The organism is Brevundimonas goettingensis (assembly GCF_017487405.1).
GTDB lineage: Bacteria > Pseudomonadota > Alphaproteobacteria > Caulobacterales > Caulobacteraceae > Brevundimonas > Brevundimonas goettingensis.
In genome coordinates this window covers 113,684-168,310 of sequence record NZ_CP062222.1, presented here as the reverse complement: position 1 = coordinate 168,310, position 54,627 = coordinate 113,684, and the positions used below count along the sequence as shown (strand labels likewise).

Below are 54,627 nucleotides of genomic sequence, written 5' to 3'. Positions count from 1 at the left end.
CCTTCTCGGCGCTCGACACGAATGGCGACGGCTCCCTGGCGTCGGACGAGCTGACGTCGGGGATCAAGGCCCTGTTCGAGAAGTCACTGGCCGCCTATGCGGCCAACGCCAACTCGGCGACCGACAGCGCGACCAGCACGACCCCGGTCTCGCTCGCCGCCTGATGAGTTTCGGCCGCGCCTCGAACGGGCGCGGCCGTTCACTCTCTAGGGCATGGCCCAGACGCTGGACCGCTTGATCTCGAAATCCTCGAGCTCGCGCGTCGTCGGCACCCGGTATTCGGCGAGGAACTCCAGCCCTTCCTTCGGGAAATAGGTCCGGTGCGGGTCGCCGATCAGGACGCGCGACCCGTTCGCGCGCGCTTTCGCCAGCCAGGCCAGGACCCGTTCCGTCATCGGCTTTTCGTAGCAGACGTCGCCGGCGCAGATGACGTCGGCTCCGGGCGGCGGTCCATCCAGCAGATCGACGTCGGTGAAGTTCAGGGCGACCCCGTTGGCCCGGGCGTTCAGCCTGACCGCCGCGCCACAGAAGGGGTCGATGTCGGCGCATAGCACCTCGGCGGCGCCTGCCTGCATCGCCGCTACGCCGACCAGCCCCGAACCGGTGGCGAAGTCGACCACACGCTTGCCCGCCACCTCGGCCGGGTTGTCGAGGATCCAGCGCGCCAGTCCCTGCCCGCCCGACCAGGCGAAGGCCCAGAACGGCGGCGGCAGGCCGATCTCGCCCAGCTCCTCCTCGGTCATACGCCAGATCGGGGTGATCTCATCCGCCAGCCACAGGGAAATCTCCGGCGTGTGCGGCACGATCTGCAGCCGGGTGTTGGCCAGGATGAAGGCCTCGGGATCGGTGATGCGGGTCATCGCCCGCCTTGTCGCGGCTTTCCCCGGCGAGGGGAAGCCCTTGCCGCGCGCCGTCGCAATCTATATGAAACATATACGTATCGTATAGCCGAAAGACACCCCATTGGGCATCGTCAACATCGAGGATGAGCTGCACGAGCAGCTGCGCCGCGCCGCCAGGGCCGCCTGCCGCTCGACCAATGGCCAGGCCGCCTTCTGGATCAAGATCGGCATGCTGTGCGAGCTCAACCCCGGCCTGACCTTCCAAGAGTTGGTCGCGCGCGAGCTGAAGGCGGCGGGCGTCGAACCGACCGCCGAAGCGGCATGACCAAGACCCCGGCCGAGGTCGAGCTGATGGCCGAGGCGGGCGCCCTGCTCGCCTCCGTCTTCGCGTATCTGGACGAACAGCCGCTGGCGGGCATGAGTACGCTTCAGGTCAATGATCTGGTCGAGGCCTTCATCGTCGACAAGCTGCGCGCCCGCCCGGCGTCCAAGGGCCAGTACGGTTTCGCCTTCGCGCTGAACAGCTCGCGCAATGCGGTCGTCTGCCATGGCGTGCCGTCGCCGGACGACATCCTGAAGGACGGCGACATCGTCAATTTCGACATCACGCTGGAGAAACACGGCTTCATCGCCGACTCGTCCAAGACCTATCTGATCGGGAACGTCGCCGCCCCGGCGCGCAAACTGGTCAAGGCCACCTATGAGGCCATGTGGAAGGGCATCTGGGCGGTCCGGCCCGGCGCGACGCTGGGCGACATCGGCTTCGCCATCGAACAGCACGCCAAACGCCACGGCTATTCGGTCGTGCGCGATTTCTGCGGCCACGGCATCGGGCGCGAGATGCACGAGGCGCCGCAGGTGCTGCATTTCGGCCGGCCGGGCCACGGCATGACCCTGCGCGAAGGCATGGTCTTCACCATCGAGCCCATGCTCAACCAGGGCCGCCGCACGATCCGCACCGAGGACGACGGCTGGACCGTGGTCACCACCGACGGCAAGCTTTCCGCCCAGTTCGAGCATACGGTCGCGGTGACGAAGGACGGGGTGCGGGTCCTGACCCTGCGCGCCGAGGAGCGGGCGGCGGCCTGAACCCGCCCGTCAGGCCGTCGGCGCGAGGCATGGCGTCCCCGCCGCCTCGCCATAGGCAACCACCCAGGCCGGCGGTTCCGCCTCCTCCGCCCCGTTGACGCGTACGCCCAGTTCACGCGCCCAGCGATACCCCCACATCGGTCCGAATCGGGTCGCATAGGTCGCCGGCCGGCCATAGGCGGGATCGCTCTGCGCCTGGCTCAAGGAGACGAACCGGTATCCACGCGCGGCATACAGGCCCAGCAGTCGATCAAGCGTGTCGACGTTGATCCGGTTGACGTGAAGCAGGGCCACTTCAGCCGGCGCCCGCCCCAAGACCCTGACGTTCAGACCGGCGTAGTAGTCGATCTCCACGGCGCTGTAGGCGACGTAGGCGTCAGCGATACGGGCGGCGCAGACTCCATCCCCCTGCCCGAGCGCGCGCTGATAGGCCGCCTCGAACACATAGTCGGAGGTGTCGATGGTCGAGGCCGCGAGCGCATAGCCATGGCGCGCCGCCAGGGCTTCGACGCCCTCGCGCTTTTCGGCGGTGTCGCCGGTGTGGTTCATGGGCATTCGCAGGTAGCGCAGCGGCTTTCCGACGCGCGCCATCACCGGCCGGATCGAGGCCTCGCCGCGAACGATCTCCGCTTCGATCTCGTCGAGAGACAGCCGGTTGGAATCGGCGTGGCTCCAGGTGTGGTTGCCCAGCTCGAACCCCTCCCGGGTCCAGCCGTCGAGCACGGCGTCGCTATCCCCGGCGGAGAGGGCTCGCAGCGTCTTCTCCACGACGAAGCCCATCGCCGGGGCCCGGTGCGCGCGCAGGCCGTCGAGCAGTTTCGCATTCAGGGCTGCGACCTCGACCGAACTCAAGCCGGGGCCGGGGCCGGGGCCGGGGCCGCTCGCCACCTCTCCGGCATAGGGAAGGTCGTCGAAGGTCAGGGCGACCGTTCGCTCCGTCTGGGCGGCGACCGGCGCGGCCGAGGCTAGCAGCCAGAGACCACAGACGAGACCGGCAACCCTCAATCGACCGCCTCGCGCGACGCTGCCCGGCGGAGCACGGTCAGATAGCCCGGCGCCACCTCCATCCCCCTTGCCTGCGGACGCTTGCCGATCTCGCGGTGCAGGTGGGGCAGGCTCCAGCACGGGACGTGCATGAACAGGTGATGCTCGGCGTGGAAATTGACCCAGTAGGGGGCGATGAAGGCGCGCTCCCACCAGCTGGCGCGGGTGGTCCGGGCGGCGCGGTAGGGGTCTGTCGCCGAGCCCTCGACGCAGGCGTGCTCGGCAATGTTCCTCAACCGCGTCACGAGCGAGAACCAGGTCGCCATCGGCAGCAGCCACAGGGCGAACCACGCCCACCAGACCCCCGCCGCGACGAAGCCGGCCAGCATCGCCAGGTTCACCAGCAGGAACGGCAGGACGGATCGGCCCGTGACGATGGAATCATAATCATGCGCCGCATCCTTGTTCGGGCTACCGCGCGTCGGGCTACTTGAGCCCGCAGCCTCGGCCTTCGCCTTCCGCGCCATGGCGATGGGCAGCAGCACCCGCTGCTTGAAGAAGGTCTGGCCGGTCAGGTCGCGGAACATCTTCCGCCGCAGAGACGCCGGCGTCACCGGAAACGGCGCCGACAGCATCAGATCCGGGTCCTCAGGCTGTTGGGCGAAGCGGTGGTGCGACAGATGGTAGGGCCGGTAGGCGTTCAGCGACGCCCCGATCGGCACGGCGCACAGCCAGTGCCCGAACCAGTCGTTGAGCTTCAGATCCTTGGCCAACGCCCCGTGCGCCGCCTCATGCATCAGGATGGCCAGACCCAGCTGGCGCGTGCCGATGATCATGACGCAGACCGGGATCAGCACGGGCCAGACCACGCCAGCGACGACGGCCAGGGCGATGACGCCCCAGGCATGGGCGACCAGCAGCGGCCCCTTCCAGACCGAGCGCGACTGAAACGGCGCCCACTCCTGCGGCGTGAAAAGATCCGACGGCGAGACGCGGGGTGCGGCTGACATGGCTTCAGGATAGCGCCGCGAAGGGGCTGGGACCAGCGCACCGCGGGTCAGCCACCGAGCGCGCGACGTTCCCGACCGGGTGATCTCCACCGGCCGGTTGTGGTCGTCAGGGCAGCCTGACGAAAAGTCATGTTGACCTTACATAAGCACCATGTCATGTTCTCCTGACATCAAGTCAGGAGAACGCGTCATGCTGATGAGCTGGAACAACGGCACGCCCGCCGGTCGGCGCTATTTTGTCCGGACCATGGCTTTCATGATCCCCTATGCCCTGGTCAACGTCGCCGCCATCTTCGGCGCCTTCGACGAGATCATCGGCAAGCCCGCCGCCTGGGTGCTGGCCTTCGCTGTCGCCGCCCCCATGGTCGGCCAGATCTGGGCCACGCTCAGCCTGATCCGCGATTCCGACGAGTTCGTGCGCGCCCTGACCGCCAAACAGTTCATCGTCTCGGCCGGGCTGGCCATGGCGGTGGCCAGCCTCTGGGGCTTCGGCGAGAGCTATGCGGGCGCCTATCACCTGCCGGCCTGGCTGATCTATCCGCTGTTCTGGTTCTTCTGGGGCGTCAGCGCGCCCTTCATCCGGACCTCGAAATGAAGAACCGGCTCAAGCTTCTGCGCGTCGCGCGCGGCTGGACCCAGGAACAGCTGGGTCAGGAGCTCGGGGTCTCGCGTCAGGCCGTCAACGCGCTCGAGACCGAGAAACACGACCCCTCACTCGACCTCGCCTACCGGATCGCCGTCCTGTTCGCCCGGCCGGTCGAGGATATCTTCGAAAACCCGCACGGCTGAGGCCGGCGGACTAACCCAACCACGGAGACTGACATGTTCTTCCTGCATAATCGCGGGGGCGTGAACCTGCGCGCCATCGCCGTCGCCTCGGCCGCCGCCCTCATCATCGGCTGCGGGATCGCCGCCGGCCACGCGCTCGCCGCTGAGCCTGCCGCTGCACAATCAGCCCCCTTCACTTCCGACCGGCTGTCGGTCGAGGTGATCGGATCGGGCCCCGACGTCATCCTGATCCCCGGCCTCGCCTCCTCGCGCGAGGTCTGGCGGCCGCTGGCGACACGGCTCTCGGCGACCCACCGGGTGCATCTGGTCCAGCTGTCCGGCTTCGCGGGCCAGGCCTGGAGCCACGGCGACGGCGCCTTCGTCGCGCCGGAAGTCGAGGAACTGGCCCGCTATATCCGCGCCGCCCGCCTCGACCGCCCCGCCGTCATCGGCCATTCCATGGGCGGCCTGTCGGGCCTGCTGTTGGCCCAAGCCCATCCCGAGCTGGTCGGGCGGCTGATGAGCGTGGACTCCCTGCCCTTCTTCAGCGCCATGTACGGGCCGCAGGTCACTGCCGCACAGGCCCGTCCCTTCGCCGATCAGGCCGCCGCCGGCATCCTGTCGGTCGACGAGGCGACCTTCCGCACCCAGCAGGTCCAGACGGCCGCCGGCCTCGTTCGTGATCCCGCGACGCGCGCCCTCGTCGTCGACTGGTCCATGGCCAGCGACCGCCACGCCCTGGCTGCGGCGATGAAGGACGTCATGACCACCGACGCCCGGCCGGGTCTGGCCGCCATGACCACGCCGGTCACCGCCCTCTATGCCTCCGACGCCGACGGCGGCGCCCCGGCCGCCATGGCCGACGGCCTGTGGACGCACGAATACGCCGCCCTGCCGGGCGTGAAGCTGATCCGCGTGGACGGCAGCCGCCACTTCATCATGACCGACCAGCCCGTACGCTTCGACGCGCTGGTGGACGAGTTCCTGAAATAGGCCTCAGGGGCGGCGCGGGTTCTCGCTGAACTGGTCGGCGTATGCGTCGGCCAGCAAGGGCCTCAGCGCCGCCGTCGGCACGAAGATGCGGAAGGCGCCAGCCGCATAGCCACCGCCCTGTCCCTGCGCCAGCAGATAGACAACCCCGGCCGCCTTCTGCCCGTACGCGGCAGGCGCCAGAACGAAGGAAAGCTCAGCCTCACCCCACCCGCAGTTGAAATGAGCGAACTCGGCAAGAGACTCGCCGCGCATATAGGCGTCCCGGCGTTGGTATTCTGAAAGCAGCCGACGACATAGCAGCTCACGCAAGGCCTCTCCGGAGCCGGGACGGAACAAGGCCTCTTGAGCGATTTTGCGTCCCTGCACCCGGTCCCAGAAGACCGAGTGGCTCCAGTGATTGGGGTGGTTTCCGCCCTGATACTGGCTTTCATAGCCTTCGACACTGGCCAGACGAGGGGTTTCGCCGGCCATGGCCCAGCTGACGCCCATGTCGAACGGAGCCCTGTCCGTCATCTCGCCTTCACGCCGTTCGGTGATCGATTCTGCGCCAAAGCGCTTCAGCCGGGCGATGGCGTCGCTCTTCAGATCATCGTGGAGGGTTGGATAGCGTTGGATCGCCGGGTCAATCCACAGACCGAGCTCGACCTGATCCATCTTCGTCCTGAAAACGACGGGAGGGAGCGGCCAGGGCTCTTGAGCATCGGAGACCACGTTCCCTTCCGGGACCGGCGTCTGATGACACCCCACCGCCAAAAGCGCCACGGCCAGCAGCGCCCACCCCCTGCGCATCTGCATCAGCGTCCTCAGTTCGCCTTGGGCATCACCGGAGAACCGGCGAACTCGTCGGCATAGGCGGGGGCCAGCAGGCTGCGGATCGCGGCCTGGGGCAGCGGGACCTGATAGGCCCCCTCAGCGTAGGGGCCGACCTGATAGGGGCCGACGAGGAAGACGAGGCCGCCCGCCTTGCCCGGCTCGGTGCCGGGGGCCAGGACCACCGGGGTGTCGGCGGCGTGCGGGCAGCTCCAGCCCGAAGCGTCCTTGGGGTTCAGGCTGACGGTCTCGGCCTGCGGGTCGCGCTTCTTCTTCTCGGCGTTGACGGCGGCGCACAGCAGGTTGTCGAGGGATGACAGGGCCACGCCCGGCTTGAGCAGGCCCGATACCGCGACCGGCCGCTTCATCGCCTTGTCCCACAGCACGCCCGTATAGGCCGTATTGCCGTGCGCCCCGCCGGTGAACTCATAGTCCGAACGGGCCAGGCTGAAGAGCTTGCCGGTCTCGACCGGAGTGTCGAAGGTGATCAGGGATTCGTAGGCGGGCATGCCCTGATCGCCGCCGGCCTCGGTGCGGTCGGCCTGGGCGCCCTCGACGAAGGCCTTCAGATCCTTGACCGAGTCCGCATAGAGCCGGACGTGCAGATCGGGCTGGGTCTGCACCGCCTGCGGGAGCTTCAGCTCGACCGTGGCGTAGGGCGTCTCGGACTTGTAGCCGAAGGGCGCCCCGGCCGTGGCCGGGGTCTCGGCGACGGTGGCCGCCGGGACCGGCGCGGGCGCGGCGGGCTTGTCCTTATCGCGGTTGCAGGCCGACAGGGTCGCTGCGGTCGCGGCGGTCAACAGCAGGGCCTTGATCATCCGGGCGGAGGTCATGCGGGGGCTCCTCAGGCGAAATGGACGGTGCCGAGCGCGATGGCGCCCAGCAGGATGAAGCCGGCTTCCCGGTTCGACTTGAACAGTTTGAGCGCAAGCGTGGCGTTGTCGAGGCGAAGGCTGCGGACCTGCCAGACGAGGTGGCCCGCGTAGATCAGGACGGCGGCATAGAAGAGCGGCCCCAGACCCGCCGCCCAGCCGGCGGCGAGTGCGCCCGCGACCGTCAGGCCATAGAAGATCGCCACCCCGCGCCCGGCCGCCGAACCCAGCCGCCGCGCCGATGACTTCACCCCGACCATGGCGTCGTCCTCGATGTCCTGAAGCGCATAGATGGTGTCATAGCCCAGGGTCCAGAACACGCCCCCGGCATAGAGGAGGAGGGCCGGCAAGGCGTCCTGAAGGCCCCAGACGGGCTCAAGCGCGTCGGGGGCCGCCCCTGTCTCGACAGCGGCTCTGGCGACGAAGCTCGCGGCCGCGACGGTCACCGCTGCGGCGAACCCCATCAGGGCGCCCCAGTTGAAGGTCAGGCCCAGCCAGGCCTGGGGCCACCAGGTGATCCGCTTCATGAAGGGATAGGCCGCGACCAGCGCCAGTGACCCGACGCCCAGCAGGATGGCGGGCAGGTTCAGGGTCAGCAGGATCAGCAGGCTGATCAGGCTGCAGCCGATGACGAAGGCCCAGGCCTGCTTCACCGAGATCCGGCCCGAGGGGATGGGACGGAGCGCGGTGCGCGAGACCTTTGCGTCGATGTCGCGGTCGACGATGTCATTGAAGGCGCAGCCCGCCGCCCGCATCAGACAGGCGCCGAGGCCGAAGCCGACGAACAGCCAGAGCGCATACAGACCCGGGGTCTCGCCGTAGCGGGCATGGGCCAGGGCGATCCCCTGCCAGCCGGGCAGCAGCAGCAGCCAGATGCCGATGGGGCGATCGAAACGCCCGAGCTTCAGCCAGGGCTTCAGGGCCTCCGGCGCATGGGCGTCGACCCAGTTGCGGCTTGCATCGGGAAGGGGCGCATCAGGCAGGGCGGAGGACATGCCGTCTTCTAGCGCCTTCGGGGGCGGGCCGAGAAGGGCGGACGCGGCGGCGCCCGCCCCTTTTTCCGAGCCTTAGGGCAGTCGGATCGGGTTGGTCACACTGACCGACGCGCCGGGCTGGAGGCCCAGTTCTTCGTAGGTCCAGCGCAGTTCGACGCCTTCGGGCACGAGGGCCTTGCAGACGTCCGGCGACCGGCGCGTCAGCGTCAGCCGGGTCGGGCCGTCGCCTTCGGAAACCTCGACCGCGAAGGACGAGGCCTCGGTGCAGCCGTTGGATTCGGCCCGGACGACCAGGGCGCCCGGCTCGAAACGGACCGCGCGCAGCACTTCGGAATCGTCGCTCCAGGCGGTGGTGGTGTGCGAGCCGAGGCGGACCGAGACATTGTCCTCGCCGCTGCCATCATAGATGACGCAGGCGCCCAGCAGCGGCGTGATCGCCGCCGCCAGAAGCAGGCCTTTGACGGCGCGCATTACTGGCCTTCGGCCGGGGCGGTCTGCACGACGCGGGTCGTCGGCTTGTCCGTGGCGATGATGATGCAGCCCGACAGCAGCGGGGCGGCGATGGCGATGGCGAGGGCGAGACGAAGCATTGGCGGAGATCCCCGTGGGTTGAAGCTTGTGACGCTTGATCACCCGACGACGTTCAAAACACACGTGAATAATCGGAAAGGCTTTTCCACCCTGACGCGCGCCCCTTGATCCGATCCGCAACCGGCATAGCTACTGAGCCTCCTCCCCCAAGGACGCCTTTCATGAGCCTGCTTTTTTCGCCCCTCGCCGTCGGCCCCCTGACGCTGAAGAACCGCATCATCATCGCCCCGATGTGCCAGTACTCCGCCGTCAACGGCGTGCCCCAGCCCTGGCACGCCCAGCATCTGGGCAAGCTGGCCCTGTCGGGCGCGTCGCTGGTGATCGTGGAGGCGACGGGGGTCGTACCCGAGGCCCGTATCTCCTGGGCAGATACGGGCCTGTGGAATGACGAACAAGAGGCCGGCTTCGCGACCCTGATCCAGCAGATCCGCACCTATTCCGACACCCCGATCGGCATCCAGCTGGCCCATGCCGGGCGCAAGGCCTCGACCAATCCGCCGTGGATCGAGCGCGGCGGCCCCGCCGGCCCCGACAAGGCCTGGCAGACCTTTTCCGCCTCCGCCGAGCCCTTCCGCGACGACTGGCACACGCCCGAGGCGCTCGACGAGGCGGGCATGCAGCGTGTCGTCGACGGCTTCGTCCAGGCGACTGGGCGGGCTCAGCGCGCCGGCTTCGATGCGGTCGAACTGCACGCCGCCCACGGTTATCTGCTGACCCAGTTCCTGTCGCCGCTGTCGAACCACCGCACCGACGACTACGGCGGTTCGCTGGAGAACCGGATGCGCTTCCCCTTGCGGGTCGCCGCCGCCCTGCGCGACGCCTGGCCGCGCACGCGCGTTCTCGGCGCCCGCCTGAACGGTTCGGACTGGACCGAGGGCGGCATCAGCCCGGACGAGGCCGTCGCCTTCAGCCGGGCCCTGCACGATCTCGGCTACGACTATCTGCACCTGACCAGCGGCGGCAATGTCGCGACGGCGAAGATCCCCGGCGACCAGCCCGGCTATCAGGTTCCGTTCGCCGAGGCGGTGAAGGCCGGGATCCCCGAGGCCAATGTCATAGCCGTCGGCATGATCTATGACGCCCATCAGGCCGAGCAGATCGTGGCGTCCGGTCAGGCGGACGCCGTGGCCATCGCCCGGGCGGTGCTCGACGATCCGAACTGGCCGCACCACGCGGCCTCGGCGCTCGGCCAGCCCGAGGGCCTGCCGGACCAGTATGCGCGGGCGACCGACAGCACATGGCCGGGCTATGGCCGGGTCCACGCCCCGGCCTAGACGTCAGGTCTGGGGCAACTGGTAGGGGTTGTTGACCGACACCCGCGCCCCGGGCTTGAGGCCGAGCTCTTCGAACGACCATTTGATCTCCACCCCCTCGTCCTCGGGGGTGGTGCAGCGGTCCTCGGAAATCCGGCGCAGGGTGATGATCGAGGCATCACCGTGGAAGGAGACGATCGGCTGCAGGTCGTCCTTCTTGGTGCAGCCGTTGGAGCTGACCCAGAAGACGGCGGTGTTGTTGAGCAGGGCGGCGGCGTGGATCGGCTCCAGCACCCCCGGCATGGGCGGCGGCAGCTCGGCCTGATCGGCCTGACCCAGACCCAGGCGCGAGGTCACAGAGGCGCACCCCGACAGGGCGGTCAGCGCCACCCCGGCCATGCCACAAAGAATTAATGCGCGGACGGGCGCCATGCCCCTTCCCCTCAACAGCCTGAGCCGCATTATGCGCTTAATTCGCACCTGAAAGCACCCGAAAAGCGAGCTGCCCCCATGTTGCGCATGATCTCGCCGACGACGTCCCTGGCCGCCGCCGCCACGCTCGGTCTGCTGGCCCTTGCGGGGCCGGCCCCGGCACAAACCGCCCCCCTTCCCTCACCGGCCGCCGTCGACGAAGAGGTCCAGCGGTTGATGGGCCTGACCCATTCGAAAGGTCTGGCCCTGGCGGTCATCGACGACGGTAAGGTGAGCCTGGTCCAGGCCTGGGGCGACCGAAACGCCAGGGGCGAACCGCTTGAGACCGACACCGTGATGTACGGCGCCTCCCTGACCAAGGCGGTCTTCGCCTGGACCGTGATGCAGTTGGTCGACGAGGGAAAGATCGACCTCGACACACCCATCGCCGACTATCTACCCAAACCCCTGCCCGAGTACTGGAGCGAGGATCTCGCCGACCGCTACGCAGACTATCGCGGTCTGGCCGACGACCCGCGCTGGCGGACCATCACCCCGCGCATCCTGCTGACCCATTCGGCGGGCTTCTCCAACTTCGGCTTCCTGGAGCCGGACGGAAAGCTGAAGATCCATTTCGATCCGGGCAGCCGCTACGCCTATTCCGGCGACGGACTGATCCTGCTGCAGTTCGTGCTCGAACAGGGTCTGGGCCTGGACATCGGGGCCGAGATGCAGCGCCGGGTCTTCGACCGTTTCGGCATGCCCAGGACCGGGATGATGTGGCGGCCCGACTTCGCGGCCAATCTGGCTGACGGCTGGGAGGCGGACGGCTCGGTCGAGCCGCATGACGAACGCTCGAAGACCCGCGCCGCCGGGTCTATGGACACGACCATCGCAGACCTTGCGAAATTCGTCGCCGCCTATGTCCGCCGGGATGGCCTGACCCCGGCTTTGGCCGCCGAACTGGTCCGCCCCCAAGTTTCAATCAGAACTGCGACCCAGTTCCCCAGCTTTCAGGAAGAAATGCCGCCGGCCGATCAGCATCACGGCCTGTCCGCAGGCCTCGGCGTCGTGACCTTCACGGGACCTCAGGGACCGGGTTTCTTCAAGGGCGGGCACAATGACTCGACCGGCAATACCTGGGTCTGCATCGAGGCGAGCCGCCGCTGCGTCCTGATCCTGTCCAACGATGTGCGCTCGGAAGCCGCCTTCCCCACACTGGTGCGCTTCATCCTCGGCGAGACGGGCGTGCCGTATGCGTGGGAATACGGCCCCCAGCCGGCGCTCTAACCGCGACTACTTCAGGACTGCAGCGGTCACGCCCATCCAGATCAGGAGGGAGAAGCCCGCCATTGCTGCATAGGCCGCAAGGGCCCGGCGCGTGCCCGGGTGTTTATGGCGTGTCGGGGCGTCCCAATCGATCATCGCTCTCTCCTGCCTGCGTGTAACGCGCGACAGGCAAAGATGTTCTCGAGGGTCCCACCAACCTCGGAGCAAAGAAAAAGGCCCCGGGTTTCCCCAGGGCCTTTCCGATCTTGCGATCCGGCAATCGAACTTACGAAGCGTAGTATTCGACGACCAGGTTCGGCTCCATCTTGACCGCGAACGGCACGTCGGCCAGTTCGGGTTGACGGACGAAGCGGACCGAGAAGCCGCGGTCGCCCTGTTCGATGTAGTCGGGGATGTCGCGTTCCGACGACTGCTGGGCTTCAAGCACCAGAGCCATGTTGCGCGAGGCTTCCTTGACGGCGACGACGTCGTCCGGCTTCACGCGGTAGGAGGCGATGTTCACCTTCTTGCCGTTGACCGTGACGTGGCCGTGGTTGACGAACTGACGGGCGGCCCAGACGGTCGGGACGAACTTGGCGCGATAGACGATCGCGTCCAGACGGGCTTCCAGCAGACCGATCAGGTTTTCCGAGGTGTTGCCCTTGCGGCGAGCAGCCTCGTCATAGGTCTTGCGGAACTGCTTTTCGGTCAGGTTGCCGTAGTAGCCCTTGAGCTTCTGCTTGGCCTTCAGCTGCAGGCCGAAGTCGGAGACCTTGGACTTGCGGCGCTGGCCGTGCTGGCCGGGGCCGTACGAACGCTTGTTGACCGGGCTCTTGGCGCGGCCCCACAGGTTTTCACCCATGGCGCGGTCGATTTTGTACTTGGCGCTGTGGCGCTTGGACATTCTATTCTCTTCAACTTGATGCGGCCCGGCCTCCCCGAAAGTGGGAAGGCGATCTCAACGGCGGTCCACGCATCGTCCGTAGTGTTCTCGCGCCTTCGACCGTGGGCCGAATGCGGGAAAGGCGGGCTTATGACGGCCCGCCCTCCTTGAGTCAATGTCCGTATGGACTTTCGGGGTCAGGCGACCTTCCGGTGCGCGTCGAAGTCGGCCTCGGCCGACAGGATGGCCTCCGGCGCCGCGACCTGTTCGGCCTCCGGCTTGGGCCGGCCCAGCAGATAGCCCTGGACCTCGCCGCAGCCCTGTTCGCGCAGGAAGCTCAGTTGGTCCATCGTTTCTACCCCTTCGGCCAGGACGGGGATCTCCAGGCTTTCGCCCAAGGCCAGGACGGCGCGGATGATGGCTTTGGACTGCGGACTGCCGTCCAGTTCGGACATGAAGGACCGGTCCAGCTTGATCTTGTCGAACGGGAAGGCGCGCAGGGTCGACAGCGACGAATAGCCGGTGCCGAAGTCGTCCATGGCCACCGAGACGCCCAGCAGCTTCAGCTGACGCAGGATGTGGGTGGTGCGGTCCAGATCGCTGATCATCGCCGTCTCGGTGATCTCCAGCTCCAGCCGCGAGGGCTTCAGGCCCGTCTCGATCAGGATCTGATGCACCAGACGCGGCAGGTCGACGTGGGCCAGCTGGATCGGCGACAGATTGACGGCGATCTTGTGCGGCTCTGACCAGGTCGCGGCCTCGCGACACGCATTGCGCAGCACCCATTCGCCGATCGGCAGGATCAGACCGGTCTCCTCGGCGAGCGGGATGAACTGGTCGGGCGGAATGAAGGAGCCGTCGGCCTGGCGCCAGCGCAACAGTACCTCATAGCCGGTGACCTTGCCGGTCTCGAGCGAGCCCTGGACCTGATAGTAGAGTTCGAACTGGTCCTGATCCAGCGCCTCGCGCAACCCTTGCGTCAGGCGGCGACGGTTGCGGACCGCCTCGTCCATCGCCTCTTCATAGAAGCAGATCGACTGGGTCAGCGACCCCTTGGCCCGATACATGGCCAGGTCGGCGTCATTGATCAGGTTGGAAATCTCGGTCGCGTCCTGGGGATAGAGGGCGATGCCGATCGCGGCGCCGCAACCGACCTCGGCACGCTCGATCTCGGTCGGGACGATGATGGCCGCGCGCAGGCGTTCGGCGGCGCGGAAGGCCCCGTCGCGGTCCACGCCCGGCACGATGACCACGAACTCGTCACCGCCTTGGCGTGCGACAAACTCGCCGTCTTCAAGCGCCCCGCGCATCTGGTCGGCGACGTGGATCAGAAGCTGATCGCCGGCGGCGTGGCCATAGAGGTCGTTGACCTCCTTGAACCGGTTCAGGTCGATGGCCAGAAGGGCCAGGCTCTCGCCCGGCTTCACGGTCGCGACGACGCGCTCCAGACGCTCCAGGAAGGAGGTGCGGTTGGGCAGGCCGGTCAGGCTGTCGTTGCGAGCCAGATGGCTGATGCGGCGCTCCTGCGCCAGCCTGGCGCGCAGGTCGCGGACGGCGAAGATAACGGCCTGGCCGCCGACGCCCGTCTCATGACGGACGGCGACCTCGACCGGGATGGCGCCCTCGGCGAAGGAGGCCAGCTGGCACTGGATCAGGGCGCCCTCGGGCATCGCGCCGGCGCATTCGATGAAGCGCTCGACCGGCTGGTCAATCAGGACATTCAGATCGAAGCCGGACAGGGTCAGGAAGGCGGTATTGGCGGCGACCACCTGGCCCTCGCGCGTCACCACCATGCCATCGACGGAGCCTTCCATCAGGTCGTGCAGGCGCGACTGCGACTGGGCGCTCATCTGGGCGTCGATCATATGGCTGGCGACGCTGATGCCCAGCACCAGGAAGGCCACGCCCGCCACGCCCAGGGCCATGATCGCCGAGGCGTCGTCGGCGGTGGTGGCCGTGTCGCGCGGAGCGAAGGGGAAGATTTCCATCGCCCCCATGCCGGTGAAGTGCAGGGCCACGATGGCCAGGACCATGACGCCGGCCCCGATCAGATGGCTCTTCACCGTGTCCTCCCGGGCCGCGAGGTGGAAGCTCAGAGCGCCCAGGCCCAGGGCCGCGATCAGGGAGGCGATCACATAGGGGGCGGACCAGACGACCAGGGCGTCGACCGCGAAGGCCGACATCCCGGTATAGTGCATGGTCGCCACCGCGCCGCCGAAAATGGCGCCGCCGACGGCCGGGGCCAGGCGGTGGTTCAGGGCGCCGAGGCCCATAGCCAGGCCGCAGCCGATCATGGCCACCAGCAGAGAGACGCCGGTCAGGACGGGGGCGTAGGTCACCGCCACGCCCGGCTGATAGGCCAGCATGGCCACGAAATGGGTGCACCAGATGGTCGCCCCGGCGGCGACCGCGCCGAGGAAGAGCCAGGCGGCCTTCTGCCCATCCAGACGGCTGCGGATGCGGTTGAACAACCGGATGCTGGTCCAGGCGCCGACGACGCAGATCGCGGCCGCCAGCAGGACGAGCAGAAGGTTATGATCCTGAACGAGGCAGGAGAGAATACGCATCGACGGCCGGGGAGAGCTGCTTCTGGACAGCGCACCCTAGCCCTCGCTGGTTAATAAACCGCCCCAGTACGAGCGTTACCAAGCATCGGAATACTGGTGAATACTGCCATCGCAACCAAAGATTGTTTTACATTCTCTTCTTATGACTTTGGTCTCAGACCTCAGCCTTCGGGAACCCAGACATAGCCTTCAGCACCCTGCCGAACCCGCCCGATTCCGGGGAAGGGGAAATGATGAAAGTAAACGCGCTCACCCGAGGCGGCGAGGGCGGCGAGTTCAGCCTGACGCCGGGCCGCGCCCGCCACCTTGTCGCCGTCATATCCCATGGCCCATTCCGGGTGGGCCAGCGAGACGACGAAATGATGGGCCGTGTCTCCGGCATAGAGCAGCCTCTGACCGTCTGAAGCGATCTCGTAGAGGGTATGGCCCGGGGTATGGCCCGCCAGGGCGATGGCCGTGATGCCCGGGGCGACGACGGCGCCGGGGGCGAAGGCCTGCACCTTGGGCGCGATGGCCTGAACGAGGATCGCCATTTCCGGATTGGCCTGCAGCGAGGCCCATTCGGCCTGCGACATACGGATCGTGGCGTTCGGATAGGTCAGGGCGCCGTCGGCCGCGACCAACCCGCCGACGTGGTCGGGGTGGCCGTGGGAGATCAGGACGTCGGTGATCGCGGCCGGATCGACGCCCGCCTCGGCCAGGCTGGCCGCCAGCTTGCCGGCCTTGTCCCCGAAGGCCGCGCCGGCGCCCGCATCGATCAGGACCGTGCGGTCGCCGTCCTTGACCAGCAGGGGGTGGATGCTCAGCGCCAGACCGTCTGTCGGCTGACCGGCGACGGCCAGGACCGCAGCGACGGCGTCCGGTGTCTGACCCACGCCGAAGACCGAGTTGTCGTTCGGCACGAGGTTGTCGCCGTCCAGCAGCGCATAGGCCTGAAGCGAGCCGACCTTGAACGGGTACGCCCCATCCGACGCGACCAATGCCGCCGCCTCGGGCTTCGCTTCGGGCCGCTTCGCGTTCTCGGCCGGCGTACAGGCCGCGGCGGCCAGCAGCAGGGCGGCGACGGCACCCATCGCGAATGTCTTCGGGGTGATCAGCTTCATGGCGTCCTCCAGTGACGAAAACGCCCGCCGGATCGACCGGCGGGCGCTGCATTCAGACTTGGCTCGCTCAGCCCGCCTTGGCGGCGGCAAAACGTTCGTTGACCTTGTTCCAGTTCACGATCGGCCAGAAGGCACCGAGGAAGGCCGGGCGCTTGTTTTGGTAATCCAGATAGTAGGCGTGTTCCCAGACATCGTTGACCAGAAGCGGCACGCCCTTGTCGGGGTTGATGTCCATCAGGGAGTTGTCCTGATTGGGGGTATTGATCACCTTCAGCTTGCCGTCGGCGAAGATCAGCCAGGCCCAGCCGGAGCCGAACTGGGTCACGCCGGCCTGTTCGAAGGCGGTCTTGAAGGCGTCCATGCCGCCCAGGTCGGCGTCGATGGCTGCGGCCAGCTCGGCCGAGGGGGCGCCGGCCTCATCGGCGGGAGCCATGCTTTCCCAGTAGAAGATGTGGTTCCAGTAGCCGCCGCCGTTGTTGCGCACGGCCTTGGGGTATTTCGACATCTCGGCGAAGATCTCTTCCAGCGACTTGCCTTCGGCCTCGGCCAAGCCGTCGAGCGCCTTGTTCAGGTTGTCGGTATAGGCCTGGTGGTGCTTGTCGTGGTGGAACTCCAGCGTCTCCTTGCTGATCACCGGCGACAGGCCGTCATAGGCGTAGGGCAGCGGGGGCAGGGTGAAGGCCATGGGAGAGCTCCGTGCGGCAGGGTGTGCGGTCAAGGTTGTAAGGCAGCAAATAGTCCGCCCGTTCGACGAACCCAAGCCGAAGGGTGCGTTTTCGTTCCTGTTGCGAGTCGTTAGCTATTTTGCTCGGGAACAGAATCGCCCTTGCAACCATTGATGGCTGCGGGACGGGGGGCTGCCATGTGAGCATGGAGGACTGCCGCGTGCGACAGTCGCTGAACTACTATCCCCCGCGACTGAGCGAAACTCAGCTCGAACAGCTGTGTCGTCAGGTCCGCGAGGCCGCGGACTATATGGCCGACGAACAGATCCTCTGCCTCGCCGACCATCTGCATGACGCACTGCGAACGCGCCGCCAGCTGCGCGGCAAGGTGCAGCACCGCATCGACGAGCGGCTGCACCCTGGCGGGAACTGACCGCCGTCAGCCGGACGGCAGATTGGCCTTCAGGCAATCGCGGATCTGACGCTTCAGCGATCCCGAGGTGTTCAGGAAGTCCGCGCCCTCGGCCTCCAGCACCGCCTTGACCGCGGCGTCCAGCCCCTGAGGCAGGGCGGCGATCACCCTCTTCTCGCCCTTCACATGCAGGCAGTAGCCCAGCTCCCGGCACAGGGCGGCGAACATCTCTGCGTAGTCAGGCTGGGTTGCGTCGGTCATGAGGTTTTCAGTCGTTTGGCGTGGAAGCCGATGTGGTCCGCGATGAAGCTGGCCATGAAGAAATAGGAATGGTCGTACCCGGGTTGCATCCTGAGCGTCAGGGTCTGGCCCGCGGCCTTGGCCGCCGCGACCAGAAGCTCGGGCTTGAGCTGATCGACCAGGAATCCGTCGGCGTCGCCCTGATCGATCAGGATGTCGTCGAACGCACCCGCTCCTCCAGGGTTTTGGCCCGCTCCGGCCTCGACCAGTTTCGCCGCGTCGTGGGCGTCCCACAGCGACCGATCCTCACCCAGATAGGCGGTGAAGGCCTTCTCGCCCCAGGCGCAGCGCGTGGGCGACGCGATCGGCGCGAAGGCCGAGACCGATTTGAACAGTTCCGGGTGACGCAGGGCGAGCGTCAGGGCGCCGTGACCGCCCATGGAATGGCCGCTGATCGACCGCGTCTTCGTCGTCGGGAACCCGGCGTCGATCAGGGCGATCAGCTCCTCGACGACATAGGTCTCCATGCGGAAATGCGGCGCCCAGGGCGTCTCGGTGGCGTCGACATAGAAGCCGGCGCCCTGCCCGAGGTCATAGGCCGCGTCGTCGGCGACGGCCCTGCCCTTTAGGTCCGGCCCGCGCGGCGAGGTGTCGGGCGCGACGATGATCAGCCCCTGCTCCGCCGCCGCGCGATAGGCGCCGGCCTTGGTGGTGAAATTGTCCTCGGAGCAGGTCAGGCCGGACAGCCAGATCAGCACCGGGAATGGTCCTTCCCCCGCAGGAACGAAGACCGACAGGGTCATGGACGTGCCGGTCGTGACGCTGTCGTGCTTCAGATAGCGCAGCGTCCCGCCATGGACGATGTGGGTCTTCGTCGCTTCCATCAGGCGACGCGATGCACGGCGCAGATCTTGTTGCCAGACGGATCGCGCAGATAGGCCAGGTTCAGCGTGCCGAAGGTTCCGTTACGCTCGCCGGGCGGATCTTCGATCGACGTGCCGCCGGCCGCGACGCCGGCGTCGTGGAAGGCTTTCACCATGGCCGCGTCCCGGGCCGCGAAGCCGATGGTGCCGCCGTTGGCGTGGCAGGCGGGCTCGCCGTCGATCGGCTTGCCGATGGCGAAGCCGCCCTTGTCCGTGCGCCACCAGTAGCGGCCCTTGGGGTCCGGCCCCACCGAGGCGGGAATGCCCAGGGTCGTCAGAACCGCATCGTAGAATTTGCGCGACGCCTCGACGTCGTTGGCGCCCACCGTCAGGTGCGTGAACATCTCGTCTCTCCCTTTGTTTTCGTTGTCTCAGAACACCACGACGCTGCGGATGCTTTCGCCCGCATGCATCAGGTCGAAGGCCTCGTTGATGCGTTCCAGCGGCAGGGTGTGGGTGATCATCGGATCGATCTCGATCTTTCCGTCCATGTACCAGTCGACGATCTTCGGCGTGTCGGTGCGGCCGCGCGCGCCGCCGAAGGCCGAGCCACGCCACACCCGGCCGGTGACCAGCTGGAACGGCCGCGTGGCGATCTCCTTGCCGGCCTCGGCGACGCCGATGACGACGCTCTCGCCCCAGCCGCGGTGACAGGCTTCCAGCGCCTGACGCATGACCACGGTGTTGCCGGTGCAGTCGAAGGTGTAGTCGGCGCCGCCGCCGGTCATCTCGACCAGATGGGCGACCACGTCCGACACATTCTTCGGATTGACGAAGTGGGTCATGCCGAAGCGGCGGCCCCACTCCTCCTTGGTGTCGTTGATGTCCACGCCGACGATCATGTCGGCCCCGACCATCTTCAGCCCCTGGATGACGTTGAGCCCGATGCCGCCCAGGCCGAAGACCACGCAGTTGGCGCCCGGCTCGACCTTGGCCGTATTGACTACCGCGCCGACGCCCGTGGTCACGCCGCAGCCGATGTAGCAGGCCTTGTCGAACGGCGCGTCCTTGCGGATTTTCGCCACCGCGATTTCGGGCAGGACGGTGTAGTTCGAGAAGGTCGAGCAGCCCATATAGTGGGCGATGGCCTGACCCTTGTAGCTGAAGCGCGAGGTGCCGTCGGGCATCAGACCCTTGCCCTGGGTCGCGCGGATCGAGGTGCACAGATTGGTCTTGCGGCTGAGGCACGACTTACACTGGCGGCACTCCGGCGTGTACAGCGGGATCACGTGATCGCCGACCTCCAGCGAGGTCACGCCGGGTCCGACCTCGACCACGACGCCCGCGCCTTCGTGACCCAGGATCGACGGGAAGATGCCCTCGGAGTCGAGCCCGTCCAGAGTATAGGCGTCGGTGTGGCAGATGCCGGTGGCCTTGATCTCGATCAGCACCTCACCGGCGCGTGGCCCCTCCAGATCGACCTCCACGATCTCCAGCGGACGTTTGGCCTCGAAGGCGACGGCGGCGCGGGTTTTCATGGGAGGTCCTTTCCGTGAGTCTGCCGTCGTTCTAGCGGGCGGGGACGCGGATCGAAACCGTAGAGGTGATCAAACCGACGCATCCCTGCATCATGGTTCGCAGAGAATCGGAGGCTTTGCATGAACCTCGTCGTCCTGACCGGCGCCGGCGTCTCGGCCGAGAGCGGCGTGCCGACCTTTCGCGGGGCGGACGGCCTGTGGGAGGGCCACCGGTTCGAGGACGTCGCAACGCCCGAAGCCTTCGCGCGCGATCCGGTGCTGGTCCAGCGGTTCTACAACCTGCGTCGCGCGGCCTTGCCGACGGTCCAGCCCAACGCCGCTCACCGGGCCCTGGCCGAGCTGGCGGCGCGGTGGGAAGGCGACTTCCTGCTGGTGACCCAGAATGTCGATGACCTGCATGATCGGGCCGAGGCCGAGTTCCCCCCCGCCCCCGGCTTCGAACTGATCCATATGCACGGCGAACTGCTCAAGGGCCGCTGCACGGCTTCCGGCGTCGTCAGCGACTGGACCGGCGACATGGCGCCCGACGAGCCCTCGCTCGACCATCTCGAGGGTCGAATGCGCCCGCACATCGTCTGGTTCGGCGAGATGCCCCTGTCGATGAACCGCATCGAGGCGGCGCTCGGCCGCTGCGACCTGTTCGTCTCCATCGGCACCTCGGGGACCGTCTATCCGGCGGCGGGCTTCGTGCAGCTGGCGCGGATGGCGGGCGCCCGGACGGTCGAGATCAATCTGGAGCCCAGCCTCGGCGCGGGCACCTTCGACGAGGCGATCTACGGCCCCGCGACGGAGACCGTTCCGGCCTTCTTCTCCACCCTCTAGCCCTTCGCCGCCTTCGCCTTCGCCAGCCGCTCCGGATGTTCGTACATGCCCGGCTGCAGCTCGCCCTTGCACATCCGCATTCCGGAACCCGTATGCATTCCGGATCAGTGCGGCCAACTGGAATTTGATCGCTACCGGTAGCCAATCCGGGCCGTAGCGTGCATCGTTGGGCTTCTTTCGCCTACGCGGCGATCTGGCGTTCGAAAATATCTCGACGCCCACCCAAAGGATCCTGGGACTTGCCTACTTCTTCCCTGCGTCGTGAATCCAACCGATGACCGTCATCGTCACCGGCGCCGCCGGCTTCGTCGGCATGCATGTCGCGGAACGCCTGCTCCAGCGCGGCGAGAGCGTCATCGGGGTCGACGTCTTCAACGCCTACTACGACCCGGCGCTGAAAGAGGCCCGGGCCGAACGGCTGGCCGCCTTCCCGGCCTTCCGCATGGAGCGGGCCGACATCGCCGACGAGGCCGCCATGCGCGCCCTGGTCGCCGAGAGCGGGGCGAAGCGGGTCGTGCACCTCGCGGCCCAGGCCGGGGTCCGCTACTCGATCGAACACCCGTTCGCCTATGAGCATTCCAATCTGAAGGGGCATCTGTCCCTGCTTGAGGCCTGCCGCCACGCGAAGGTGGACCATCTGGTCTACGCCTCATCCAGCTCGGTCTACGGCGATCGACCGCTAGAGGGCGCAGGCTTCCGTGAAGACGATCCGACGGTGTCGCCGGTGTCCCTCTACGCCGCCACCAAGCGGTCGTGCGAGCTGCTCAGCCAGAGCTACGCGACCCTCTACGGCTTCCCGCAGTCGGGTCTGCGCTTCTTCACCGTCTATGGACCGATGGGGCGGCCGGACATGGCCTATTTCAGCTTCACCGAGAAGATCATGCGCGGCGAGCCGATCGAGGTCTACGGCAACGGCGAGATGGCGCGGGACTTCACCTATATCGACGATATCGTCGACGGCATCCTGGGCGTGCTCGACAACCCGCCGTCCGAGGGTGGGCATGAGGTCTACAACATTGGGGACTCCAAGCCCGTCGGCCTGATGGACATGATCCAGACCCTGGAGAAGGCTCTCGGCCGCGAGGCGATCAAGATCATGCGCCCGATGCAGCCGGGTGACGTCACCGCCACCTATGCCAACGTGTCCAAGCTCCACAAGCTGACCGGCTATGAGCCCAGGGTGCTGTTGTCCGAAGGCCTGCCGCGCTTCGTCGAGTGGTGGCGCAGCTGGAACGGCCGGAACGCCACGGGCCCGCAATGACGTGAGGGGCCCCGCGGCACTGGAGGCCTGACAAGAAACGGCGGAGACGGTCGCGCGGCTTTGAACCCCCTAGCCCTTCGCCGCCTTCTCCTTCGCCAGCCGCTCCAGCACCCGGCCCCTGCCCTTCGACAGGGCGGTGATCACGCCGCGGAAGGTGGCGACCTCCTGGGCGGTGAAGGCGGCGCGGCCCAGCATGACGCGCAGGTTCTGGCTCATGGACCGAAACTTCTCGGGCGGGTGGAAGAAACCGGCGGCGTCCAGCTCCTTCTCCAGATGTTCGTACATGCCCAGTTGCAGCTCGCCCGGGGCCGGCGGCTCGCCCTCGCGGAAGCCCGGCGGCGGGGCATCCAGCACCAGGGTGCGCCACTCATAGGCATTGATCGCGACCGCCTGGGCCAGATTCAGGCTCTGGTGGCGCGGGTCGATGGGGATGGTGACGATCCCCTGGCACAGGGCGATGTCGGTGGTCTCAAGCCCCGCCCGCTCGGCGCCGAACAGAAGGCCGATCTGAAGCCCCGAGGCGCGGTCGTCATAGAGGACGCGGGTGGCCTCGCGCGGGGTGCGGACCGGCTGGCGGGTCTCGCGCGGGCGGGCCGTTGTGGCGAAGACGGTGTTCAGATCGGCGATGGCGTCAGCGACCGTGTCGAACACCCGCACGCCCTCCAGCACCCAGTCGGCGCCCGAGGCCGTGGCCCAGGCGCGCTCCTGCGGCCATCCGTCGCGCGGCGCGACGAGGCGCAGTTGATCGAGCCCGAAATTGGCCATGACGCGGGCGACCGCGCCGATGTTCTCGGCCATCTGGGGCCGATCGAGGATGACAATCGGTGGACTGGGGGGAGTAATCATCCGCGTTCCCTAACCCGTCTCCCGACCCGGGTGGAGTCTGATCTGGTCAGGCGTCACGCATCGCGCTTTACTCGACCGGTCCTGTTGGAGAGCACAGATGAGCACGCCCGCAGAGGCACTGGCGACCCAGATCCGCAATATCGAGACGAAGACCGGCCAGACCCTGACGCAGATTCGCGCCGCGGTCGCCGGCTCAGGCAAGGTCAAACACGGCGAGGTCCGGACCTGGCTGATGGAGACGTTCGGGCTCGGCTATGGCGACGCCAACACCCTGGCCCACGCCGCCGCCGGCGCCATGGACGGCCCAGCGCCGTCGGCCAATGACGCCCTCGACGAAATCTACTCCGGCAAGAAGGCGCATCTGCGCGCCGTCCATGAGGCGGTCATGGCGGTGCTGGCGCCGTTCGGCGAGTTCGAGGTGTCGCCGAAGAAGGGGTACGTCGCCCTGCGCCGCAAGAAGCAGTTCGCCATGCTGGGTCCGAAGACGGCCGAACGGGCCGAACTCGGCATCAACCTGAAAACCGATATCGCCAGCGATCGCATCCTTGCCCAGAAGCCCGGCGGCATGTGCCAGTTCGCGGTCGCCCTGACCGGCCCCGGGGATGTCGATGCAGAGGTCGCCGCCGCGCTCAGACAGGCGTTCGACGCGGCGGGCTAGGTCATTCCCCCAGCAGCCCTCTCAGGCCGCCGAGATGGCTCTCGTAGTTCCGCCACCGGCCCGAGGATTTGCGATAGAGGGGTTCGCGGATTTGCCAGACGCTGGCGGTGCGCACGGCGCCGCCGGCCTTGTGGAATTCCATCACCTGATCCTGCCAGTCGAGGCCGCAGTAGGTCAGCACACGCTCGATCTCCGGACGCGGATCGGCGACCAGGGCGTCATAGTCGACGGTCAGGATGTCGGGATACAGCGACTTCCAATGGGCCATCAGCCGCTCGTGCTGGCCGTACCAGTGGGCGGCGTCTTCCAGATCCATCGCATAGGCCATCGACGCGTCAAGATGCAGGAACCAGTTGGACAGGATCATGTCGAGCGGCTGGCGGACCGTGTGGATGATCTTCGCATCCGGGAACATCGTCTTGATCAGGCCGATGTGCAGGAAGTTGTCAGGCCGCTTGTCGGTGACCAGAGCCGCGCCCGGACGGGCGGCGTGGAGCTGGTCCAGATAGGATTTGCGCCAGCCGGCCGCCGTGGCCGGCGAGGCCTCTCCGGCGGCTTCCGGATAGGGGGCGATGGCCGAGACGATGCGCGGCGTCAGCGCCAGCTCGCCGCCGGACGTCACGCCGTCATGGGCCGCCAGAATCCGCTCCACCAGGGTCGATCCCGAGCGGAACATGCCCAGGATGAAGACCGGGGCGCCGGTCGGATCCCAGACGGTCGGAACGGGTTTGGGGAAGGTCGCGATCGAGCGGTCGACGAAGGCTTCCTGGGCGGCGCGGTCGTAGGTCGCGCCGGTCGCCCTGCGGCTGGCGGCATTGGCCTCGGCATAGGCGGCGAAGGCCTGATCGTACGACTGGACCTCATCCAGGGCCCGGCCGAGCGCATAGCCGACCTCGGCCCGGGAGGCGTCGGACGCACCGGCCTGCGCCAGAAGGAGCCCCATCGCTTCGATCAGGGGATCGGCGGCGTCGGTGAAGCGGGTGGCGTTGGCGAGGCGCGCCAGGGCCAGGGGCGCGGCCTGGGGCGGGGCCAGGTCGAGCGCGCGGCGATAGGCCGACCGCGCCTGATCCCGTTCGCCCTTGTCCTCATACAGATTGCCGAGATTCAGCCAGGCGGCCAGATAGGCGGGCTGGATAGCCAGTGCGGTCTTCAGCTCGGCCTCGGCCGCATCCGCCTGTCCCAGATCGTCTGAATAGATGACCGCGCGGTTCAGGTGGACCTCTTCCGGCCCGCTGATGCGGCGATCCAACGCCTCCTGATAGGCGCCCAGGGCGGCGGCGGGGCGGCCCGCCTGGCGCTGCATCATGGCCAGGTTGAACCAGGTGTCGGGCATATTGGGCCGCAGGGCCAGCAGGGCCCCATAGGCCTCCGCCGCCTCGGCCGGCCGTCCCGCCGCCTTGTGTGACTGCGCCTGCCGCAGCAGGGTCTCCGCCTCAACCGACACCGATCAGTCCTCGCCGTACATCGACGCCCACGGATCGACCGCGCCGCTCTGGACGTCCGCGACCTTGACCGCCGGCCAGCCGACGCTGGCGGTTTCGGACGCCTGCCAGGCCAGGATGGTCAGGTCACGCAGCTCGGCCGCGCCCGCCGCCACCCGCTCGGTCGCGAAGGCCGCGCCGCGCGCATCGCCTTCGGCGAAGGCGCCGGCCTTCTCCAGCTGGTAGAAGGGGATGACCTGGCCCACGCCCGCCTTCAGATAGGCGACGATCGAGGGCTTCATCTGGAAGCCTTCCAGCGCCGGAGCCGGCATGGCCGCCTCGACAGCGTCCAAACGGACGTTGCGACGGATGTATCCGCCCTCGAACATCGAGTGGGTCCGGCGCGAGTTGGTGAAACCTTCCGGGTTCGGATAATCGCCCCACCCGTTGAAGTGGATCGACATGTGCAGGGGCTGGGACGCGTCGCCGACATAGTGGGACAGGACGCCCATGTCGCGACGGGTCAGGGCCTCGCGACGCAGACGGTCCTCACGATACCAGGCGCGTTTGGCCGGGTCGGTCTCGCGCTGCTCGATGGCGTTGAGCACGCGCCAGTAGGCGAAGTCGCGCACCAGCTGCTGCCAGCCGTCCATGATGGCATAGGGCAGGTAGCCTGCGTCATTGACCTTGATCCCGGCGGCCAGCAGCTGGGCGTCGTATTCGGACTTCAGCTCGGGCAGGTCGTCGATGGACATGCCGTTGGCGTTCATGATGTGGCCCGTGTCGTCCAGATCGACGAAATGGGCCGTGTCGCGCTCGCGGTCGTGCGGCTCCCCGCCGCCCTTGGAGCGGTCGGGTTCGCGCGAGATCTCGCCCACCTCGGCGGCGGCGTCCATGCCGCGGATGAAGGCCGGCAGGCTGTCCGGCAGGGCCCGCACAGCCGCCACCCCGACCAGCCGGTGACCGGTCGATCCCCAGGCGTCGACCTGGGCGGCGGGAACCGCCACGGCCAGCATGGCGACGGCGGCAAGGGCGAAGCGTTTCATGGCGGAACTCGCATGAGGAAAAGGCTGCGTTCGCGGTTAAATCGACGATGCGACGCCGTCGAGCGGTTTCTTGTGTCGCCCCGTTTCACCGGCGGCACAGCCGCCCGCTTGACGCTCCGGCGTGGCGCCGCCTAACCGTGCTGTCCTGTCTTTTGGGGACCCTCCATGTCGAAGCGCCACGCCCTGATCGCCGCCGCGATCCTCGCCCTCACGTCCGCCTCGGCTCACGCCCAGAGTACAGCGGGAGGGTGGCAGGTGAAGCAGGAATGGGTCGCCGCCCATGAGGCCTTCCTGGCCGGAGACGCCCTGCGCGGCCGCGGCAGCGCCACTCCGGACGAAGGCATCGCCGCCGCCTATGTCGCCGCCATGTTCCAGAGCTACGGCCTGTCGATGGCCCCGGGCATGACGTCGTATCTGCAGACTGCCGGTGTGACGAAGACCACGCTCGGCAATAACGCCAGCCTGACCGTGGGCGGCGTGACCCTGACGCAAGGCGCCGGGCTGTCCGTTCTTCTCGGCTCCGGAACCGCTCACAGCGGAACCCTGACCGTCGGCGGTGACGATCCCGCCGCCTTCCCTGCCGCCGACGCGGTGCTGATCGCCCCGCCCGAAGGCAATACGGGCCTGAGCTGGATCAGCGCCGCCGCCAGCAAGGGGGCGACCCTGATCATCGTGCGCGAAACCGACGCCCTAAAGGCGCGGGCCGCCAGCCGTCCGCCCCGGCCGACGTACCGCCTGACCGACGCCGCCCCGCGACAGAAGATGATCGATGCGGTCATCGTCTCCGCCGCCGACTACGACCGGCTCAAGGCCCTGGCCGGAACCGTCGCCGCCATCGATCCCGGCGCCGTCCAGCGTGCCGAGACGACCACCACCAACGCCATCGGCTTCCTGCCCGGCAGCGACCCGTCCGCTGGCGTGCTGCTGATCTCGGCCCATCTGGATCACCTCGGCGTCCGGCCCGACGGGACGATCATGCACGGCGCCAATGACGACGCCTCGGGCACGACCGCGGTGCTGGAGCTGGCCCATGCCCTGTCATCCGGCGAGGCGCACCGGCGCGGCATCCTGTTCGTCGCCTATGGCTCGGAGGAGATCGGCGGCCTGGGATCCACATACTTCGGCGAGCATCCGCCCGTGCCCCTTACTGACATCGTCGCCAATCTGGAGATCGAGATGATCGGCGCCCAGGATCCGAAGATGGAGCCCGGCGTCATGATGATGACCGGCTTCGAACGCTCCAACTTCGGCCCGACGCTGAAGGAGAAGGGCGCCCTGGTCGCGCCCGACATGTATCCGGAACAGAACTTCTTCCAGCGCTCGGACAACTTCTCCCTCGCGCTCAAGGGGATCGTCGCCCACACCGTCTCGGGCTGGGCCGTCACCCCGACCTATCACAGCCCCGACGACGACATCGCCCATCTGGACCTGCCCTTCATGACCCGGGCGATCCAGTCGCTCATCGAGCCCCTGCGCTGGATGGCGTCCAGCGACTTCACGCCGGAATGGGCGCCGGGCGGACGCCCCGAGCCGCGCTAGGCCAGATGGCAGCCCGGACATTTGACCCGGCCGAGGCCAGCGCGGGTCGAGGATCGGTCGGCGTGCGGCGCGCCTTCCGTTTTTCGGCGACCTCGCGCCCGAACCTGATAAGAATGAGCGGACATCGTCGCGGCGGGGACGGTAGCGATCTGGAGAAGAGGCCTGATGAAAGCGTCCACCACCTACCGCCTCAAGCTCGCCTCGGTCGGCACGCTAGCCGGGGGCTCGCTGATCTCGGCGTTGGCGCTGGCGATCGCCCTCGCTGCCCCGCAGATCCATGTGCCGGTCTTCGACGCCTTCGGCGTCGGCGCCGAAGCCAGGGCCGATGCGGCGCTCGAATCCGTCGATCCCGCCGAAGCGCTGCGGGCCAATCGCGCCTCGCTGAACGCCGCCCCCATGGCCGCGGCCGGATGGCTCCGCATCGCCTGGCTGCAGACGCGTGACGGCAGCCCTCTCAACGCCGAAGGTCTGGACGCGCTGGAGAAGTCCTACACCGTCGCTCCCTTCGGTCCCGACGTCACCGTTTGGCGGTTGAACTTCCTCTATGAACACTGGAATGAGCTGACGCCAAAGCTTCGCGAGGAGGCGTCGCACGAGACCGTCATGGGTCTCGGCTGGAGACTGGACGCCAGCAAGATTTCCAACCCGTCGGGCCGGCTGGCTGCCAGCCTAAACCAGGTCCAGCAGACCCGACGCTACCAGGAAGCCCAGGCCAGGGCGCGTGACGCGGCGGCCGCATCCGGGCGTTGAGGTCGGCGCGTGCCCGACGGAGCGGGCCTTCGGCCAGCCTCGCTGAGAGTGGCGCCGCGTCTTTGAAGCCTCAGGCCAGCCGACATCGTCTCCACGCCGTGATCCGCGGCTCGCAAACCGTTGTTGTCGCCGTGGATTTGAGCCAGATTGCAGAGCGCGACAACTGGGAAGCCAAATGACTGAAACCGCCGTGCCGCCGCCGGAAAGGCGCAACAATTTTGCTGTCCTTCGTTTGCTCCTGGCCTTTGCCGTCATCGTCAGCCATTCACCGCAACTTCTCACCGGAGACTATTCACAGGAACCTGCGATGATGCTCTGGAATACCCTCACGCTTGGCGGCATCGGGGTGGACGGCTTCTTTATCGTCAGCGGCTATCTGATCGCGAAGAGTTTTGAAACCAGCGAGGGCGTCCTCTCCTATCTCTGGAAGCGCGTTCTTCGCATCTATCCGGCGTTCATCGTCGCCTTTCTGATCTGCGTGGCCATTGTCGCCCCCCTCGCCGATGGCAACCCCCTCTCTGTCGGAGACTGGTTCCGGCAGCTGGCGCACATGTTCCTTCTTGCGCCTCCGGAAGTTCCCGGGGTTTTCAACGGCATGCCGCACGCGGCGCTCAACGGCTCGATGTGGACGATCTCGTACGAGTTCCGGGCCTATCTGGTCGTCGCCGCCTTGGGCGTCATGGGCCTTTTGCGTCAGAGATATGTGGTGCTCGTTCTCGCCGTAGCGCTTGTCGTGGCTAACGGATTCCAGCTCGTTCCAGCCATAAAATTGCCGGCCGCGGCCTTGTTCGGGATGCTCGATGTGAACGTCCGCCTCGTGGGGCTGTTTCTCAGCGGAACCTGCTTCTATCTGTTCAGGGACGTCATCCGGTATGACTGGCGCGTCGCGCTGGCCGCTGCGGCGGCCCTGTTCGGGGCCATGTTCTCGATCCACCTCGCCGAACCCGCGATCGCGTTATTGGGCGGCTATCTCGTCTTCTGGTTCGCCTTCAAGGCGCCCCTGTCGGCCGTGAGCGACCGCCTCAGGGACGACGTGTCCTACGGCATGTATCTGTACGCCTGGCCCGCGCAGGGCCTTATCATCTACTACGGGTGGACGTCTTCTCACTGGGTCGTCACCGCCATGGCGACACTGATCTCTGTGGTGTTGGGTTTCGTGAGCTGGAAAATCGTCGAGGCGCCGATGCTGAGACTCAAGTCCGTGTCGCTACCTGATGTCTTCCGCCGCAAACAACTCGCCTAGACTGCGGTACTTGATCGCATCGGCGAGGAAGGGCGACTGCTGATGACGAAGCAGTTGTTCGATCGAGGCCCCGAGCACCAGCCAATCCTCTGGTCGACGCGGAGACACGAGGACTGGCCTGTCGCGCGCAAGATAATTTCAGCGCTGACGATCTGTTTGATGGCGGTGGCCCTTCTGATCAGCGGGACCGCCCTCGGCCGTTTTGATTTCGCATGGAGCGATCTTCTGGCCCAGTTTACCGCCCCCGCTCTGATCCTGACAGCCATCCTTGCGCCGATCCTCCTGCTGCTCAGGCTGAAGACCGCCTTCGGTGTCGCCGTCGTGACGGCGGCGGCTCTGTCAGCCGCGGTCTGGCCCCAATGGATGGTGGATAGAGGCAGGCCGCTTGTGGGGGCCCCGGTCATCACCCTCTACTCCGCCAATCTTCACCTCGAGAACGCCAACGTCTCGAAAATCAGATCGTCGATCGCACAGGCGAAGCCGGACATCGTGGTTGTGGTTGAAGCCTCGCCCACGGTCCTTCAGGAGTTGGACTCGATTTTAGTCAACCTCCCGAACCGGATGACCATCGATCCCGGCATCGCGATCGCATCCCGCTATCCCTTGATCCCTGCCAGCCACAATGTCCGTTATGCCAAACTCTACGCCTTGGCTCATATCGACAGCCCGCTCGGACCGCTCAACGTAGTCGGGGTTCACCTGATGAGGCCTTGGCCTTATCAGGCCCAGGAGCAACAAATCCGGGGCGTAGCCGCGCTTGAAGTTCTTCTGTCACAAGTCACTGGCCCGGCCTTGGTGGCGGGCGACTTCAACAGCGTGTCCAGCGGTCGAATCGGACGATTGATACAGCGTCAAACCGGTCTGAAGCCCAATCCGGGCTGGCCGGGAACCTGGCCCGCCCTGGCGCCTCCCCCGTTCGCGATCACGATCGATCAGGTCTACCGCACCCCCGACCTCGCGGTCCTGAAACGCGGGCTCGGCCGGGACACGGGTTCCGACCATCGCCCTGTGGTGACGAAAATCACGGAGTCAGCAAAGCCCGGAGTCCCGGACTGATCACTGGCCTATCGCCTCCCGGCCCTGTGATTTTCTCTCGGAAAGTATCATCGTTTAAAGAGAATTGCGGATAAGGCGAAACCTGAAAATCCAGCCGCGAATACGTGATACTCGCCTTGGGTTCGGCCGCTCCTCCGGGCGTCGAGAGAATGTAGAGACAAAGATGACGACGTGGGCGCCGGCTGGCGGATTTGAGAACACGCGACAGGACGGGTCTCGCGCGGAGGGGGTCTCTGTTCTCGAATGGGCCGCGGTCGGCTGGTGCATCCTGCTGGTCCTGCTTTCGATCGTTTGGCCGAGGTACGGCTTCTTCGCCCTGGGCGGCGCCTTCAAGGCGACACCCTTCACCTTCATGGCGATGGCGACCTGGCCGCTGATCGGCGTGCTCTGCCTGCAGCTTTCGTTCGGGCGACGCCTTGTCGGGGCCTTCATCACCAACCCTTGGCTCGCGGCCTCCCTGGTCGTCTGGGTGTTCTGGCGCGTCTTCACGGCGGTCTTGGGCGAAACGCCCGATGTTTCCGTCACCATCGTCGCGCGCGACCTTCTCTACTTCATGCCGATGTGGGTTCTGGTCGTCGCGATCGCGGCCCGGCAGGACGGTCTCCGGATCATCGTGGGGACGATCGTTATCGCCACCGCCCTGGTCTCCCTTGTTGCTTTGGCGGAATGGACGACGGGAAAATCATTCTCCCAATTGCTGGGTGTCCAGTTCGCGGGCAGCGACACCTTCCTGCTCGGCGTTTCGGAGGTTCAGTTTCGTGGGGGTTCGGCGCGTCTGCAGTCCGTCTTCACACACTCGATTGTCTTCGGGCAGTATTTGAGTTTCGTCGCGCCGATCATGGCCTGGGCGGTCTGGCGCGGGCGAGGCCTCATCCGTCTCATCGCCATCCCCTGCCTGCTGATCCTGCCCATCCTGGCCTGGAACACGGGAAGCCGTTCGAGCGTGCTCGGCGTCGGTGTCGCCCTCGCCCTGTTTGTCGCGCTGGTGACCCTCCGGGCGGCGCGGCGGCTGACATATACCTCCATCCTCTCTCTGCTCTTCATGGGAATTCTGGCCTTGGCGGCCGCCGGCCCCCTGCACAATCAGGCCGTCGCTCTTATCGGCGGTCGGACCGCCGTCGAGGCGTCCAGTTCTCTTTATCGAGGCGCCATGTATGCCAAGGGCATGATCGCCATTCAGGAACGGCCGGTCACGGGCTTCGGAGATGGACGGGCCGCCTATCACGCCGGATTTTATGGACGAAAGGGCGTCCTCACCATCGACTCCGCCTATCTTTCCACTCTTCTGGACAGTGGATGGACAGGCCTTGTCCTTCTGGTGACGACCTGGGGCCTGCTTCTGCTCAGCCTCATACGCAGCGCCCTGAGACTGGACGCCGCGTCCGAAGCGACCGCCTTCGCCGCCGGAATCGCCGGGGTGCTGGTGGTATTCTCGATCCTCTCGATCACCGACAACGTCACTCTGATCTTCATCGGCGCTGGCGTGGCGATGGCGATCCGCTACCGGTATATCGTCCAGTCCCTGCCGACAGCCCGGCCGGGCTGAACCCGGCGAGCGGGCGGCCATGAACCCCGATCGTCGCGACATCGTCCTGGGCGTCGCCGCCCTCGCCGCCCTGCCCCGCACAGCCTTCGCCGCGGAGCCGAGGACGGTCTCGATCGAAGCCTTCGGCGCCGTTCCGGGCGAAGACGCCCGCCCCGCCATCCTCGCCGCCGTCCAGTCGCTCGCCGAGACGGGCGGCGGCACGGTGATCATTCCGAACAACGGCGTCGGCGGCTGGCGGATTTCGGGCGAGACCCGCATCGAGACCTCCAACATCCGCATCGAGTTGCATGACGACCTGCAGCTCACCACCACCGAACCGTCGGCCGCCCTGTCCTTCGTCGGCTCCCCGGCGCGGCCGCTGATCGACGTGGGCGTGGTCTGTCCCGGAAGGAAATGCCGGATCGACGGAAACGGCCGCAACATGCGGGGCTATCGCTACGTCGCGGGACCGAGCTTTCCTGCCCTGCATTTCGCCCACTGCCATCGCCCCTTCGCCGGCAACCTTCATGCCTTCAACGGACTGGTGAACTCCCTGCTGTTCGAGTTCTGCGGCGACCCCCGACATGTCGATTGCGACGGCTCGGATGCCCAATACGACAACGGGATCTCGGTGAACTTCTATCCGCTGTACCGTCGCCACAATCCGGAGGGTCCGCTGCTATGGACCAACTCCTATGGCCTGAGGCCCCGGGCATGGAACAACAAGGGGATCGGGATCGCCCTCTATGCGGCGGTCGGCAACGTCCTTGAATGGCCGGCGAGCTGGAACAACGGCAACGATATCGCCGCCTTGCCGACCAACGGCGGCGGTATTTCGATCGAGCACAATACGGCGTCGCGAGATCCCGCCGCGGCCGGGCGCGACAGTCACACAGTGATCACCGGAGCCGATGTGCACGACAACTACAACATCGGCATCATCGCCACGGCCCGGGGCGTGAAGCTCGTCTCCCCGCGCATCCGGCGCACCCGGCGTCCCCGGATCCGCCCCAACCGGACCACGGCCTATGGTTCGAACCTTCTGGTCTTCGGCTATGGCGCCGTCGAGGTCGTCGACGGCCTCAGCGAGGACGCGGGCCAGCACGGCGCGGTGCTGCTGGCCACCAACACCCACGACTATCCCGATCTGGCGTGGGACGGCACCATCGTCCGATCCTACGGGCACGGGATATGGGGGCGCGGGATATCCTTGGTGACGACCTCCGACCGGTCCGTCGTCGAAGACAGCGGCGCCGGAAATCCGGCCCGGGTGCGGGATGTCCGGCTCGACAACACCGGCTCGGCCTATAACCCAGTGGGCGGCCGCGCGGTTATCGGAGGGCGGATCGGGACCGCGCAGCCAGGAACGCCCACCACGATCGACCTGAGCGCCGACGCAGGCCTCTGGACCCGCTAGGCCGGCAGCGCCTAGCGGAACTCGTACATATCCGACAGGGGACGCTTCGCCGACTGGGCGACCTCGACCGTCTCCGGATAGTGGCCGACCGCCAGAAGGAAGATGATCGACCGGTCCCGCGGAATGTTCAGCCTCTGCTTCAGCTTCTTGTCGACTGCGCCGGGCTTGGACCAGTTGAGGCAACAGGTCGCCAGCCCTTCGCGGTGCAGGCCGAGGATCAGGGACATGGCGAACAGGCCGCCGTCGACCCACCGTTGATTTCGCTCCGGCCCGAAGAAATTCTTGGTCCGCATCGTGATGACCAGCAGCGTCGGGACATTCTGCGAAAAGCCGTTGGCGCCGGCCTGGATCGCCAGGGCGTCGGCGATATCGGCCTTGTCGCGGAAAACATAGACGTAGCCCGACTGGCGATTGCAGACGCTCGGCGACTTCTGAGCCAGCCGGATGGCCGTGGTGATCTGGCTGTCATCGACCGGAGCGCTGTCGAACACACGCACGCTGGACCGTCCTTCGAAGAAGGCGTCTGGCACCAGTTTTCCGACGGCGGCGACCTCATCGCGGGCGACCCGCTTCAGCCCGCCCCGGGCATTGTCGGAACTCACCTGCAGCAGACGGTCGATCTCCGCCGCGAACGGATAGTCGGTACAGCCCACCGTGCCGTTGAAGCGCACATAGGCCGCGAGCACGCCCTGGGCGCGGGCTATCGTATCGTCGACGCCGAACAGGGCGATGTATTCGTGGCACCGGCGGATCAGGGGACCGATGTTGCGCGCGCCGTAGCCCGGCCGCGGGGACGGCATCGAAAGCCCCTTCTCGATATTGTGGGTCATGATGGTGATGACCGACACCAACGTTTCCTGATCCGAAACTCCGCTTATGAGCGAAGAATTGCAAACATAGTCGAAGAAGTCGTAGGAAGAATTTTTCGCAGCGGCAGGCGCATCAAAGACTATGCGCTTTCCCGTTCTTGCGATGTTTTTCATATAGCTGATGAATGACATTGATACGGACCCCGCCACGGCTATCTTGATTCAGGTATCAGCGCTTCGGACGCCAGTCGTCCCGAAAAGACCCGCCCCCCGCGCATAGTTCAGACGGACCAGGCCATAGATCGTCAGGGTGGTGGCGGCGCCCGCCGCCATCGCCCAGGGAACCCCGTTGATGCCCCAATAGCGCCGAACCAGCAGGATCGCGCAGAAGGTGACCGACAGCCCCAGCACCTGACCCACGATCCGCCAGATTGGAACGCCGATGCTGACCAGAGACACGCCGATACCGGCCGCAATCGCCCGGGCCAGGAAGAACACCGCGAACCCGGGCCATAGCGGGCCCATCTGGGCGTAGTCCTCGCCGAGCAGAAACAGGGTCACCGGAGGCGCCACAAAGGCCAGTCCGATGGCCCCGAGAACTCCGATGGCGGTGAACTCCAGGTTCATCAGCAGTTCGGGCCGGGAGAGGCGCGGACCGCCGTCCTTGATCTCGCGCGTGATGCGCGGAATGTGGATCGCCGCCAAGGCGATGACGACCGCGAACCCCGCCTGCACGAAGCGGTTGCCTCCCTGATAGATGCCGGCGAGGTGAAGGCTGAACAGGCTGGCGACCAGCAAACTGTCGATCTGGACGTTCAGATAGCCCAGCATGTTGTCGACGCCCCAGCTCCAGGCGCTCTTCATACTGGTCCAGACATGGACCAGCGGCTGCACGCTCAGCCTGTAGCCCGCGAAGAGGCGTTCCGCCCCGACCACAGCCAGAACGGCGTAGAAGGATCGCGACGCAAGGAAGGCGATACCCAGGATCGGCAGGCCCGCATGGCTCAGAGCGACCCACCCCACGACCGCGACATGGAGGGCCGCTGTCCAGGCCGTCAGCCAGAGTTCGGAGCGATACTTCCCCGTCGCCCGATAGGCCGTCAGGGCGAGGTCGCCGATGGCGCCGATGAGGACAGCGGCGCCCAGCATCGCCATGGGAAGACCCGTTCCCGGCGGCTTGGGGGCCAGCCAGATAGCGATGCCCCCAATGACCATGGCGGCCAGCGTCAGAACCGCCTTGAGATTAAGGCAGGCGTTGAGAATGGCGCCGCCGCGTTCCGGCTCGGCGGCGATGTCCCGAAGCGCCTTCGAGCCGAAGCCGAAGTCCGTCACCAGCGACACCAGGGTCGCATAGGCGAAGACGGTGGCGACCAGACCGTAGGCCTCCGGGCCGAGACCCCGTGCGATCAGGATGAACGCGACCAGCCCCGCCCCCATGCGGATCAGCACCGAGCCCGCCATGGCCAGTCTGTTGAACATCCTGTGCGCCCCGTCCTGGCCCGGCCCTGCCCCGGCCTAGGCCGGGCGTCCCATCGTCTGGGCGACCAGGGTCGCCATCGCATCACGATAGGCGCCCAGCCGGGTGCGGGCGATTGCGAGACCGTTCTGGATCTTCTCGGCCAGGACGGCGCGGTTCTCGACGCCCTGGACCAGTTGCTCCAGGGCCGTCGCCGTGTCCGCGACCCGTCCGTCGATATAGTCGGTATAGCCCAGGGTCTCGAACAGGCCGTTGAACTTGCGGCTGTAGGCGATCGGCACCACGGGAACGCCTGACGAGAAGGCGCCGATACAGGCGTGCATCCGGCCGCCGGTGAAGAAGTCCATCCCGGCGATGAAGGACTTGGCCTCGACCGAGTTGCGGAATTTCGGCGCGGCATGGGCCGCGGGATATTTCTGGGCGAAGACGGTCACGGCGTCGTCGTCGTATTCGGTCGACGCCTCGTCGTGCAGCACGTGAGACACGAACCACACCTCGGTGTTCGGGCGCGCCAGCATCCGCTCGGTGAAACTCTCCAGCAGGGCCCGGTGGTCGATGGTCAGCTGGAAGCGATCGGCGTGGTAGTGCAGCAGGCCCGAGACATTGATGCCGATCCGCAGGACACCGTCGTCATGCTGCGGCCGGGTGAACGGCAGGTGGAAGGCGACGTCGATCACCTCGCGCGCCTCGGTCCGGGCCCCCAATTCCGCCAGGGCCTTGGTCGAGATCGAATCCCGGGTGAAGACCAGACGGCTGCGGTTGATGATCCATTTGGCGATCGCCTGGCTCCAGCCGTAACGGAACGGGCCGATCGTCTGGGGCGCCAGGACCACGGGTCGTCCGCTGCGGATCGCCGCGACCTTGGTCATCGAATGCAAGGCCAGCTGGAAGGCGCCGTAGATGTCGGTGAAACCGTCGCCGGCGCAGATGTCGACGACGATGTCGCACGTGCGCAGCGCCGCGAAATAAGGCCCCGCCCGACCGGTCACCAGGTTGCCGATGCGCAGATAGGGCGCCTGTTCGATATCCGGCTCCGAGGGCGCATCCGTTCCCGGCTTGCCCAGCAACACGAACCGCGGCGTCAGACCGGCCTGTTGGCAGGCGTCGCGCAGCAAGGCCACGTTCGAACGGCTGAGCGCGTCCACGCCCAGATTGGGCCAGCCGAACGCATGCCAGAGAAGTCCGATCCGAATTTCAGGCGTCTGAGGCATCGCGGGTCTCGATTGCAGGAAGGGCCGACCGATTGCGCCGGCCAAGAAAGAAGAGGGTCAGGGCGAGGTCGAAGCGTCGCAGGCCCGGACGGGCTCCGGCGAAGATCTTGGACAGCTCAGCCATACCAGATCGCATCAGCGGATCGACATCACGGCTTGCTACAGACCGCCCTCTTTCGTTCAGCCGCAGCCTGAGCGCCGCCAGCTGGGTGCGGGCGACGTCCGCCCGTTTGCGGGCGTTCGCGATCCGTGAACCGATGAAGGCCCATGGCCGGGTCAGAACCGCCCTCAGCTTGGACGCGTCGCTGGCGGCGGCGCTGCCGATTCCGATCGCATTGCCGCCATGCTGGCGATAGTCGACCAGGCTCTCCGGACAGGCGGCGACCGTGCCCGCCGCCGCCGCCAGCAGGTTGATCCACCAGTCGTGGATGGTGACCTCGGGAAACGGCAGGGCCAGATCGAGCAGCGTCCGGTTCGCCAGGGTGCAGCAGCCGGGCGCATGGTTGTCGAGCGCGAAATCCGTCAGGGTCCGCGCCTCGATCGACTTCAAGGTCGCGTCGAAGAAGGAGGGGGCGATCACCTCCAGGGTCTCGGTCACCAGGCCGAGATCGGAAAAGACCAGGACGGGCTGGTCGCGGCCGGTCACGCGCTCGACTTCCATCGCCGTGGCCACCAGGCGTTCGATCTTGTCGGCGCGCCAGATGTCGTCCTGATCCGCGAGAACGACATAGTCCGCGTCGCAGCCGGCCAGGGCCCGTTCGAAATTCCCGACCACGCCCCGCCGCGCCGACCCCAGAAAGCGAATCTCCAGCCGGTCGCGATAGGACTCCAGGATTTCGGCGGTCCGGTCGGTTGAGCCGTCGTCCGAAACGACCAGTACGATCTTTTCGTGGGTCTGGGCGACCAGGGAGTCCAGGAAAGGTGCGAGGAAGCGCTCGCCGTTGTAGGTCGCCAGGGCGATGTCGACCGTGGGAAGCGACGCCGACGTCATTGCGACGCCTCGCCCTGCATGGCGCGCCAGGTCCGCCGCACACCCTCCTCGAGGGAGACGGTCGGCCGCCAGTCGAGGCCGCTGGCCCGCGCGTTGTCGAGCACGATCAGGGGCGGATCGAAGGCGCGCGCCGGCAGTCGCGTCACGGCGAGGGGCCGGCCCGTCACAGCTTCCACAGTCGCGATCAGGTCGGCCAGGGATGTCCCTTCCCCGCCGCCGCCACAGTTGAACACGCCGGTGACGTCGCTTTCCACGATCCGGGTCAGGAGGTCCGTCAGATCGTCGATGTAGACGAAGTCGCGAACGGTCGATCCGTCCCCGTACAGGGTGATCGGCCGCCCCTCCCTCGCCGCGCCCAGGAAGACCGGGACCGCACCGATCTGGCCTGCCGGGTTCTGGCCGGGGCCATAGGGGTTGGCGGGCCGGACTACGGCGGCGGAAAGCCCGCCGCTCGCCGAATAGAGGGCGAGGTAGCGTTCCACCGCGCTCTTGACGATGCCGTAGGAGCTGATCGGATTTTGCGGATGGTCTTCGTCGATCGGCGAATATTTCGGAACGCCGTACACCGCGCCGCCGGACGACAGATAGACGATGCGCTTGCAGCCACTGTCACGCATGGCGTCCAGCAGGCGGACCGTCTGGACCAGATTGTCGGTGATGTCGCGCGCCGGATCGGCGTTGGAGGTCGCGGGAACGGTGGACGAGGCGAAATGGCAGATCACGTCGGCGTCGGCGTACCGGTCGAACTCGTCAACCAGTTGTTCGAGTCCGCCCGTGATCACCGCATGCGGGCGCGGGGCGTCGAGGCGATCGCGGGGCGAGCGCGCGCAGACCGTCACCTCGTGCCCGCGCGCAATCGCGCGGGCGACGAAATGGCCGCCGATGAAACCGTTACCGCCTGCGACGACGATTTTCATGGGCTTGCTCATAGGCGGACATCAGATCGGCATAGGCGATCTGGTCGGTAAACAGTTGGTCGGACCAGACCTTGGCGGCCTGGCCGAACCGGCGCGCCTTGTCTTCGTCGGCGACGAGGACCCGCATCTGGTCGGCCAGTTCCTGGATGTTGTCGGGATCGAAGATCAGGCCGCGCTGGCCATGTTCGACCAGTTCGGTGATGCCGCCACGATCGGAGCCGATTACCGGCCGGGCGTAGGCGAAGGACTGGTTGATCACATAGGGGAAGTTCTCGTGCCAGATCGACGGCACGACCACGAACCGGGCGAGACGCAAGACCTCATCCAGTTCCGCCCCCCATTTGGCGCCGAGGAACTCGACGTTGTCGGCTCCGACCTCCACGGCCAGGGCCTTGAGCGCCTCGGTGTCCGGACCGTCCCCGACGATCTTGATCGGAAACCCGTCCAGCAGGGCCGCCGCCCGGATCAGCCGGTCGACGCCCTTCTCCTCGATGAGGCGGCCGAAATAGAGCCCGTACGGCGCGTATTCGTCCTGGGCCTCATAGGCGGCCGACGGGAAGGGATTGCGCAGATGGGACCAAGAAACATCCCGATCGGCCCAGAAGGACTGGGTCGTGCGGGCCAGGAATTTGCTGGAGAAGGTGAAGTGATCGAAGCGGTCGTAGATCCGCAGCGCCTGGTGGGCGTAGGCCTCGATCGATCCGGCCACGGACAGGGCCAGATTGTCCTTGGAACACCGGTTCAGGACCGGTTCGTAGAAGCGCCGCGGCTTGCAGTCCATGCAGATCCGGCCGTGGTGGAACAGCTTGTAGTTCGGACATATGTGTTTGTAATCGTTGAACGTACCAACGATCGGCAGGCCCAGTTCATCCGCGGCGACCACGACGGACGGCGTCAGTTGGACATTGACGCCGAACGCGTGGAATACATCGGGCCGGAACGCCTCAAGCGCGGCCTTGACCTCGGCCTTCTTGCCCCGGTCGTAGATGGCCGACGGCAGGCTGCGCATCTTGGTCAGGACGCTGGGACTGTCGTAGTCCGGGGCGTCAAGCAACAAGACATTGTCCGCACCTTCGCGCACGTGATCCTCGCCGCTCGCGATCATCAGGGTCTCGTGCCCCTGATCGCGAAGCACCCGTTCCGTCTCCCGGAAGAAGACTTCGGCGCCGCCGGCCAGATGATAGAATTTGTGCGCCAGGGCTATCCGCACGCCATTCGCTCCAGACCTGTTTCCAGCCCCGCGCCGCCCGAGCGCACGCCCTCGCTCCGAATGCGCACAGCCGGGGACGACGACAGAATGAACCTGTCAATCAAGGCGCCTAGGGCGGGGGCTGTCGATTGCGCGACACCCTCCTGCGCGGGTCTGTGAAAGTCGGACAAAATCACTTGTTCTTGCTGGTGGCGCTTCCGAGGATCTTGGTCTTGATCGCGACAAGCTGCGGCCAGCTCTTGCCGAGCAGGCGCTTGAGCGGCGAGGCGTCTTCCGGGAACCAGGTCGTCGAACGTCCTTTCGCGCCCGTTTCGGCAGGCACGTAGGCATAGGTCGCGATGGAGCGGCGGAACATCCCTTTCGGGAAGTTCAGCCGGTCGTAGCCGTGCAGGGTGTGAGCCTTCGTCTCCATGATGACGCAACGGTTGAAGAGCGGCTCGACCTGGGTCGCCTCGCCGGTATGAATGTGCCGCAGGTTGAGGCAGCCCCCGTGTTCGGGGAGCCAGTCCCGATTGAGATACAAAAGAATATTCAGCTCCCGTTCCCAAGTGGGGTTTTCCGGGTGGTGTGAAAAATCGACGTGCATGTCCAGAAAGCTGCCTTCGCCGCCCTGGTGGATTCCGCCGCCGTGAAATTCGGGGTCGATCCAGGTGGGCCGTGACACGATCTTCTGGAGCAATTCCTTGAATCGGTCCGACATCAGGTCGAGATAGATCTCGTCGAACAGGGGGCCGATTTCGCGGAAGTTCGATTTCTCGAACTTGTTCCTGGCGAACACATAGTCCCGGCTCTTGTTGATGCTTCCATCTTCGGGCGACGGGATTTGAGCGAGCAGGGCCTCCAGCTTGCTCGCGTCGCAGAAGTCATCAATGACGACGTAGCGAAACGGCTTGGCGGTCTGGAACTGCTCGGAGAGCGCGTCAGCCTCAGCGGCCAATCGTTCAAACCTGATCATTGTTGCCTCCGACGTTACGGTGTGTTTGGGACGAGATCATCTCAGGAGCCCTGCGGCGCGCTGCACAGGCCAGCGTATTTCTGCAAAATCGGCGGCCATTGGAAATTGTCGAGAAACTGCGCCTTGGCGCTTTCCCTCGCCTGATTCAGCATCTCGCCGCCCACTTCGATCCGATCGAACGCGGCCGAGCACTGGCCCATGTCGCCGAAATAGAACTGACCGGGGCCGGCGACCCAGCGGTTGTAGGGATTGTCGTGCCCGACGACCGCGTTTCCGGCGCCCAGCGCCTCAACCAGGGACGGGTTGGTCCCACCGACACTATGGCCATGACAATAGGCGGCGGCGTGGAAACGCAGAGACTGGACCACGGTCTGGTCGTAGATGGCGCCCGGGAACAGAACTCGGCCGGCGCCGGCGGCGATCACGGCCGCATGATAAGGATTCTTGTCGGGCTCCAGCTTGCCCAAGCAGACGAACCCGATGTCGCGGGGCTTGGCGGCGAACGCCTGGACCATCGTCAGGATGTTGTTTTCCGGTTCGATGCGGCCGATAGAAATCAGATAACGGCCCGGCTCGACGCCCAGGGCGCGGACAGGCTCTTCCGGGGCCTCCAGGATCGGATCGGCGCCGTAGGGAATCATGACGATGTCCGCAGCGCGTCGGCGCCGCTTCAGGTGGCGCGCGATTTCCGGGTGATCCGCCACCAACTTTACGGACGTCAGAGCGCCTATCCATTCGTTCAGATACAGCCAGATGCGTCCGTGCCACGGCCATTTGGCGCGCTTCCACTCGATGCCGTCCATGTTCATCAGGACAGGATTTCCGGTGAAGCGAAGGAGGGCGCTGAAGGCCGCGGTATTGTAGCCGAGCACGAGCATAACCCCGCGCTCCTTCATCGCATGGCGGGTGCAGGCCCAGTCGAACTTCATGGTGCCGACAGCGCCCGCGTCCGCGACGAAGGTGACGCGGCGAATGCCCTCCCATTCGTCGATCGTCGGCCCCGCCGGTCCGGTATCCGCCTGGCAGTAAACGGTTACAGCCCAGCCGTTGTCGCGCATGTGCAAGGCGAAGCGCTGCGCGAAGGTTTCGAACCCGCCGTGAGCGGCCGGAACGCCGCGCGTGCCCAGGATGTAGAGTGATCGCCCCACAGGCACTATTTCGCCCCCGCGGCGGCCAGGACATTGTCGCGCAGATAGGCGCCGTAGGTGGACTTGCCGAGCTTGGCGGCCAGGGCCTCGAGCTGGTTGGCGTCGATGAAGCCCTTGTTGAACGCGACCTCTTCCGGGGCCGCGATCTTGAACCCCTGGCGCTTCTCGAGCGTGCGCACGAACTCCGCCGCGTCGATCAGGCTGTCGGGCGTGCCGGTGTCGAGCCAGGCGTAGCCCCGGCCCATGATCTCGACCGACAGCTTGCCGCGTTCCAGATAGATGCGGTTCACATCGGTGATCTCCAGCTCGCCGCGGGCCGAAGGCTTCAGGTCGCGGGCGATCTCGACCACGTCCGAGTCGTAGAAATACAGGCCCGTGACCGCCCAGTTCGACTTGGGCTCGGCGGGCTTCTCCTCGATCGACAGGGCGCGCATGGTCTTGTCGAACTCGACCACGCCGTAACGCTCCGGATCGGTGACGTGATAGGCGAAGACCGTGGCGCCGTCCGGCCGGCTCATGGCCGAGGTGAACAGGTCCGTGATGCCGTGACCGTAGTAGATGTTGTCGCCCAGGATCAGGGCCGAAGGGCTGTCGCCGACGAAGTCCGCGCCGATGATATAGGCCTGGGCCAGGCCGTCCGGGCTGGGCTGGACGGCGTACTGGATTTCCATCCCCCATTGCGATCCGTCGCCGAGCAGGGCCTGGAAGCTGGGCACGTCGCGCGGGGTGGAGATGATCAGCACCTCGCGGATGCCGGCCAGCATCAGGGTCGACAGCGGATAATAGATCATCGGCTTGTCGTAGATCGGCATCAGCTGCTTGGACGTGACCAGGGTCATCGGATGCAGGCGGGTGCCGGATCCTCCGGCCAGGATGATACCCTTCATGCGGCGGTCCTTTCGGCGTGGAGCTGGGTGACGATTTCGGCGACCGCGGCCTGCCAGGGGCGAGGCGCGATGCCGTAGTCGCGGGTCAGGGCGGCCGTCGACAGCACGGAGTTGCCGGGGCGTCTGGCGGGCGTCGGATAGTCGGCGGTGGTGATGGCCTCCACCGTGGCGGACGGACCGCCCGCGGCCGCGCTCAGGGCGTAGATCTCGCCAGCCAGGCCGGCCCAGGTGGTCTCGCCGGCGTTGACGAAATGATAGACGCCGGTCGGCGCTTCGGCGTCGGCGATCATCCTCAGGGCGATGGTCTTCAGGGTCGCGGCGATGTCGCGCGCCGAGGTCGGACAGCCGGTCTGGTCGCCGACGACCCGCATCTGCGGCCGGTCCGCCGCCAACCGCAGCATGGTCTTGAGGAAGTTGGCGCGGTGGACGCTGAGCACCCAGGCGGTGCGCAGCACGACCGAGCGCGGATTACCTGTCCGCACCGCCAGTTCACCCGCCAGTTTCGAGGCGCCGTAGACGCCCAGGGGGGCGACGGGATCGCCCTCGACATAGGCGCCGGCTTTGGAGCCGTCGAAGACATAGTCCGTCGAGACCTGGATCAGCGGAACCCCGGCCGCGCGCGTGACCTCGGCCAGGATGGCCGGGCCCATGGCGTTGGCGGCGAAGGCGGCCGCGACGTCGGTCTCGGCCTTGTCCACGGCCGTATAGGCGCCGGAGTTGATCACCGCCGCGAAGGGGGTTGCGTCGAAGGCCGCGCGCACCGAGACGATGTCGCCCAAGTCCAGTTCCGCCCGCGTCGGGGCGTGCAGCACGACATCGGCGGGCCAGTCGGCGGCCAGCAGCTCCAGCCCCACCTGACCGGCCCCGCCGGTGATCAGGATATGGACCGGATCAGCCATTTGCGACGCCGAGACGCTGGGTCGAATAACGGGCGTCGAGAATGTCCTGCCACCAGGACTGGTTCTCCAGATACCAGGCGACCGTCGTTTCGATGCCCTGCTCGAAGGTCACCGAAGGGGTCCAGTCCAGATCCGAGCGGATCTTGGAGGCGTCGATGGCGTAGCGATGATCGTGGCCCGGACGATCGGTAACATAGGTGATCTGGTCGGCATAGGCCTTGCCGTCCGCCCGCGGACGCAGGCGGTCGAGGATGCCGCAGATGGTGGTCACGACCGTGATGTTCTTGCGCTCGGCATTGCCGCCGACGTTGTAGGTCTCGCCGGGCGTGCCGGTCTCGAACACCGCCTGCAGGGCGCGGGCGTGATCATCGACGAACAGCCAGTCGCGCACATTGGAGCCGTCGCCATAGACCGGCAGGGGCTCGCCGTTCAGCGCACGGATGATGATCAGCGGGATCAGCTTCTCGGGGAAATGATAGGGGCCGTAGTTGTTCGAGCAGTTGGTCACCAGAACCGGCAGGCCATAGGTGTGACCCCAGGCGCGGACCAGGTGGTCGGACCCGGCCTTGGACGCCGAATAGGGCGAGCGCGGATCATACGGCGTCGTCTCGGTGAAGAAGCCGTCCTCGCCCAGTGAGCCGAACACCTCGTCGGTCGAGATATGGTGGAAGCGGAACGCCGCCTTCTCCGCCTCGGGCAGGCCGCGCCAGTAGCCCAGCGTCTGGTTCAGCATCACGAAGGTGCCGACCATGTTCGTCTGGATGAAGGCCCCGGGGCCGTCGATCGAACGATCGACGTGGCTCTCGGCGGCCAGGTGGGCGACCACGTCGGGCTTGAAGCTGGACAGAGCCTTCGACACCGCCTCGGCGTCGCAGATGTCGGCCTGGACGAAGCTGTAGCGGTTGCTGGCCGCCACCGGCTCCAGCGAGCTGAGCACGCCGGCATAGGTCAGTTTGTCGAACACCAGGACCTCGTGGTCGGTGTGTTCGATCAGGCGACGGACCAGGGCTGACCCGATGAAGCCGGCGCCGCCGGTGACCAGAATACGCATGTCGGCTTTCCTCAGAGAACGGGCAGGGGCGTGAGCGGACGGCCGTCGTAGTCGAACGGGCTGTCGAACTCGGCCAGGGTCGGCAGAAACTTGTCCTTGTCGGACAGGGTCGGGCCGGAAGCGGGCAGCGGCCAGTCGATCCCGATGGTCGGGCACGACCACAGGATGCCGCCGTCGCAGTCGGGCGCATAGACGTCGGTCACCTTGTAGGCGACCTCCACGTCCGGCCCCAGGGTGACGAAGGCGTGGCCGAAGCCGACCGGCACATAGAGCTGTTCGCCGCCCTCGGCCGTCAGCTTCGCCGCGACGTGCTGGCCGTAGGTCGGCGATCCGCGACGCAGATCGACGGCATAATCGAGGATGGCGCCGCGCACGCAGCGGACCAGTTTGGCCTGGGCGTGCGGCCCCTTCTGGAAATGGATGCCGCGGATCGTGCCTTCGAAGGCGGAAAACGACTGGTTGTCCTGAACGAAACGGTCCGTGATCCCGGCGGCCGCGGCGGCGGCCTCGGAATAGGTTTCCATGAACCAGCCCCGGTCGTCTCCGAACCGGCGCGGTCGCATCAATATGACCGGACCTGCCTCATCGGCGGATCCACCCTTTACCTCAGCCAATTTCAACCCCCGATGCCCTGCAGCATTTTACAATCCGTAACAGCGTCTCGCGAAGAGCGCGAGCCATATGTTGCGTCGCAGCATGATTTGATCGTGATCCCGCCTTTTCCCCCGGGACATTCAAGGTTCGTGCCAGAAACCTGTTTCGTTTCGATGAGTTGACCTCATCGAACGGCGATCGCGCGACCGGACGGAAAATGCGCCCCGCCGCCTTGGACCGTCGCGCCGGATCGGCAACGCCGGACCCGGCCCAACAGCCGCGACCTTTCTTGTAGCCGATTGTCTTATCGTGGCGTTTCCCGGCGCCCGCAGCGCGTCCCTATCTTGGGACGCTGACCCGCTCGTCGACGCGGCCGGGCCTCAGCGGCGTCCGAAACTGAACTGACAGCCCAGCAGGAACGCCCAGAAGGCGGCGATCGACGGCACCTGCAGGGCGAAGTCGACGGTGCCGTGAACCAGGATCACCACACTGGCCGCGATCAACCCGCGCAGCAGGGTCTGACCCTTGCGAAGGGTGAACGTCCGCCAGACGGCCACGCCGGTCACCGTCGCGATCAGCAGGAACATCGGAGCCGCGCCCACGATGCCCGCCTCTTCCAGCCACTGCAGATAGACATTGTGCGCGGCCCGAACCGGCCACAGGACCTCGAAATTCTGGTCCGTCATGATCTGGCTGTTCACGTCGGAGAACGAGCCGAGGCCGTAGCCGAACAGAGGCGAGTCCAGGAAGGCCTGCCAGTGCGACGACAGGATGTCCGCGCGCGTCAGCTTGTCGACACCGATGTCCCCGACCCGGCTCCACAGAAGGTCATTGCCGCCCAGCCCCAGGACGACGGCGACGACCAGCAGAACGCCGCCGCCGATGAGCAACGGCAACCGACCGGTCTTGCCGTCGAGAAGCTCCCACAACATCAGCACGACCGCCCCGGTCAGGGTGGCTACGACGCCCATCCGGGATGCGGTCAGCAGCAGACAGGTCGTGGACATCAGCACGCAGGCCAGGGGAATGGCGACGCGGCCGAGCATGCTGGCCGGGTCCAGGCCCCGGGTCTGGCGCCAGTCGCGCAACAGGCTGGCCAGACCGATCACGGTCAGCATGCCGAAGACTGTCGCGGCGCTGTTGGCGCTCAGGAATCCGCCCGAAAGCCGGCCATGCTGCGCCACCATCTGGGAGCCGGACCCGAAGATCGCCAGGGAGATCAGGCCGTAGATCGCGCCCAGCACAAGGACCACGCGCAGGGTCGAACGGGCCCAGCTCTGACGCGCGGACTGCAGGGCGCCGACCATGAAGATACAGGCCAGGCCCAGAAGCTTGCCGATCTCGATCAGGGTCGCCGGCCGGTTGACCGTGATCGAGCCGCCCGGCGCCCCGGCCCAGGCCCAGATCGGGTGGGGGCCGCCGGGCGCGAAAGCCGTCAGGCTCCACAGGGCGACGGCGACCGTCAGACCGAACAGGACGGCGGGCGGCGTCAGGGGCGAGATGTCGTGCAGGCCGCGCCGGACCGCCGGAAAGCCCAGGGCGACGCACAGGCTGACGGCCAGAAGCGTCGAAAGGATCAGGGCCGCCAGCGGCTGGTTCGCTCCGAACACCAGGTGCGCGCCGTACAGCAGCGCCGGAGCCCCGGCCAGGGCCAGCCAGACCCGCCACTCGACCGCCCCGCCCGCGCCTCCCCCGGACGACGTCGACGCCGGCGCGAAGCTGGTGCTGGATCGCCGGCGACGGCGCGAGGAAGAGGTGTCGGTCATGACCCGACTATACGGCGCCGCTTAGGCCTCAGGAAGCGTAGTACTTTTTGTAGTCCGCATAGTAGTAGCCGGCGTCACCGTATCCGTAGCGCGACTGGGCGATCATATCGACCTGGGTCAGGGCGATACCGGCGACATGGGCGCCCGACTGTTCGAGCAGCTTGATCGCCGTGGCGATGGCCTTCTCGGGGGTCTTGCGCCAGCGGGTCAGGAAGACGACGGCGTCGGACTGACCGGCCAGGACACGGGTGTCGGCGACGGCCAGGACGGGCGCGGTATCGAGGATGACCAGGTCGAACTGGCTGCGCAGATGCGTCAGCAGCTGGGTCATGGCCTGCGAGCCAAACACGTCCTTGGGCGTGAAGCTGTTCTTGGCCAGAGGCAGGATCATACAGCCCGAGGGCTCGTCGAGGTGCATGGCGGATTCGAGCGAGGTCGTGCGGTTCAGCACTTCCAGCAGGCCGACCTCGGGCTCGACGCCCAGCAGACGGTTGACGTTGCGGCGGCGAAGGTCGCAGTCGACGAGGATGACGCGGGCGCCGGACTGGGCGGCGACGCGCGCCAGGCTGAGCGAGGTCGTCGTCTTGCCTTCAGCGGGCAGGGCGGAGGTCATGGTGATGACCTGGATGTCCTGGCCGATCCGCGAATAGAGGATCGAGGCGCGCAGGGCGCGGACAGCCTCGGCGAAGCTCGAGAGCGGCCGCTTGAGGATGTAGTCGACCGGGGTCTCGTCGCGATCGACGGCGTCGGCGACCGAGGACAGCATCGGCACCGAACCCAGGTGGGGCAGGTGGAACTTGCGCTCGATGTCGTCGCCGGTGGTGACACCCGAGTCGAGCATTTCGGCGATCACGACGGCGGCCATGCCGGCCGCGATGGCCAGGATCAGGCCGATGGCCAGGTTCAGGCCGATGTTCGGCGAGCTGGGGCCGGTCGGAATGGCGGCGCGCGACACGATACGGGCGTCGGACTGTTCGATGCCTTCCTGCGAGCTGGTTTCCTTGAAGCGGTCGAGGAAGCTTTGATACAGGGTCCGGACGGACTCGGCGTTGCGCTCCAGCTCGTTCAGGCGAACGGCGGCGGCGTTGTTGGCGGCCAGGGTGCCGCGGGCGCCGCCCAGGCTGGAGGCCATGGACTGGGTCCGCTCGCGAGAGACCTGGGCCTGGGCTTCCAGGTTGGAGATGATGCGCTGGATTTCAGCCTGGATCTGGCTGTCGATGTCGGCCAGTTCGCGCTGGGCGCGGAGCATGTCCGGGTGGCGCGGGCCGTAGCGGCTGGACAGGTCAGCGACGCGGCCCGAGACCGTGGCGCGCTGGGCGCGGAGCTGCTGAACCACCAGCGAACCCAGGGCCTCGCCGACGTCTTCGCCGGTCGAACCCCTGGCCAGCTGGGCGCGGGCTGTGCGCAGACGGGCCTCGGCCTCGGCCTGTTGGGTGCGGACACCGGCCAGTTGCTGGTTGTAGGCCGAGATTTCCTGTTCGGTCAGGGAGGCGCCCGACGTGCTCAGCAGGTTGTTGCTGGCGCGGTACTGGGCGACGGCCGTCTCGGCCTGCTCAACCTCGGTGCGCAGCTCGCTCAGACGGCCGTTCAGCCAGGTGTTGGCCTGACGCGTCGCGTCGAACTTGGCTTCCAGCTGTTCCAGCAGGTAGCGGTCGGCGAAGGTGTTGGCGATCTGGGCGGCCTTGGTCGGATCTTCCGAGGTGAAGCTGACGCTCATCACATAGGTCAGGCCGGCACGACGGATCGACAGCCGGTCCAGGACGATGTCGACGACCTTTTCCTTTTCCTTCTGCGCGTCGATCTGGCTCATACGGGCGCGGGCCGCGTCAGGCGCCGCGGCGCCGAAGAGGCTGGCGACCCCGTTCATCACGGACTTGACCGGCCCGGGCTTTCCGAGCGCAGGATTGAATTCCGGGTCGTTCTGCAGCTTGAGCACATCGACGACGCGCTCGGCCAGGTGACGGGATTTCAGAACCTCGACTTCAGTGTCGACCACGCCCGTGTCTGCGCTCAGTCCGGACAGAACCGCCGTGGTGTCGACGACGCTTTCCTTGCGGGTGTCGATCATCAGGTTGGCGGTCGCCGTATAGAGCGGGGTCGCCCGCGCCGTGACGACGACGGTGACGACCAGCACCAGGACGGCGATCGCCGCAAACAGCTTCAGACGGCGACGGAACGTCGCGATCAGCCGATGGATGTCGACGATTTGGGCGATCTGACCCAGGGCGCCACGCGCGCCTCCGCCCCATCCCGCGGGCCCAAAGGAGTTGTTCTCGGGCGCGGGGCGCGGATCGGTGCTGACAGTCATGGACGCTGTTTTACAGTCTAGTTCTTGATAAGCCGTTAGAACTGGGTGACCAGCGAAACCATCAGCTTGTTCATGTCGAAGCTCACGCCGTTGTCGGCGCCGTCCGAGCTCTGCTCGTAGTGGCTGACCGCGACGCTGGCGCCGAGGTGACGGTTGATCAGATAGGTCGCGCTGGCCTGGGCGCCGAAGCGCTTGTCGGTGCGATCGATGCCGTCATAGTCGTCGTTGCCGTAGGTCACCTGACCGCTGAGGATCACGTTGCGCTGCAGTTCGTGATCGACCTGGACGGCGAGGTTGGTCGAGACATAACCGCCCGAGCCGATGATCGCCGAGTCCTCAATGGTGCGGGCGCCGGTGAAGGTGACCGTGGTCAGCTGGGTCGGGAACCATTCCAGCGAGGCGCGAGCGCCCAGACCGCTGAGGTCTTTGTAGACGCTCTCGTCGAAATTCTGCTCGATATAGCCGGCGGCGATTTCACCGCGGGCCACGGCGCCCAGTTCGAAGTTGGCGCCGGCCAGGATTTCGTAGCCCGAGGAGTCGCGGGCGGCGGTCGTCAGGGTCGAGGGCAGGTCGTAGTCGCGGTCGTTGGCGGTCGCCTGGACAAACAGGGCGGTCGCCGGGCTGAGGGCGACGTCGACGCGGCCCGTGAAGCTGGTGTTGGTGCGGTCGCGATCGTCCTGGTCGACGACGACGCCGGCCGAGGTGTAGCCGTCCTCATAGTCGAAGTCGCGGATGTCGGCGCGGCCCGACATCTTGACGCGGCCCGAGGTGCGGGTGGCGGCGATGTAGCCCGAGGCGACGTCGTATTCGATCGGCTTTTCGGACTGCGAGCCCGAGCTGGCCGTGGTGCGAGGCTCGGACTGGTGGCCGAAGCTGGCGCCGCCGACGATGTTCATGGCGCGCGACACGTCCAGGCGCGCGGCGCCGCCCAGGTCGTAGTCGGTGGTGTTTTCGGAGTCGTACTCGGCGTACTGCGAGATGGTCGAGCGGGCGTAAGCCGTGATCGAGCTGCGATTCCAGTCGGTCGAGACGGCGATTTCCGGGCGCAGGCGCAGGATGACGTCGTCGACGGCGCCGGTGGCGGTCGCGAAGACGTTGTCGTTGTACTCGCCGATGATGTCGAGCTTCGGATAGACGGTGAAACCGCCCATCGGCAGGCCCATGGCCTCATACTCGGGGTGGGGCCGGTCGCGGACGGCGACGCTGCGGTCGCGGGCGAACATGTCGCCGGACTGGGCCTGGGCCTGGGCCAGGGTCGACGACGCCGACTGGGCGAGAGCCGTGCCCGCCTGGGCGGCGGCGCCCATGGCGATCAAAACAGTCAGACTTCTGCTAACAATCGACATGAATCATCTATCCCGCCAAGTCAGGCGAGCCCCAAGTTTTTAGAACGTTTATTGTAGTCGTGGCGGGGGCCTGTGTTTCCACAGGCCCCTGCAAGTCTTTAGGTGGTCGGACGGTAGTCCGAGCCGCCGCCGCCGCCGCCCGAAGAGGCGGGCGGGGGAACGGGAGCGCCGCCGCCGGACGAACCGCCCGAGGCCGGAGCGCCGCCGCCCGAGGTGCCGATCGAGGCGACCTGGCTGCTGACGGTGCCGAGAGCCGCAGAGCTCGAGGCCGACAGGGTGCCGTTGGCGGACATGGCGGCGCGAGCTTGCGAAAGCGCGGCCAAGGCCTGTTGCGGCGTCGCGCCGCTGGCGGCGATGGCTTGTTGCACGGCAGCTTCGACCTGGGCGGCGGCGGCGTCGCCGGTGAGACCGGCGGCGGCGGCGGCCGACTGGGCCTGGGTCACGGCAGCCTGGATGCTGACCGAGAGGGCAGCGACGTCGGCTTGAACCGTAGCAGCGAGAGTGACGGCCGGAGCCGCGACGACGGCAAGAGCGCCGACCGAGGCGAGCGCCCGGGACGCCACCGCGAAGATCATGGATTTCATCATGTTGGAGTCCCTCTTAAACTATTGGAAACACAATGCCGAAAAGCGGCATCTTCGTAAAGCCGATCCTTGTTATATCGACGTTTTGCATCGCAACATTCGGATATCTGTGTCCGCCCGGACACTACTTACTGCTTTAAAGCGAATTTTTCTTCCTGTAGCCTGAGCCCGCCTCGACTCCATTAACCGTTGCAGCCTTTTTCCCGGCAGAACCATCGATTGCATCCATCGTTCAGAGATTGCCCTGGTCAGGAGTCATCGTGAAAGGCTCCTCGGAGACTTCTGCACGGGCTCGTAAGTGAAGCTCTCCCCATGCTTGTAAAATAAGGTCAATCTCCAGTAGGTTGTGTCAGCGCCGGACCGTCCAGCGGCGCGCTGTTGCGAGACCTCGTTCAGGCGATGCAGAGCCAGGCCGCCGCCGACATCGGCGCGGCGCCTGTCGCAGTCCGGTTCCCGGCCAGGGCGACGGAGAGCGGAAGGTCAGGCGAGGCGGCCGTCAGGTCGGCCCTCGCCTCTGCTCCGACACTTCGGTCGACGAGAAAAGGACAACGACAGTCGGAGAACGCCCTGAAACGAAGACCTCGCTCCAGCCGCCATGGCGAAGCCTGCGACGAGTACGCCCCCTGCACACGTCACGCCAAGCTTGATCCTGTAGCCGTCTGAAGCCTTCACCGCGATATCCGCGTCGTCACATCCTTACGCTCGTTGAAGCGTTACATTGATATCTTCTTGATGGATTTGTGTGAAAGAGTGAGGAGTTTCGCGTGGGGCTTGTAGCGGTTGGACTGGGCTGACCGATCAGCTAGTGTTGCGGTGCAGCAAGGGGTTTTGATGATGACGTGGCTTCGGGGATTGTTTTTGGGCGCCGTTCTGCTGCTCGGCGTGGCCGGCTGCGGCGGCGGTGGACCCGCGCCCGGCGTGACCGGACCGGTGACGGTCGCGGATCTGCAGGATGCCGGTGTCCGCACCGTGCCGGAATACAAGCTGGGTCCGGCGGACAAGCTGCGCGTCAACGTTTTCGGTGAAGAAGCCCTGACCGGCGAGTTTCTGGTCGGCGGTTCCGGGAAGGTGTCCCTGCCGCTGATCGGCGAAGTCCAGGCCGCGGGCCTGACCATCGCCCAGTTCCAGGAAGAAATCGCCCAAGCGCTGCGCCAAGGATATATCAATGAGCCGCGCGTGAGCGCCGAAGTGCTCAACTATCGCCCGTTCTATATTCTCGGCGAGGTCAACAAGCCCGGCGAGTATCCGTACACCAACAACCTGACGGTGCTGAACGCCGTGGCGACGGCCGAGGGCTTCACCTACCGGGCCGATACGCGTCGCGTCTATATCAAGCGGACGGACTCGGCGGCCGAGCAGGCCTATCCGCTGAACGCAGTGACCCAGGTCGCGCCGGGCGACACCATCCGGATCGGCGAGAGGTTCTTCTGATCCTCTGCGAGCGACACCGAACGTGGGACTTGCCGACGGGGCGGAAAGCTCCGATGTGGCGTCAATGATCGGTTCCCTCTTCCGCAAGACCAAACCCGCCGTCCGGCGCACCGCGAGCGTGCCGGACGGCGCGGTCGTCTGGGCCGTCGGCGATGTGCATGGCCGCGCCGACCTGCTGCTTCCGCTGCTGACCGGGATCGTCAACGACCTGCGCGCGACGAAGCCGGCGCGGCCGATGATCGTGATGCTGGGCGACTATGTCGATCGCGGCGCGGACTCCAGGGGCGTGATCGACCTGCTGTGCCGCCTTTCGGACGTCGAGGACATCGAGACCCATTTCCTGCGCGGCAATCACGAGGAACGGTTTGAGGCCTTCCTGACCGAGCCCGAACTCGGCCCGTCATGGTGCGAGTACGGCGGGCGCGAGGCGCTGCTGTCGTACGGCGTGACCATTCCTGCCCTGAAGGGCGATAGCGAGGGCTGGGTCGAGGCTTCGGCCAATCTGAACGCGGCCCTGCCGGACAGCCATCGCCGCTTCCTGGCGCGCCAGCTGTCGTCCTACGAGATCGGTGACTATTTCTTCGCCCACGCCGGCGCCCGTCCGGGCATTGCCCTGGCCGAACAGTCCGAACAGGATCTGATGTGGATCCGCGGCGACTTCCTGGGCGGGCGCACGCCGTTCGAGAAGGTGGTCGTGCACGGCCATACGCCGGAAGAGGCGGTTCACGCGGACAGCCGCCGGATCGGCATCGACACCGGCGCCTATGCGACCGGGGTGCTGACGGGCCTGCGGCTGGAGGGCGACACCCGCCAGCTGCTCCAGACGCGGACCATGGGCAAGACCGTCGAAACGACGCGCCGCACCATCAGCTAGGCAGTGCGTTTTGAGGTGCGCCGCCTGTCGCGACGTCTTCGTTTTATAACCTTCGCCATAACGCCTACAGTTTGCCTTGTGGCGCAACGGGCCAAATGCCAAGACACAACGCAGACTCTCAGATCGGCCCGTCATGGAAAGCCTGTTCCCACACGCGACTTGCTTGCTCCAGCGGAAGAATACCCTCGTGAGTTGCTCAAGGCGCCCCGTCTTTTCTGGGGCTCTCACACGCGTCGCCATTGGAAATCGGGCCGGGCAGGCCGCTGAAGGTCCCACCCGCTGCTGTATTTCTCGCGTCGATACGTGAGCAATCTGGTCGACCGACTTAAGCCGAGGGTCGCCAAATACGGCCCGGTGGTCATCGCGACCGTCGCGTCGCAGGGCTTCACCGCGCTGTCCTTGCTGGCGCTGACCCTTCTGGGTCTTG

56 protein-coding genes (2 of these 56 only partly in view) are annotated in these 54,627 nt (G+C 66.5%); 21 read left to right on the top strand and 35 right to left on the bottom strand.

The window, feature by feature from the left end:
* Positions 1-164: the final stretch of an EF-hand domain-containing protein gene (locus IFJ75_RS00835; protein ID WP_207870693.1), read on the top strand. 409 nt of this gene lie to the left of the window's left edge; the window shows 164 of its 573 coding nt (coding positions 410-573); its start codon lies beyond the left edge, outside the window; its stop codon occupies positions 162-164.
* A gap of 42 nt (positions 165-206) precedes the next feature.
* Here IFJ75_RS00835 and IFJ75_RS00830 read toward each other — a convergent pair whose 3' ends face one another.
* The gene (locus IFJ75_RS00830; protein ID WP_207870692.1) at positions 207-860 is read right to left on the bottom strand and encodes a class I SAM-dependent methyltransferase; all 654 of its coding nucleotides are present in this window, start codon (positions 858-860) and stop codon (positions 207-209) included.
* A 103-nt stretch (positions 861-963) separates the two neighbouring features.
* On the opposite strand from IFJ75_RS00830, the gene IFJ75_RS00825 reads away from it, so the two are divergent.
* Together IFJ75_RS00825 and map are read left to right on the top strand one after the other, a co-directional pair.
* The gene (locus IFJ75_RS00825; RefSeq protein WP_207870691.1) at positions 964-1,167 is read left to right on the top strand and encodes a TA system antitoxin ParD family protein; all 204 of its coding nucleotides are present in this window, start codon (positions 964-966) and stop codon (positions 1,165-1,167) included.
* Positions 1,164-1,931, top strand: a complete 768-nt coding sequence (map, locus tag IFJ75_RS00820; RefSeq protein WP_207870690.1) for a type I methionyl aminopeptidase — start codon at positions 1,164-1,166, stop codon at positions 1,929-1,931. The genes IFJ75_RS00825 and map overlap by 4 nt, the downstream gene beginning before the upstream one ends.
* A gap of 9 nt (positions 1,932-1,940) precedes the next feature.
* On the opposite strand, the gene IFJ75_RS00815 is transcribed toward map, so the two are convergent.
* Both IFJ75_RS00815 and IFJ75_RS00810 read right to left on the bottom strand, forming a co-directional pair.
* On the bottom strand, positions 1,941-2,936 hold the full coding sequence (locus IFJ75_RS00815; RefSeq protein ID WP_207870689.1) for a polysaccharide deacetylase family protein: 996 nt from the start codon (positions 2,934-2,936) through the stop codon (positions 1,941-1,943).
* Complete coding sequence (locus IFJ75_RS00810; protein ID WP_207870688.1) at positions 2,933-3,925, bottom strand: fatty acid desaturase family protein; 993 nt, start codon at positions 3,923-3,925, stop codon at positions 2,933-2,935. The genes IFJ75_RS00815 and IFJ75_RS00810 overlap by 4 nt, the downstream gene beginning before the upstream one ends.
* A gap of 190 nt (positions 3,926-4,115) precedes the next feature.
* Between IFJ75_RS00810 and IFJ75_RS00805 the strand changes: the two genes are divergently transcribed.
* From IFJ75_RS00805 to IFJ75_RS00795, 3 genes are read left to right on the top strand one after another with little or no spacing between them, the layout of a single operon-like run.
* Complete coding sequence (locus IFJ75_RS00805) at positions 4,116-4,520, top strand: hypothetical protein (RefSeq protein WP_207870687.1); 405 nt, start codon at positions 4,116-4,118, stop codon at positions 4,518-4,520.
* Positions 4,517-4,714 carry a helix-turn-helix transcriptional regulator gene (locus tag IFJ75_RS00800; RefSeq protein ID WP_207870686.1) on the top strand — a complete coding sequence of 66 codons (198 nt, stop codon included), beginning with the start codon at positions 4,517-4,519 and terminating at the stop codon, positions 4,712-4,714. The genes IFJ75_RS00805 and IFJ75_RS00800 overlap by 4 nt, the downstream gene beginning before the upstream one ends.
* A 33-nt stretch (positions 4,715-4,747) precedes the next feature.
* A complete protein-coding gene (locus IFJ75_RS00795; RefSeq protein WP_207870685.1) occupies positions 4,748-5,686 on the top strand; it encodes an alpha/beta fold hydrolase in 939 nt (312 codons plus the stop codon).
* Positions 5,687-5,689: 3 nt separating this feature from the next.
* Here IFJ75_RS00795 and IFJ75_RS00790 read toward each other — a convergent pair whose 3' ends face one another.
* The 4 genes from IFJ75_RS00790 to IFJ75_RS00775 form a co-directional block, all read right to left on the bottom strand.
* Entirely contained in the window at positions 5,690-6,481 is a 792-nt protein-coding gene (locus tag IFJ75_RS00790; protein WP_207870684.1) for a polysaccharide deacetylase family protein, read from the bottom strand.
* Positions 6,482-6,489: 8 nt separating this feature from the next.
* Complete coding sequence (locus IFJ75_RS00785) at positions 6,490-7,329, bottom strand: DUF3298 and DUF4163 domain-containing protein (RefSeq protein ID WP_207870683.1); 840 nt, start codon at positions 7,327-7,329, stop codon at positions 6,490-6,492.
* Positions 7,330-7,340: 11 nt separating this feature from the next.
* Positions 7,341-8,363, bottom strand: a complete 1,023-nt coding sequence (locus IFJ75_RS00780) for a UbiA family prenyltransferase (protein ID WP_207870682.1) — start codon at positions 8,361-8,363, stop codon at positions 7,341-7,343.
* 72 nt (positions 8,364-8,435) lie between these two features.
* Positions 8,436-8,834, bottom strand: a complete 399-nt coding sequence (locus tag IFJ75_RS00775) for a hypothetical protein (RefSeq protein WP_207870681.1) — start codon at positions 8,832-8,834, stop codon at positions 8,436-8,438.
* 281 nt (positions 8,835-9,115) lie between these two features.
* Between IFJ75_RS00775 and IFJ75_RS00770 the strand changes: the two genes are divergently transcribed.
* Positions 9,116-10,228, top strand: a complete 1,113-nt coding sequence (locus tag IFJ75_RS00770; RefSeq protein ID WP_207870680.1) for an NADH:flavin oxidoreductase/NADH oxidase — start codon at positions 9,116-9,118, stop codon at positions 10,226-10,228.
* 3 nt (positions 10,229-10,231) lie between these two features.
* Here IFJ75_RS00770 and IFJ75_RS00765 read toward each other — a convergent pair whose 3' ends face one another.
* Entirely contained in the window at positions 10,232-10,639 is a 408-nt protein-coding gene (locus IFJ75_RS00765) for a hypothetical protein (protein ID WP_225896928.1), read from the bottom strand.
* A gap of 78 nt (positions 10,640-10,717) precedes the next feature.
* Here IFJ75_RS00765 and IFJ75_RS00760 point away from each other — a divergent pair, with 78 nt between their 5' ends.
* Positions 10,718-11,908 carry a serine hydrolase domain-containing protein gene (locus IFJ75_RS00760; RefSeq protein WP_207870679.1) on the top strand — a complete coding sequence of 397 codons (1,191 nt, stop codon included), beginning with the start codon at positions 10,718-10,720 and terminating at the stop codon, positions 11,906-11,908.
* Positions 11,909-12,173: 265 nt separating this feature from the next.
* Here the strand turns inward: IFJ75_RS00760 and rpsD are convergent, their stop codons facing one another.
* The 4 genes from rpsD to IFJ75_RS00740 all read right to left on the bottom strand — a co-directional run bounded on the left by rpsD (position 12,174) and on the right by IFJ75_RS00740 (position 17,125).
* The gene (gene rpsD, locus IFJ75_RS00755; protein ID WP_207870678.1) at positions 12,174-12,791 is read right to left on the bottom strand and encodes a 30S ribosomal protein S4; all 618 of its coding nucleotides are present in this window, start codon (positions 12,789-12,791) and stop codon (positions 12,174-12,176) included.
* A 176-nt stretch (positions 12,792-12,967) separates the two neighbouring features.
* Positions 12,968-15,337: a bifunctional diguanylate cyclase/phosphodiesterase gene (locus IFJ75_RS00750; RefSeq protein WP_207870677.1), complete on the bottom strand. Its 2,370-nt coding sequence runs from the start codon at positions 15,335-15,337 to the stop codon at positions 12,968-12,970.
* Positions 15,338-15,498: 161 nt separating this feature from the next.
* A complete protein-coding gene (locus tag IFJ75_RS00745; protein WP_207870676.1) occupies positions 15,499-16,440 on the bottom strand; it encodes an MBL fold metallo-hydrolase in 942 nt (313 codons plus the stop codon).
* Between the two features lie 67 nt (positions 16,441-16,507).
* Positions 16,508-17,125, bottom strand: a complete 618-nt coding sequence (locus tag IFJ75_RS00740) for a superoxide dismutase (RefSeq protein WP_207870675.1) — start codon at positions 17,123-17,125, stop codon at positions 16,508-16,510.
* Between the two features lie 200 nt (positions 17,126-17,325).
* Between IFJ75_RS00740 and IFJ75_RS00735 the strand changes: the two genes are divergently transcribed.
* On the top strand, positions 17,326-17,538 hold the full coding sequence (locus IFJ75_RS00735) for a hypothetical protein (RefSeq protein ID WP_207870674.1): 213 nt from the start codon (positions 17,326-17,328) through the stop codon (positions 17,536-17,538).
* A 6-nt stretch (positions 17,539-17,544) separates the two neighbouring features.
* Here the strand turns inward: IFJ75_RS00735 and IFJ75_RS00730 are convergent, their stop codons facing one another.
* Genes IFJ75_RS00730 through IFJ75_RS00715 form a run of 4 tightly spaced genes read right to left on the bottom strand, consistent with a single transcriptional unit; the run spans position 17,545 to position 20,158 of the window.
* A complete protein-coding gene (locus IFJ75_RS00730) occupies positions 17,545-17,778 on the bottom strand; it encodes a hypothetical protein (protein ID WP_207870673.1) in 234 nt (77 codons plus the stop codon).
* Positions 17,775-18,641, bottom strand: coding sequence for an S-formylglutathione hydrolase (gene fghA / locus IFJ75_RS00725; RefSeq protein WP_207870672.1), 867 nt, complete (start codon positions 18,639-18,641; stop codon positions 17,775-17,777). Before fghA ends, IFJ75_RS00730 begins: the two co-directional genes overlap by 4 nt.
* Positions 18,641-19,024 (bottom strand): VOC family protein, encoded by a 384-nt coding sequence (locus IFJ75_RS00720; protein ID WP_207870671.1) that lies wholly within the window; start codon positions 19,022-19,024, stop codon positions 18,641-18,643. Before IFJ75_RS00720 ends, fghA begins: the two co-directional genes overlap by 1 nt.
* A 27-nt stretch (positions 19,025-19,051) precedes the next feature.
* Positions 19,052-20,158 (bottom strand): S-(hydroxymethyl)glutathione dehydrogenase/class III alcohol dehydrogenase, encoded by a 1,107-nt coding sequence (locus IFJ75_RS00715; protein ID WP_207870670.1) that lies wholly within the window; start codon positions 20,156-20,158, stop codon positions 19,052-19,054.
* Between the two features lie 120 nt (positions 20,159-20,278).
* On the opposite strand from IFJ75_RS00715, the gene IFJ75_RS00710 reads away from it, so the two are divergent.
* Positions 20,279-20,980, top strand: a complete 702-nt coding sequence (locus IFJ75_RS00710) for an NAD-dependent deacylase (protein ID WP_207870669.1) — start codon at positions 20,279-20,281, stop codon at positions 20,978-20,980.
* Positions 20,981-21,254: 274 nt separating this feature from the next.
* Complete coding sequence (locus tag IFJ75_RS00705) at positions 21,255-22,241, top strand: NAD-dependent epimerase/dehydratase family protein (RefSeq protein ID WP_207870668.1); 987 nt, start codon at positions 21,255-21,257, stop codon at positions 22,239-22,241.
* Positions 22,242-22,310: 69 nt separating this feature from the next.
* On the opposite strand, the gene IFJ75_RS00700 is transcribed toward IFJ75_RS00705, so the two are convergent.
* The gene (locus IFJ75_RS00700; protein WP_263973003.1) at positions 22,311-23,039 is read right to left on the bottom strand and encodes an RNA methyltransferase; all 729 of its coding nucleotides are present in this window, start codon (positions 23,037-23,039) and stop codon (positions 22,311-22,313) included.
* 145 nt (positions 23,040-23,184) lie between these two features.
* On the opposite strand from IFJ75_RS00700, the gene IFJ75_RS00695 reads away from it, so the two are divergent.
* A complete protein-coding gene (locus tag IFJ75_RS00695; RefSeq protein ID WP_207870666.1) occupies positions 23,185-23,745 on the top strand; it encodes a DUF5655 domain-containing protein in 561 nt (186 codons plus the stop codon).
* A gap of 1 nt (position 23,746) precedes the next feature.
* On the opposite strand, the gene IFJ75_RS00690 is transcribed toward IFJ75_RS00695, so the two are convergent.
* The gene (locus IFJ75_RS00690) at positions 23,747-25,189 is read right to left on the bottom strand and encodes a tetratricopeptide repeat-containing sulfotransferase family protein (protein ID WP_207870665.1); all 1,443 of its coding nucleotides are present in this window, start codon (positions 25,187-25,189) and stop codon (positions 23,747-23,749) included.
* Between the two features lie 3 nt (positions 25,190-25,192).
* Positions 25,193-26,212: a phospholipase C/P1 nuclease family protein gene (locus IFJ75_RS00685; protein WP_207870664.1), complete on the bottom strand. Its 1,020-nt coding sequence runs from the start codon at positions 26,210-26,212 to the stop codon at positions 25,193-25,195.
* Between the two features lie 165 nt (positions 26,213-26,377).
* On the opposite strand from IFJ75_RS00685, the gene IFJ75_RS00680 reads away from it, so the two are divergent.
* The 6 genes from IFJ75_RS00680 to IFJ75_RS00655 all read left to right on the top strand — a co-directional run bounded on the left by IFJ75_RS00680 (position 26,378) and on the right by IFJ75_RS00655 (position 33,742).
* Positions 26,378-27,751 carry a M28 family metallopeptidase gene (locus IFJ75_RS00680; RefSeq protein WP_207870663.1) on the top strand — a complete coding sequence of 458 codons (1,374 nt, stop codon included), beginning with the start codon at positions 26,378-26,380 and terminating at the stop codon, positions 27,749-27,751.
* A 165-nt stretch (positions 27,752-27,916) separates the two neighbouring features.
* Positions 27,917-28,501: a hypothetical protein gene (locus tag IFJ75_RS00675; RefSeq protein ID WP_207870662.1), complete on the top strand. Its 585-nt coding sequence runs from the start codon at positions 27,917-27,919 to the stop codon at positions 28,499-28,501.
* A 175-nt stretch (positions 28,502-28,676) separates the two neighbouring features.
* A complete protein-coding gene (locus IFJ75_RS00670; protein ID WP_207870661.1) occupies positions 28,677-29,744 on the top strand; it encodes an acyltransferase family protein in 1,068 nt (355 codons plus the stop codon).
* A 42-nt stretch (positions 29,745-29,786) separates the two neighbouring features.
* Positions 29,787-30,800: an endonuclease/exonuclease/phosphatase family protein gene (locus tag IFJ75_RS00665; RefSeq protein ID WP_207870660.1), complete on the top strand. Its 1,014-nt coding sequence runs from the start codon at positions 29,787-29,789 to the stop codon at positions 30,798-30,800.
* Positions 30,801-30,963: 163 nt separating this feature from the next.
* Complete coding sequence (locus IFJ75_RS00660; RefSeq protein ID WP_207870659.1) at positions 30,964-32,346, top strand: O-antigen ligase family protein; 1,383 nt, start codon at positions 30,964-30,966, stop codon at positions 32,344-32,346.
* 19 nt (positions 32,347-32,365) lie between these two features.
* The gene (locus IFJ75_RS00655; protein WP_207870658.1) at positions 32,366-33,742 is read left to right on the top strand and encodes a hypothetical protein; all 1,377 of its coding nucleotides are present in this window, start codon (positions 32,366-32,368) and stop codon (positions 33,740-33,742) included.
* An 11-nt stretch (positions 33,743-33,753) separates the two neighbouring features.
* Here IFJ75_RS00655 and IFJ75_RS00650 read toward each other — a convergent pair whose 3' ends face one another.
* From IFJ75_RS00650 to IFJ75_RS00575, 16 genes are all read right to left on the bottom strand, one after another.
* Complete coding sequence (locus IFJ75_RS00650) at positions 33,754-34,590, bottom strand: nitroreductase family protein (RefSeq protein ID WP_207870657.1); 837 nt, start codon at positions 34,588-34,590, stop codon at positions 33,754-33,756.
* Between the two features lie 183 nt (positions 34,591-34,773).
* Positions 34,774-36,030: a lipopolysaccharide biosynthesis protein gene (locus tag IFJ75_RS00645; protein WP_207870656.1), complete on the bottom strand. Its 1,257-nt coding sequence runs from the start codon at positions 36,028-36,030 to the stop codon at positions 34,774-34,776.
* A gap of 36 nt (positions 36,031-36,066) precedes the next feature.
* Positions 36,067-37,239: a polysaccharide pyruvyl transferase family protein gene (locus tag IFJ75_RS00640; RefSeq protein WP_207870655.1), complete on the bottom strand. Its 1,173-nt coding sequence runs from the start codon at positions 37,237-37,239 to the stop codon at positions 36,067-36,069.
* On the bottom strand, positions 37,223-38,230 hold the full coding sequence (locus IFJ75_RS00635; protein WP_207870654.1) for a glycosyltransferase family 2 protein: 1,008 nt from the start codon (positions 38,228-38,230) through the stop codon (positions 37,223-37,225). The genes IFJ75_RS00640 and IFJ75_RS00635 overlap by 17 nt, the downstream gene beginning before the upstream one ends.
* Positions 38,227-39,147 (bottom strand): NAD-dependent epimerase/dehydratase family protein, encoded by a 921-nt coding sequence (locus tag IFJ75_RS00630; RefSeq protein ID WP_207870653.1) that lies wholly within the window; start codon positions 39,145-39,147, stop codon positions 38,227-38,229. Before IFJ75_RS00630 ends, IFJ75_RS00635 begins: the two co-directional genes overlap by 4 nt.
* On the bottom strand, positions 39,122-40,357 hold the full coding sequence (locus IFJ75_RS00625) for a glycosyltransferase family 4 protein (protein WP_207870652.1): 1,236 nt from the start codon (positions 40,355-40,357) through the stop codon (positions 39,122-39,124). Before IFJ75_RS00625 ends, IFJ75_RS00630 begins: the two co-directional genes overlap by 26 nt.
* A gap of 172 nt (positions 40,358-40,529) precedes the next feature.
* Positions 40,530-41,312: a 2OG-Fe(II) oxygenase gene (locus IFJ75_RS00620; protein ID WP_207870651.1), complete on the bottom strand. Its 783-nt coding sequence runs from the start codon at positions 41,310-41,312 to the stop codon at positions 40,530-40,532.
* 41 nt (positions 41,313-41,353) lie between these two features.
* Positions 41,354-42,460 (bottom strand): DUF1972 domain-containing protein, encoded by a 1,107-nt coding sequence (locus IFJ75_RS00615; protein ID WP_225896927.1) that lies wholly within the window; start codon positions 42,458-42,460, stop codon positions 41,354-41,356.
* A gap of 5 nt (positions 42,461-42,465) precedes the next feature.
* Positions 42,466-43,347, bottom strand: a complete 882-nt coding sequence (gene rfbA, locus IFJ75_RS00610; RefSeq protein ID WP_207870649.1) for a glucose-1-phosphate thymidylyltransferase RfbA — start codon at positions 43,345-43,347, stop codon at positions 42,466-42,468.
* Positions 43,344-44,246, bottom strand: a complete 903-nt coding sequence (gene rfbD, locus IFJ75_RS00605; RefSeq protein WP_207870648.1) for a dTDP-4-dehydrorhamnose reductase — start codon at positions 44,244-44,246, stop codon at positions 43,344-43,346. Before rfbD ends, rfbA begins: the two co-directional genes overlap by 4 nt.
* Positions 44,239-45,297 (bottom strand): dTDP-glucose 4,6-dehydratase, encoded by a 1,059-nt coding sequence (rfbB, locus tag IFJ75_RS00600; protein ID WP_207870647.1) that lies wholly within the window; start codon positions 45,295-45,297, stop codon positions 44,239-44,241. The genes rfbD and rfbB overlap by 8 nt, the downstream gene beginning before the upstream one ends.
* 11 nt (positions 45,298-45,308) lie before the next feature.
* Complete coding sequence (gene rfbC / locus IFJ75_RS00595) at positions 45,309-45,821, bottom strand: dTDP-4-dehydrorhamnose 3,5-epimerase (protein WP_263973002.1); 513 nt, start codon at positions 45,819-45,821, stop codon at positions 45,309-45,311.
* Between the two features lie 450 nt (positions 45,822-46,271).
* Positions 46,272-47,657, bottom strand: a complete 1,386-nt coding sequence (locus IFJ75_RS00590; protein ID WP_207870645.1) for an O-antigen ligase family protein — start codon at positions 47,655-47,657, stop codon at positions 46,272-46,274.
* A gap of 28 nt (positions 47,658-47,685) precedes the next feature.
* On the bottom strand, positions 47,686-49,965 hold the full coding sequence (locus IFJ75_RS00585; protein ID WP_207870644.1) for a GumC family protein: 2,280 nt from the start codon (positions 49,963-49,965) through the stop codon (positions 47,686-47,688).
* A gap of 35 nt (positions 49,966-50,000) precedes the next feature.
* Entirely contained in the window at positions 50,001-51,311 is a 1,311-nt protein-coding gene (locus tag IFJ75_RS00580) for an outer membrane beta-barrel protein (RefSeq protein WP_207870643.1), read from the bottom strand.
* Between the two features lie 98 nt (positions 51,312-51,409).
* Positions 51,410-51,898, bottom strand: coding sequence for a hypothetical protein (locus IFJ75_RS00575; RefSeq protein ID WP_207870642.1), 489 nt, complete (start codon positions 51,896-51,898; stop codon positions 51,410-51,412).
* 828 nt (positions 51,899-52,726) lie between these two features.
* Here IFJ75_RS00575 and IFJ75_RS00570 point away from each other — a divergent pair.
* The 3 genes from IFJ75_RS00570 to IFJ75_RS00560 form a co-directional block, all read left to right on the top strand.
* Positions 52,727-53,326 carry a polysaccharide biosynthesis/export family protein gene (locus tag IFJ75_RS00570; protein WP_207932410.1) on the top strand — a complete coding sequence of 200 codons (600 nt, stop codon included), beginning with the start codon at positions 52,727-52,729 and terminating at the stop codon, positions 53,324-53,326.
* Between the two features lie 64 nt (positions 53,327-53,390).
* Positions 53,391-54,200 carry a metallophosphoesterase family protein gene (locus IFJ75_RS00565; RefSeq protein WP_207870641.1) on the top strand — a complete coding sequence of 270 codons (810 nt, stop codon included), beginning with the start codon at positions 53,391-53,393 and terminating at the stop codon, positions 54,198-54,200.
* 303 nt (positions 54,201-54,503) lie between these two features.
* A protein-coding gene (locus tag IFJ75_RS00560; protein ID WP_207870640.1) for a hypothetical protein crosses the window boundary here: on the top strand, positions 54,504-54,627 show its beginning. It continues 1,130 nt past the right edge of the window; the window shows 124 of its 1,254 coding nt (coding positions 1-124); its start codon is at positions 54,504-54,506; its stop codon lies off the right edge, out of view.

What these genes read in the sequence shown, in the direction of transcription:
- IFJ75_RS00665 (WP_207870660.1), top strand. Translation starts at nt 29,787, where the DNA reads ATGACGAAGCAGTTGTTCGATCGAGGCCCCGAGCACCAGCCAATCCTC.
- rfbD (WP_207870648.1), bottom strand. Translation starts at nt 44,246, where the DNA reads ATGGCTGATCCGGTCCATATCCTGATCACCGGCGGGGCCGGTCAGGTG.
- IFJ75_RS00770 (WP_207870680.1), top strand. Translation starts at nt 9,116, where the DNA reads ATGAGCCTGCTTTTTTCGCCCCTCGCCGTCGGCCCCCTGACGCTGAAG.
- IFJ75_RS00780 (WP_207870682.1), bottom strand. Translation starts at nt 8,363, where the DNA reads ATGTCCTCCGCCCTGCCTGATGCGCCCCTTCCCGATGCAAGCCGCAAC.
- IFJ75_RS00775 (WP_207870681.1), bottom strand. Translation starts at nt 8,834, where the DNA reads ATGCGCGCCGTCAAAGGCCTGCTTCTGGCGGCGGCGATCACGCCGCTG.
- IFJ75_RS00565 (WP_207870641.1), top strand. Translation starts at nt 53,391, where the DNA reads ATGATCGGTTCCCTCTTCCGCAAGACCAAACCCGCCGTCCGGCGCACC.
- rfbA (WP_207870649.1), bottom strand. Translation starts at nt 43,347, where the DNA reads ATGAAGGGTATCATCCTGGCCGGAGGATCCGGCACCCGCCTGCATCCG.
- IFJ75_RS00685 (WP_207870664.1), bottom strand. Translation starts at nt 26,212, where the DNA reads ATGAAACGCTTCGCCCTTGCCGCCGTCGCCATGCTGGCCGTGGCGGTT.
- IFJ75_RS00620 (WP_207870651.1), bottom strand. Translation starts at nt 41,312, where the DNA reads ATGATCAGGTTTGAACGATTGGCCGCTGAGGCTGACGCGCTCTCCGAG.
- rfbC (WP_263973002.1), bottom strand. Translation starts at nt 45,821, where the DNA reads ATGGAAACCTATTCCGAGGCCGCCGCCGCGGCCGCCGGGATCACGGAC.
- fghA (WP_207870672.1), bottom strand. Translation starts at nt 18,641, where the DNA reads ATGGAAGCGACGAAGACCCACATCGTCCATGGCGGGACGCTGCGCTAT.
- map (WP_207870690.1), top strand. Translation starts at nt 1,164, where the DNA reads ATGACCAAGACCCCGGCCGAGGTCGAGCTGATGGCCGAGGCGGGCGCC.
- IFJ75_RS00830 (WP_207870692.1), bottom strand. Translation starts at nt 860, where the DNA reads ATGACCCGCATCACCGATCCCGAGGCCTTCATCCTGGCCAACACCCGG.
- IFJ75_RS00745 (WP_207870676.1), bottom strand. Translation starts at nt 16,440, where the DNA reads ATGAAGCTGATCACCCCGAAGACATTCGCGATGGGTGCCGTCGCCGCC.
- IFJ75_RS00590 (WP_207870645.1), bottom strand. Translation starts at nt 47,657, where the DNA reads ATGACCGACACCTCTTCCTCGCGCCGTCGCCGGCGATCCAGCACCAGC.
- IFJ75_RS00810 (WP_207870688.1), bottom strand. Translation starts at nt 3,925, where the DNA reads ATGTCAGCCGCACCCCGCGTCTCGCCGTCGGATCTTTTCACGCCGCAG.
- IFJ75_RS00640 (WP_207870655.1), bottom strand. Translation starts at nt 37,239, where the DNA reads ATGCCTCAGACGCCTGAAATTCGGATCGGACTTCTCTGGCATGCGTTC.
- IFJ75_RS00630 (WP_207870653.1), bottom strand. Translation starts at nt 39,147, where the DNA reads ATGAAAATCGTCGTCGCAGGCGGTAACGGTTTCATCGGCGGCCATTTC.
- IFJ75_RS00730 (WP_207870673.1), bottom strand. Translation starts at nt 17,778, where the DNA reads ATGACCGACGCAACCCAGCCTGACTACGCAGAGATGTTCGCCGCCCTG.
- IFJ75_RS00570 (WP_207932410.1), top strand. Translation starts at nt 52,727, where the DNA reads ATGATGACGTGGCTTCGGGGATTGTTTTTGGGCGCCGTTCTGCTGCTC.
- IFJ75_RS00740 (WP_207870675.1), bottom strand. Translation starts at nt 17,125, where the DNA reads ATGGCCTTCACCCTGCCCCCGCTGCCCTACGCCTATGACGGCCTGTCG.
- rfbB (WP_207870647.1), bottom strand. Translation starts at nt 45,297, where the DNA reads ATGCGTATTCTGGTCACCGGCGGCGCCGGCTTCATCGGGTCAGCCCTG.
- IFJ75_RS00670 (WP_207870661.1), top strand. Translation starts at nt 28,677, where the DNA reads ATGACTGAAACCGCCGTGCCGCCGCCGGAAAGGCGCAACAATTTTGCT.
- IFJ75_RS00585 (WP_207870644.1), bottom strand. Translation starts at nt 49,965, where the DNA reads ATGACTGTCAGCACCGATCCGCGCCCCGCGCCCGAGAACAACTCCTTT.
- IFJ75_RS00795 (WP_207870685.1), top strand. Translation starts at nt 4,748, where the DNA reads ATGTTCTTCCTGCATAATCGCGGGGGCGTGAACCTGCGCGCCATCGCC.
- rpsD (WP_207870678.1), bottom strand. Translation starts at nt 12,791, where the DNA reads ATGTCCAAGCGCCACAGCGCCAAGTACAAAATCGACCGCGCCATGGGT.
- IFJ75_RS00710 (WP_207870669.1), top strand. Translation starts at nt 20,279, where the DNA reads ATGAACCTCGTCGTCCTGACCGGCGCCGGCGTCTCGGCCGAGAGCGGC.
- IFJ75_RS00645 (WP_207870656.1), bottom strand. Translation starts at nt 36,030, where the DNA reads ATGTTCAACAGACTGGCCATGGCGGGCTCGGTGCTGATCCGCATGGGG.
- IFJ75_RS00635 (WP_207870654.1), bottom strand. Translation starts at nt 38,230, where the DNA reads ATGACGTCGGCGTCGCTTCCCACGGTCGACATCGCCCTGGCGACCTAC.
- IFJ75_RS00765 (WP_225896928.1), bottom strand. Translation starts at nt 10,639, where the DNA reads ATGGCGCCCGTCCGCGCATTAATTCTTTGTGGCATGGCCGGGGTGGCG.
- IFJ75_RS00655 (WP_207870658.1), top strand. Translation starts at nt 32,366, where the DNA reads ATGAACCCCGATCGTCGCGACATCGTCCTGGGCGTCGCCGCCCTCGCC.
- IFJ75_RS00760 (WP_207870679.1), top strand. Translation starts at nt 10,718, where the DNA reads ATGTTGCGCATGATCTCGCCGACGACGTCCCTGGCCGCCGCCGCCACG.
- IFJ75_RS00705 (WP_207870668.1), top strand. Translation starts at nt 21,255, where the DNA reads ATGACCGTCATCGTCACCGGCGCCGCCGGCTTCGTCGGCATGCATGTC.
- IFJ75_RS00660 (WP_207870659.1), top strand. Translation starts at nt 30,964, where the DNA reads ATGACGACGTGGGCGCCGGCTGGCGGATTTGAGAACACGCGACAGGAC.
- IFJ75_RS00800 (WP_207870686.1), top strand. Translation starts at nt 4,517, where the DNA reads ATGAAGAACCGGCTCAAGCTTCTGCGCGTCGCGCGCGGCTGGACCCAG.
- IFJ75_RS00695 (WP_207870666.1), top strand. Translation starts at nt 23,185, where the DNA reads ATGAGCACGCCCGCAGAGGCACTGGCGACCCAGATCCGCAATATCGAG.
- IFJ75_RS00790 (WP_207870684.1), bottom strand. Translation starts at nt 6,481, where the DNA reads ATGCAGATGCGCAGGGGGTGGGCGCTGCTGGCCGTGGCGCTTTTGGCG.
- IFJ75_RS00580 (WP_207870643.1), bottom strand. Translation starts at nt 51,311, where the DNA reads ATGTCGATTGTTAGCAGAAGTCTGACTGTTTTGATCGCCATGGGCGCC.
- IFJ75_RS00675 (WP_207870662.1), top strand. Translation starts at nt 27,917, where the DNA reads ATGAAAGCGTCCACCACCTACCGCCTCAAGCTCGCCTCGGTCGGCACG.
- IFJ75_RS00720 (WP_207870671.1), bottom strand. Translation starts at nt 19,024, where the DNA reads ATGTTCACGCACCTGACGGTGGGCGCCAACGACGTCGAGGCGTCGCGC.
- IFJ75_RS00680 (WP_207870663.1), top strand. Translation starts at nt 26,378, where the DNA reads ATGTCGAAGCGCCACGCCCTGATCGCCGCCGCGATCCTCGCCCTCACG.
- IFJ75_RS00750 (WP_207870677.1), bottom strand. Translation starts at nt 15,337, where the DNA reads ATGCGTATTCTCTCCTGCCTCGTTCAGGATCATAACCTTCTGCTCGTC.
- IFJ75_RS00805 (WP_207870687.1), top strand. Translation starts at nt 4,116, where the DNA reads ATGCTGATGAGCTGGAACAACGGCACGCCCGCCGGTCGGCGCTATTTT.
- IFJ75_RS00785 (WP_207870683.1), bottom strand. Translation starts at nt 7,329, where the DNA reads ATGACCTCCGCCCGGATGATCAAGGCCCTGCTGTTGACCGCCGCGACC.
- IFJ75_RS00715 (WP_207870670.1), bottom strand. Translation starts at nt 20,158, where the DNA reads ATGAAAACCCGCGCCGCCGTCGCCTTCGAGGCCAAACGTCCGCTGGAG.
- IFJ75_RS00575 (WP_207870642.1), bottom strand. Translation starts at nt 51,898, where the DNA reads ATGATGAAATCCATGATCTTCGCGGTGGCGTCCCGGGCGCTCGCCTCG.
- IFJ75_RS00700 (WP_263973003.1), bottom strand. Translation starts at nt 23,039, where the DNA reads ATGGCCGAGAACATCGGCGCGGTCGCCCGCGTCATGGCCAATTTCGGG.